This is a genomic window from Micromonospora sp. NBS 11-29 (genome assembly GCF_002140155.1).
Lineage (GTDB): Bacteria > Actinomycetota > Actinomycetes > Mycobacteriales > Micromonosporaceae > Micromonospora.
In genome coordinates, this window is sequence record NZ_NAPR01000003.1 from 257,111 (window position 1) to 309,864 (window position 52,754).

At 72.5% G+C, this 52,754-nt stretch carries 39 protein-coding genes and 5 pseudogenes; 29 read left to right on the forward strand and 15 right to left on the reverse strand.

Going from position 1 to position 52,754, the window contains the following annotated elements; all coding sequences use genetic code 11:
- Positions 1–1,582 (forward strand): helix-turn-helix transcriptional regulator (locus B1205_RS30755; RefSeq protein ID WP_254909652.1); only part of this gene is annotated, 1,582 nt, incomplete at its 5' end.
- Between the two features lie 15 nt (positions 1,583–1,597).
- Here B1205_RS30755 and B1205_RS02495 read toward each other — a convergent pair.
- The 3 genes from B1205_RS02495 to B1205_RS02505 are packed head-to-tail and all read right to left on the reverse strand — an operon-like array spanning position 1,598 to position 4,760.
- Positions 1,598–2,515: a carbohydrate ABC transporter permease gene (locus B1205_RS02495; RefSeq protein WP_217809741.1), complete on the reverse strand. Its 918-nt coding sequence runs from the start codon at positions 2,513–2,515 to the stop codon at positions 1,598–1,600.
- The gene (locus tag B1205_RS02500) at positions 2,512–3,330 is read right to left on the reverse strand and encodes a carbohydrate ABC transporter permease (RefSeq protein WP_254909653.1); all 819 of its coding nucleotides are present in this window, start codon (positions 3,328–3,330) and stop codon (positions 2,512–2,514) included. The genes B1205_RS02495 and B1205_RS02500 overlap by 4 nt, the downstream gene beginning before the upstream one ends.
- Positions 3,327–4,760: an extracellular solute-binding protein gene (locus tag B1205_RS02505; protein ID WP_089154113.1), complete on the reverse strand. Its 1,434-nt coding sequence runs from the start codon at positions 4,758–4,760 to the stop codon at positions 3,327–3,329. Before B1205_RS02505 ends, B1205_RS02500 begins: the two co-directional genes overlap by 4 nt.
- A gap of 160 nt (positions 4,761–4,920) precedes the next feature.
- On the opposite strand from B1205_RS02505, the gene B1205_RS02510 reads away from it, so the two are divergent.
- From B1205_RS02510 to B1205_RS02520, 3 genes are all read left to right on the forward strand, one after another.
- Positions 4,921–6,210 (forward strand): sensor histidine kinase, encoded by a 1,290-nt coding sequence (locus tag B1205_RS02510; RefSeq protein ID WP_089154114.1) that lies wholly within the window; start codon positions 4,921–4,923, stop codon positions 6,208–6,210.
- Positions 6,198–6,857: a response regulator transcription factor gene (locus B1205_RS02515; protein ID WP_089154115.1), complete on the forward strand. Its 660-nt coding sequence runs from the start codon at positions 6,198–6,200 to the stop codon at positions 6,855–6,857. The genes B1205_RS02510 and B1205_RS02515 overlap by 13 nt, the downstream gene beginning before the upstream one ends.
- Before the next feature lie 67 nt (positions 6,858–6,924).
- A complete protein-coding gene (locus B1205_RS02520; protein ID WP_254909654.1) occupies positions 6,925–7,668 on the forward strand; it encodes an N-acetyltransferase in 744 nt (247 codons plus the stop codon).
- Between the two features lie 29 nt (positions 7,669–7,697).
- Here B1205_RS02520 and B1205_RS02525 read toward each other — a convergent pair whose 3' ends face one another.
- Together B1205_RS02525 and B1205_RS02530 are read right to left on the reverse strand one after the other, a co-directional pair.
- Positions 7,698–8,003, reverse strand: a complete 306-nt coding sequence (locus tag B1205_RS02525; protein ID WP_089154116.1) for a DUF1330 domain-containing protein — start codon at positions 8,001–8,003, stop codon at positions 7,698–7,700.
- A gap of 49 nt (positions 8,004–8,052) precedes the next feature.
- Complete coding sequence (locus B1205_RS02530; protein ID WP_089154117.1) at positions 8,053–8,895, reverse strand: S1 family peptidase; 843 nt, start codon at positions 8,893–8,895, stop codon at positions 8,053–8,055.
- A gap of 386 nt (positions 8,896–9,281) precedes the next feature.
- Here B1205_RS02530 and B1205_RS02535 point away from each other — a divergent pair, with 386 nt between their 5' ends.
- Entirely contained in the window at positions 9,282–10,739 is a 1,458-nt protein-coding gene (locus B1205_RS02535) for an endo-1,4-beta-xylanase (RefSeq protein WP_089154118.1), read from the forward strand.
- Positions 10,740–10,783: 44 nt separating this feature from the next.
- On the opposite strand, the gene B1205_RS02540 is transcribed toward B1205_RS02535, so the two are convergent.
- The gene (locus B1205_RS02540; protein WP_254909655.1) at positions 10,784–12,358 is read right to left on the reverse strand and encodes a Na+/H+ antiporter; all 1,575 of its coding nucleotides are present in this window, start codon (positions 12,356–12,358) and stop codon (positions 10,784–10,786) included.
- Between the two features lie 75 nt (positions 12,359–12,433).
- Complete coding sequence (locus B1205_RS02545; protein ID WP_089154119.1) at positions 12,434–13,054, reverse strand: L-threonylcarbamoyladenylate synthase; 621 nt, start codon at positions 13,052–13,054, stop codon at positions 12,434–12,436.
- A 97-nt stretch (positions 13,055–13,151) separates the two neighbouring features.
- On the opposite strand from B1205_RS02545, the gene B1205_RS02550 reads away from it, so the two are divergent.
- Entirely contained in the window at positions 13,152–13,454 is a 303-nt protein-coding gene (locus B1205_RS02550) for a hypothetical protein (protein ID WP_254909656.1), read from the forward strand.
- 310 nt (positions 13,455–13,764) lie between these two features.
- On the opposite strand, the gene B1205_RS30760 is transcribed toward B1205_RS02550, so the two are convergent.
- The gene (locus B1205_RS30760; RefSeq protein WP_254909657.1) at positions 13,765–14,016 is read right to left on the reverse strand and encodes a hypothetical protein; all 252 of its coding nucleotides are present in this window, start codon (positions 14,014–14,016) and stop codon (positions 13,765–13,767) included.
- Positions 14,017–14,334: 318 nt separating this feature from the next.
- Between B1205_RS30760 and B1205_RS02555 the strand changes: the two genes are divergently transcribed.
- Positions 14,335–16,533: a glycosyl hydrolase gene (locus B1205_RS02555; RefSeq protein WP_254909658.1), complete on the forward strand. Its 2,199-nt coding sequence runs from the start codon at positions 14,335–14,337 to the stop codon at positions 16,531–16,533.
- A gap of 82 nt (positions 16,534–16,615) precedes the next feature.
- Here the strand turns inward: B1205_RS02555 and B1205_RS30765 are convergent, their stop codons facing one another.
- Positions 16,616–16,831, reverse strand: a complete 216-nt coding sequence (locus B1205_RS30765) for a VOC family protein (protein ID WP_254909659.1) — start codon at positions 16,829–16,831, stop codon at positions 16,616–16,618.
- Between the two features lie 699 nt (positions 16,832–17,530).
- On the opposite strand from B1205_RS30765, the gene B1205_RS02565 reads away from it, so the two are divergent.
- On the forward strand, positions 17,531–17,710 hold the full coding sequence (locus B1205_RS02565) for a hypothetical protein (RefSeq protein ID WP_089154120.1): 180 nt from the start codon (positions 17,531–17,533) through the stop codon (positions 17,708–17,710).
- Here the strand turns inward: B1205_RS02565 and B1205_RS02570 are convergent.
- Complete coding sequence (locus B1205_RS02570) at positions 17,697–18,467, reverse strand: nucleotidyltransferase (RefSeq protein ID WP_089154121.1); 771 nt, start codon at positions 18,465–18,467, stop codon at positions 17,697–17,699. The two genes, B1205_RS02565 and B1205_RS02570, sit on opposite strands and share 14 nt — an antisense overlap.
- Positions 18,468–18,887: 420 nt before the next feature.
- On the opposite strand from B1205_RS02570, the gene B1205_RS02575 reads away from it, so the two are divergent.
- Positions 18,888–20,951, forward strand: coding sequence for a M4 family metallopeptidase (locus tag B1205_RS02575; RefSeq protein WP_089154122.1), 2,064 nt, complete (start codon positions 18,888–18,890; stop codon positions 20,949–20,951).
- A 117-nt stretch (positions 20,952–21,068) separates the two neighbouring features.
- Here the strand turns inward: B1205_RS02575 and B1205_RS02580 are convergent, their stop codons facing one another.
- Positions 21,069–21,518, reverse strand: a complete 450-nt coding sequence (locus B1205_RS02580) for a YbaB/EbfC family nucleoid-associated protein (RefSeq protein ID WP_089154123.1) — start codon at positions 21,516–21,518, stop codon at positions 21,069–21,071.
- 267 nt (positions 21,519–21,785) lie between these two features.
- On the opposite strand from B1205_RS02580, the pseudogene B1205_RS30770 reads away from it, so the two are divergent.
- Both B1205_RS30770 and B1205_RS30775 read left to right on the forward strand, forming a co-directional pair.
- A pseudogene (locus B1205_RS30770) lies at positions 21,786–22,369 on the forward strand (LLM class flavin-dependent oxidoreductase); the annotation flags it as partial.
- A gap of 48 nt (positions 22,370–22,417) precedes the next feature.
- Positions 22,418–23,272, forward strand: coding sequence for a hemerythrin domain-containing protein (locus B1205_RS30775; RefSeq protein WP_254909699.1), 855 nt, complete (start codon positions 22,418–22,420; stop codon positions 23,270–23,272).
- 52 nt (positions 23,273–23,324) lie between these two features.
- On the opposite strand, the pseudogene htpG reads toward B1205_RS30775, so the two are convergent.
- A pseudogene (gene htpG / locus B1205_RS02590) lies at positions 23,325–25,093 on the reverse strand (molecular chaperone HtpG); the annotation flags it as partial.
- Positions 25,094–25,282: 189 nt separating this feature from the next.
- Between htpG and B1205_RS02595 the strand changes: the two are divergent.
- The 14 genes and pseudogenes from B1205_RS02595 (at position 25,283) to B1205_RS02655 (ending at position 42,374) form a co-directional block, all read left to right on the forward strand.
- The gene (locus B1205_RS02595) at positions 25,283–26,002 is read left to right on the forward strand and encodes a FadR/GntR family transcriptional regulator (RefSeq protein ID WP_089154124.1); all 720 of its coding nucleotides are present in this window, start codon (positions 25,283–25,285) and stop codon (positions 26,000–26,002) included.
- Positions 25,999–26,826, forward strand: a complete 828-nt coding sequence (locus B1205_RS02600; RefSeq protein WP_089154125.1) for a sterol desaturase family protein — start codon at positions 25,999–26,001, stop codon at positions 26,824–26,826. The genes B1205_RS02595 and B1205_RS02600 overlap by 4 nt, the downstream gene beginning before the upstream one ends.
- Positions 26,823–27,398 carry a lysoplasmalogenase gene (locus B1205_RS02605; protein ID WP_089154126.1) on the forward strand — a complete coding sequence of 192 codons (576 nt, stop codon included), beginning with the start codon at positions 26,823–26,825 and terminating at the stop codon, positions 27,396–27,398. Before B1205_RS02600 ends, B1205_RS02605 begins: the two co-directional genes overlap by 4 nt.
- Before the next feature lie 56 nt (positions 27,399–27,454).
- The gene (gene smpB / locus B1205_RS02610) at positions 27,455–27,946 is read left to right on the forward strand and encodes an SsrA-binding protein SmpB (protein ID WP_089154127.1); all 492 of its coding nucleotides are present in this window, start codon (positions 27,455–27,457) and stop codon (positions 27,944–27,946) included.
- 140 nt (positions 27,947–28,086) lie between these two features.
- Positions 28,087–28,395 carry a hypothetical protein gene (locus tag B1205_RS02615; protein WP_089154128.1) on the forward strand — a complete coding sequence of 103 codons (309 nt, stop codon included), beginning with the start codon at positions 28,087–28,089 and terminating at the stop codon, positions 28,393–28,395.
- Between the two features lie 24 nt (positions 28,396–28,419).
- On the forward strand, positions 28,420–32,394 hold the full coding sequence (locus B1205_RS02620) for a tetratricopeptide repeat protein (RefSeq protein ID WP_140157959.1): 3,975 nt from the start codon (positions 28,420–28,422) through the stop codon (positions 32,392–32,394).
- A gap of 129 nt (positions 32,395–32,523) precedes the next feature.
- Positions 32,524–32,947: pseudogene (locus B1205_RS02625) on the forward strand (VOC family protein).
- A 48-nt stretch (positions 32,948–32,995) separates the two neighbouring features.
- Positions 32,996–33,571 (forward strand): helix-turn-helix domain-containing protein, encoded by a 576-nt coding sequence (locus tag B1205_RS02630; protein ID WP_089154130.1) that lies wholly within the window; start codon positions 32,996–32,998, stop codon positions 33,569–33,571.
- Entirely contained in the window at positions 33,568–34,875 is a 1,308-nt protein-coding gene (locus tag B1205_RS02635; RefSeq protein WP_089154131.1) for an MFS transporter, read from the forward strand. The genes B1205_RS02630 and B1205_RS02635 overlap by 4 nt, the downstream gene beginning before the upstream one ends.
- Positions 34,876–35,196: 321 nt before the next feature.
- Complete coding sequence (locus B1205_RS02640; protein WP_441338438.1) at positions 35,197–37,056, forward strand: VMAP-C domain-containing protein; 1,860 nt, start codon at positions 35,197–35,199, stop codon at positions 37,054–37,056.
- Positions 37,053–38,006, forward strand: coding sequence for an AAA family ATPase (locus tag B1205_RS02645; protein WP_089154133.1), 954 nt, complete (start codon positions 37,053–37,055; stop codon positions 38,004–38,006). Before B1205_RS02640 ends, B1205_RS02645 begins: the two co-directional genes overlap by 4 nt.
- A 44-nt stretch (positions 38,007–38,050) precedes the next feature.
- Positions 38,051–40,114, forward strand: a pseudogene (locus B1205_RS32690) (SAV_2336 N-terminal domain-related protein); the annotation flags it as partial.
- A gap of 636 nt (positions 40,115–40,750) precedes the next feature.
- Positions 40,751–41,017: pseudogene (locus tag B1205_RS30785) on the forward strand (DivIVA domain-containing protein); the annotation flags it as partial.
- Between the two features lie 121 nt (positions 41,018–41,138).
- Positions 41,139–42,374, forward strand: a complete 1,236-nt coding sequence (locus B1205_RS02655; protein ID WP_089154135.1) for a glycoside hydrolase family 16 protein — start codon at positions 41,139–41,141, stop codon at positions 42,372–42,374.
- A gap of 28 nt (positions 42,375–42,402) precedes the next feature.
- Here the strand turns inward: B1205_RS02655 and B1205_RS02660 are convergent, their stop codons facing one another.
- Positions 42,403–42,654 (reverse strand): hypothetical protein, encoded by a 252-nt coding sequence (locus B1205_RS02660; protein WP_089154136.1) that lies wholly within the window; start codon positions 42,652–42,654, stop codon positions 42,403–42,405.
- Between the two features lie 311 nt (positions 42,655–42,965).
- Here B1205_RS02660 and B1205_RS02665 point away from each other — a divergent pair, with 311 nt between their 5' ends.
- Positions 42,966–43,733, forward strand: coding sequence for a Scr1 family TA system antitoxin-like transcriptional regulator (locus tag B1205_RS02665; protein WP_089154379.1), 768 nt, complete (start codon positions 42,966–42,968; stop codon positions 43,731–43,733).
- On the forward strand, positions 43,724–43,915 hold the full coding sequence (locus B1205_RS02670) for a DUF397 domain-containing protein (protein ID WP_089154137.1): 192 nt from the start codon (positions 43,724–43,726) through the stop codon (positions 43,913–43,915). The genes B1205_RS02665 and B1205_RS02670 overlap by 10 nt, the downstream gene beginning before the upstream one ends.
- Positions 43,916–44,078: 163 nt before the next feature.
- On the opposite strand, the gene B1205_RS02675 is transcribed toward B1205_RS02670, so the two are convergent.
- Entirely contained in the window at positions 44,079–49,850 is a 5,772-nt protein-coding gene (locus tag B1205_RS02675) for a TIR domain-containing protein (RefSeq protein ID WP_089154138.1), read from the reverse strand.
- A 9-nt stretch (positions 49,851–49,859) separates the two neighbouring features.
- Here B1205_RS02675 and B1205_RS02680 point away from each other — a divergent pair, with 9 nt between their 5' ends.
- Positions 49,860–51,134: an SLC13 family permease gene (locus tag B1205_RS02680; RefSeq protein ID WP_089154139.1), complete on the forward strand. Its 1,275-nt coding sequence runs from the start codon at positions 49,860–49,862 to the stop codon at positions 51,132–51,134.
- A 104-nt stretch (positions 51,135–51,238) separates the two neighbouring features.
- Here B1205_RS02680 and B1205_RS02685 read toward each other — a convergent pair whose 3' ends face one another.
- Positions 51,239–52,093, reverse strand: a complete 855-nt coding sequence (locus B1205_RS02685) for a sigma factor (RefSeq protein ID WP_089154140.1) — start codon at positions 52,091–52,093, stop codon at positions 51,239–51,241.
- 176 nt (positions 52,094–52,269) lie between these two features.
- Between B1205_RS02685 and B1205_RS02690 the strand changes: the two genes are divergently transcribed.
- A partial coding sequence (locus B1205_RS02690) for an SDR family oxidoreductase (RefSeq protein ID WP_254909660.1) occupies positions 52,270–52,754 on the forward strand: 485 nt, incomplete at its 3' end.

Genomic DNA, 52,754 nt, shown 5'->3' on the forward strand with positions numbered 1-52,754 from the left:
CGCGGAGTGGTACGACCGGGCTGCGGAGCTGACCCCGGCGGCCGAGGCGGCGCGGCGGGACCGACGCCGCCTCGACGCGGTGCGGTGTCGTCTCGACAGCGGGGACTACGCGGCGGCTGGCCGCGCCGCCGAGGCGGCGGCCGACGAGTTGAACGGCGCCGACCGGGCCGAGGCGCTGCTGCTGCGCGCCCAGGTGGCGTGGTGCGCCGACGACCTGGGCACGGCGGTCCGCGTCGCCGAACAGGCCCTGGTCGTGGCCGGGCCCGACGGTCACCTGGCCGGCCGGATCCACGCGCACCTGACGCTGTTCCACGACGCGCCGGACCCGGCCCGCCGGCACGCGCGGGCGGCCATCGCCCGGCTCCCCGACCGGGAACCGCACCGTCCGCTGCTCACCGCCGCGCTGCTGCTGCTCTTCTTCCACGAGGTACGCGCCGGCGGCAAGGCCCGCACCGACCTGCTCGACCGGGCGCTGTCCTCGGAGGACGGTGAGCCGTCCTTCCTCGCCGGCTCGATCCCGGCGATCTGGTGGAAGGCCGTCGACGACCACGACCGGGCGCGGGCGCGGCTGCACCGGATGCTGGACCGGGCGGCGGCGCGCGGGGACGACCCGCTGCGGCACGAGGCGCTCACCCACCTGGGCGAGACCGAACTGCTGGCGGGGCGCTTCCCGGCCGCCGCCGCGCACCTCGCCGCCGCCCGTGACCTCGGCGAACAGCTCGGCACCGGGCTGGTGGGCGAGAGCTGGCTGGCCGCCGTGCTCGACGCGCACCGGGGGCGGCTGGTCGAGGCGGGTCGCGTCGCCGCCGCCGGCCTGCGCCGGGCCGACGACCTCGACGACGCGTGGAGTCGCCGGTTGCACCGTCAGCTCACCGGTCTGGTGGCGCTCGGCACCGGTGACTGGGCCACGTCCGCGGCGGCGTACGGCGCGCTCGCCGCCGACCTGGACGGCTCGGGGATCGCCGAGCCGCTGGGGCAGCGGTTCGAGCCGGACTGGATCGAGGCGTGCGTCGGCGCCGGGGACCTGGACACCGCGCACGCCGCGCTGGCCCGGCTGGCCCGGCGGCACGCGCGGCTGCCCCGCCCGTGGACGACGCTGGGCCTGGCGCGCAGCCGGGTGCTGCTGGCCGGCGCCACCGGCGCCGATCCGAGCGACGCGCTGGTCGCGCTGGCCGAGGTGCGGGCCGTCGTGCCGGCGACGGTGCTGCCGCTGGACCGGGCCCGGTGCCTGCTGGTCGCCGGCCGCGCCTACCGTCGGGCCCGGCGTCGGCGGGAGGCCCGGGCCGCCCTGGACGCCGCCATCGGCGAGTTCGACGCGCTGGGGGCGTCCGGCTTCGCCGATCGGGCGCGGGCGGAGCTGGGGCGGATCGGCGCCCGCACCGCCGCGTCGACCACGATGACCGCGACCGAGGAGCGGGTCGCCCGGCTGGCCGCCCGGGGGCAGACCAACCGGGCCATCGCCGACGCCCTCTACATCAGTCCGAAGACGGTGGAGGCGAACCTGGCCCGGGTCTACCGCAAGCTCGGCATCGCCAGCCGGGCCGAGCTGGGCGCGGTGATGGGCCGGCCGGCAGCCGACTGACCGGCGGCCGGCCGTTCATCCCTTGCGGCCGGTGGTCGCGATGCCCTCGACGAAGTGCCGTTGGGCGAGGAAGAACAGGACGATCATCGGCACGGTGGCGATGACACTGCCGGCGAGGACGATCTCCCACTGCTGCTCGCCGCCGTAGCCGAACCGGTCGAGGATCACCTTGAGCCCGCGCGGCAGCGTGTAGAGCTGCTCGTCGCGCAGGTAGATCAGCGGCTTGACCAGGTCGGTCCAGCTCGCCTTGAACTCGAACACGAACGCCACCAGTAGGGCCGGGCGGACCAGCGGGAACGCCATCCGCCAGAACAGCTGCGGGTAGCTGGCCCCGTCCACCCGGGCCGCCTCGAAGTACTCCCGGGGCAGCGACAGGAAGAACTGGCGCAGCAGGAAGATGTAGAACGCCGAGCCGAACAGGTTGCCGGCCCAGAGCGGCACCTGGGTGTCCACCAGGCCGAGCCGGTTCCAGATCAGGTACGTCGGGATCATGGTGACCGCGAACGGCAGCATCATGGTGGCCAGCACCAGGCCGAAGAGCAGGTTGCGGCCGGGGAAGCGGAAGTACGCGAACCCGAAGGCGACCCAGGCGCTGGACAGTGTCGCCGTGACGGCCGCCGCCACGCCCACCACCACGCTGTTGAACAGCCAGGTGAACAGCGGCATGGCGTGCCACGCCTCGGCGTAGTTGTCCGGTGCGAACGGCATCGGGAGGAAGCCCGGCGCGAAGACGTACTCCCGGGGGCGAAGGGAGGCGCTGACCAGCCAGACGAACGGCAGCAGGAAGACCACCGCGGCGGCCACCAGGGCGAGCACGAACAGGATCCGCTGCCAGCGTGGCCGGCGGCCGTCGTCCGGGCGGCCCACCGGCCCGGACGCCGTCACCGGCGCGACCACCGTGCCGACGCCCACCGGTCGACTCGTCGTGGTCACCGGTCCTCCCCCTCGTAGTAGACGAACCGGTTGCCGAGCTTCACCTGCACCAGCGTGATCGCCAGGATGATCAGGAAGAGCAGCCAGGCCATCGCCGAGGCGAAGCCCATGTGCAGGAACTGGAACGCCTCCCGGAACAGGTGGATGACGTAGAACGACGCGGCGTCGCTGTTGAACGAACCGGCGGTCTGCCGGTTGCCGAAGTACATGGTGTAGACCTCGGTGAACATCTGCAGCGACGCGATGGTGTTGACGATCAGCGTGAAGAACAGCGAGCCGGAGATCATCGGCAGCGTGACGTGCCGGAACCGGGCCCACGCGCCGGCGCCGTCGAGGTCGGCGGCCTCGTACAGGTCGCGGGGCACGTTCTGCAACGCGGCCAGGTAGATGATCACAGTGGAGCCGAGGCTCCAGAGACTCATCAGCACGATGCCCGGCATCACCCAGCCCGGGTCGGTGGTCCAGCTCGGCCCGTCGATCCCGACCAGGGCCAGGCCGCGGTTGATCAGACCGTCCTGCGTGTTGAGCAACAGCAGGAACAGGATCCCGACCGCCACCGCCGGGGTCATCACCGGCAGGTAGAACACGGTACGGAAGAAGCCCTGGAGCCGACCGACCCGCTTGAGCAGCAGCGCCAGCCCGAGCGAGAGCGCCATCACCAGCGGCACGTGCAGCGCCGTGTAGTAGACGGTGTTGCCCAGGCTGCGCGCCACCTGCGGGTCGGACACGAGCTGCCGGTAGTTGTCCAGGCCGGTGAGACGCGGCGCGTTGATCACGTCGTACTCGGTGAAGCTGAGCCACAGGCTGGCGATCATCGGCCCGGCGGTGAACGCCAGAAACCCGACGATCCACGGCGCCAGGAACAGGTACGCCCAGCGGGCCTCCCGCCGGGCCAGCGGCGTGCGACGCCGTCGNCGGCGGTCGCCTCCCGCTGGGCGCGGGCGAGCGCCGGCGCGGGCTGTTCCTGACCGGAGAGCACCCGGTTGACCGCGTCCGTCCACGCCTTGTCGAACTCGGCCCCGGCGGGCGAGGCGGGCATGGCGAAGGCGGCGTCCTGGGCCTGGCGTACGGTCTGCACCGCGTCGTCGAAGCGCTTGTTGCCGGTCGGCTGGTACACCTCGTCGAAGATCTTCTTGTCGGCGGCGGTGTTGCCGGTGAACAGGCCGGTGAAGGGCAGGTTCTCGGCCTTGCGTGCGTCGGCCCGCGCCTTGGCGGCGGCGAGCCAGGTGTCGGTGGCGGTCATCTGCCTGACGAAGGCGCAGGCCGCCTCCGGGTTCTTCGCGCCCTTGGTGACCACCCAGGCCTGGCCGGAGGACATGCTCAGCGGCTTGCCCTGCCGGTCCACGAACGGCTTCACCACCAACTCGGCCTTCGGGCTGTTCTTCGCGGCCTGGTTGAGGAACCACTCCTCCATCGGCCAGGCGACGATCTGGTTCTTGGCCAGCGGGTTCTGCGCGCCGAAGAAGTCGAAGGTGTCACGGAACGACTTGAACTTCCCCCAGCCGCCCTGGTCCCGGATCAACGCGACGCCGGCACTGAGCGCCTCGACCACCTTCGGGTCGCTGAGGTTCGCCTTCGCGCCGTCGGCGGAGATCATCTCGGCGCCGTTCGCCTTGGCCCACATGGGCAGGAACTCGGGGATCTTCGGGTCGATGCCGATCCGGCTGAGCCGGCCGCCGGAGACGGTGGCGAGCTTGGCGTTCAACGCCGGCAGGCCGGCCCAGTCGGCCAGGTTCACGTCCTCGGCGGTCAGGCCGGCCCGCTTGAGCAGCGACTCGTTCAGATAGACCACGCGGACCTGGGAGAACTCGGGGATGCCGTAGACCGTGCCGTCGAGGGTCACCTGGTCCCGCGCGGACTGCCGGTACTGCGCCATGTCGATCCGCTGCTCGTCCACGCAGTCGGTGAGCGGCTGGATCGAGCCGCGCTCGGCGTACGTGCCGATGAGCTTGCGGTCCATGTACACCAGGTCCGGTGGGTTGCCCGAGGCAACCGCCGACAGGAACTGCTGCTCGTCGAAGGCGCCCTCGGTGACCGTCAGCCGGACGTCCGGATGGTCCCGCTTGAAGGCGTCCACCCGGGTCGTGGCGATCTCGTCGGAGAGGCTGAACCCCATGGTGCTCAGCGCGCCGCTGCCGACAGCACCGTCCCCGCCGGAGTCCCCTCCCCCGCCGACCCCGCCGCAGCCGCCGATCGCCAGGGTCAGCACCCCGGCCAACGCGGACGCCCGCAGTTTCCGTGACATCGCCACCTCCCGTGGTCGCACGGGCCGCTCTGCCCGCGCGAACTGGACTTCTCCGATGGGCGAAGGTCTCAAACCGGCTGTGACGCGTCCTTCGGCCACAGTGAGGTGCGCCAGTCGGTGATCCGCACGGTGACGAAGTGGTAGGGCCAGGNGTCACGGCATGACCGTTGATCAGCCGTCGCACCTGGCCGGCGCGTTGCGCCGCCGCCGCTATCCGCTCACCGCCTGGCCGTGGCGTGCCCTGGCGTACGCCGTGACCACCCTGCCGGTCGCCGGCGCCCTGGCGGTGGTGTCGTCCGTGCTGGCCGCGCCGCTGCTCCTGGTCGTCGGCGCGTGGCGGCAGGACCGGCCGGTCGACGTCGTCGCGTTCACCGTGCTCACCGCCGTGACGCTGACCGGCCTGGCCCTCGCCCCGCTGGTCGGCGCGCCGGTGGCGACGTTCGAGCGGTGGCGGCTCGGCCTGGTCGACGACCGGCCGGTGTGCGCGCCCGACCGGCGTGGTCCGGCCGCCCGCTGGACCGGCGGCGCCGCCTGGCGGGAGGTCGCGTACGCCGCCTGGCTGGGCGTGGTGGTGCCGGTGGCGTACGGGACGTTCGCGCTGCTGGTGCTGCTCGACCTCGCGCTGGTCGCCGGTCCCTGGCTGACCGGCGGCCGGGAGCGGATCGTGCTGCTGCGGGCGACGATCGACTCCCCGGCGGAGGCCGTCCCGTACGCGGTCGTCGGCGTGCTCGTGGCGCCGGCGCTGCTCTACCTGGCCGGTCTGCTGGTCGCCGGCCAGGCCGCGGTGGCCCGGTGGCTGCTCGACGACGCGCCCGACGGCGCCGCCCTGCGCGAGGTGACCCGGTCGCGGGCCCGCCTGGTCAGCGGCTACGAGGCGGAGCGTCGCCGGATCGAACGGGACGTGCACGACGGGGCGCAGCCCCGGCTGACGGGCCTCACCCTTCAGCTCGGGCTGGCCCGCCTGGACGTGCCGGACGACTCCCCGGCGGCGCGACCGCTGGCGGTGGCGCACGAGCAGGCCAAGGAGCTGATGCTGACGCTGCGCGGGATCGTCCAGGGCATCCGCCCGCCGCAGCTCGCCGAACTCGGGCTGGCCGGCGCGGTCGGTGACCTGGCCGCGCACTCGATGGTCCCGGTGACCGTCCACGCGGACCTGCCCCGCCCGGTGCCGGAGCCGGCGGAGACCACCGCCTGGTACGTCGTGTCCGAGGCGTTGGGCAACGTGGCCCGGCACGCCCGCGCGACCCGCGCCGAGGTGCGGTTGACCCGGACCGACCGTCGGCTGGTAGTGGAGGTCGAGGACGACGGCCGGGGCGGCGCCGACCCGGCGCGGGGCACCGGCCTGACCGGGCTGGCGGACCGGGTGGCCGCGGTGGACGGCAGGTTGCTGCTGGCCAGCCCGCCCGGCGGGCCGACCCTCGTCCGGGTGGAGCTGCCGTGCCGTCCGTGACCCGGGTCGTCCTCGCCGAGGACGAGGTCCTGCTCCGGGAGGGCCTGGTCGGCCTGCTGACCCGGTTCGGCTTCACCGTGGCCGCCGCCGTCGGGTCCGCCCCGGAGCTGCTCGACGCGGTCCGCACGCACCGGCCCGACCTGCTGGTCACCGACATCCGGATGCCACCGCAGCACCGCGACGACGGCGTGCGCGCGGCCGTCACGCTGCGCGCGGAGCGCCCCGACCTCGCCGTCGTGGTGCTGAGCCAGCACGTGCAGAGCGGGTACGCGGCCGCGCTGCTGGACAGCGGCGACGGCCGGCGGATCGGCTACCTGCTCAAGGACCGGGTCGCCGACGTCGCCGAGTTCGCCGACACGCTGCGCCGGGTGGCGGCCGGCGGCACCGCCGTCGACCCGGACGTGGTGCGGCTCCTGCTGCGTCGCCCACGCGACCCGCTCGCCGCGCTCTCCCCCCGCGAACGGGAGGTGCTGGGGCTGGTCGCGGAGGGGCACTCCAACGCCGCGATCGCCGCCCGGCTGCACGTCACCGAGGCGGCGGTCGGCAAGCACGTCGGCAACATCCTAACCAAGCTCGACCTGCCACCGGACGAGGACACCAACCGCCGGGTGCTGGCGGTGCTCGCCTACCTGCGGGCCGGCGGTTGAGCCGGCCCGGGTGAGCCGCGGGAAATCGGCGTGCGGCGCCGGGCCCCGAGCACCTACCGTGCCCGGCGTGACCCTGGAGATCGTGACCCTGGCCGAGCGGCCCGACCTCGCGCCGCTGCTCGACACCGACTTCGACGGCGCCTGGCCGCCGTTCATGCTCTGGGACCCGATGGGCGCGGTCTACTACGGCGTCGCCCACGACCTCTACCCGGAGTTCGTCCTCGCCGCCGTCGACCCGGCCGAGCCGGGTCGGGCCGTCGCCCGGGGATACGCGGTGCCGCTGCGCTGGACCGAGGAGGAGCTGCCCGACGGCGGCTGGGACCGGATGATCCAGCGGGCCACGCTGAACCGGCTCACCGGCGCCACCCCCAACCTGGTGTCCGCGCTGGAGATCTGCGTGCGGCCGGACCGGCGCGGCGGCGGGGTGTCCGGCCTGATGCTCGCGGCGATGCGCGCGGCCGCCGCCCGGCAGGGCTTCGACACGCTGGTGGCACCAGTCCGACCCAACGGCAAGGCCGCCGTCCCGGACCTGCCGATGGCCGAGTACGCGACGCGCCGGCGCCCCGACGGCCTGCCGGTCGACCCGTGGCTGCGGGTGCACGTACGGGCCGGCGGCGTCGTGGAGCGGGTCGCGCCCCGGTCGATGGTGGTCACCGGCACGCTGGCCGACTGGCGGCGCTGGACCGGCCTGCCGTTCGACGCCAGCGGGCCGGTGCACGTGCCGGGCGCGTTGGCGCCGGTGCTGGTCGACGTGGCGCACGACCACGCCGCCTACGTGGAGCCGAACGTGTGGGTACGCCACCGCCTCTGAGCCCGCCGACCGGCTCGCAGGCGGCGGGCTCAGGCGGGCCAGGCGTGGCCGATGCCGTCGAGCAGGAGGACCACCCCCTCGGTGGCCGCCTCCCGGTCGCGGGAGATCGCGCGGTACTCCGGCGAGGTGGACCAGCGTTCGAAGTCCTCCCGGCGGTCGAACGACATCAGGACCACCTTGTCGTGCGGCCAGTCGCCCTCCACCACGCGGGGGGCGGTGTCGGCGGCGAGCAGCCGGCCGCCGTGGCGGGCCAGCACCGGCAGGAACGCGGCGACGTAACGGTCGTAGCGCGCTCGATCGTGGACGGTGAGCTGCGCGAGGGCATAGACGGTCACCGGGTCAGGCTAGCCCGGACCGATGGTCCGGGCACTCCCGGCGGGGTGGTCAGGGCAGGGTGAGGCCGTAGGCGGCGAGGATCTCCTGGATCGGCTGGTAGTAGCTCGTGCCCCCGCTGGTGCAGTTGCCGCTGCCACCGGAGAGGATGCCGAGGATCGTGCCGGTCGCGGCCACGTAGAGCGGGCCGCCGCTGTCCCCGGGTTCGGCGCAGATGTTGGTGCGGATCAGCCCGGTGACGCTGCCCTCGGCGTAGTTGACGGTCTGGTTCAGCCCGGTGACGAGCCCGCACCGCACGCCGGTGGTGGCGCCGCTGCGGCAGACCGCCTGCCCGACGTACGGGGTGCCGGTGCCGGTGATCGTCACCTGGCCCGGATAGGTGTACACCGCGCTGGGGTGGGCGACCGTGCCGGTGTAGCGGACCACCCCGTAGTCGTTGCCGGGGAAGCTGCTGCCGGTGCGGCTGCCCAGCACGGTGGTGCGGGCGCTGTCGGCGTACCAGGTGGCGGCGAGGCTCGTGCAGTGCCCGGCGGTGACGAAGTACCAGGTGCTGCCGCTGTGCACGTTCGCGCCGAGCGAGCACCGCCCACCGCCGCTGTAGACGGCCTGGCCGCCGGCGATGAGCGGGCGCAGCCGGCCCGGCTCGTGTCGCAGCACCGCGCCGGCGCGGGCAGCGGAGCGGCGCAGCGCGGCCAGCGCCGCTCCGCGTACCGTGTCGTCGACGGTGACGGTCAGGCGGCCGGTGCCCGGGTCGTGACCCCAGGCGGTGCCGGCGGTGCGCAGCTCGGCGAGCGTCGCCGGTGCGGGTGGTGGGGCGGTGCCGGCCCGGGCCGCGGCCGGGGTGGCGGCCAGCAGGGCGGCGAGGGCGAGGGCGACGAGCGACGGTCGGCGCATCCGGGGAACCTCTTCCATCGTGGGGCGTCGATGTGCTGTCCAGCATCGACCCCGGGGGCGGCCGCGCTCAAGCGTCGCCCACCCGGCGCCGAAACTTCCGGAGCCGTCGCGCCGGGTTACCGGCCGCCCACCGACCGGCTCCGGGCGGCGCGTTCACGGCCCCGGGCCGGTGCCGCCGACCGGGGAATCGAGCCATTGAGAACGTTAAGTTTTCGGAACGGTTCCGGTAGGCTCGACGCAGCGATTCACTTCGATCAACTCACGGTGCCGGGGAGTCACTCCCCACCCGCGCGGCCTCCGGGCGGCCCGCGCACGAGCCGACACCGTGGCGGGCGGTGGTCGAGGTGGACGTTCCCTTTTCACCAGGCTAGGAAAGGTTCTCGAAGATGGACAAGGTGCTTGCCCGCGGCAGCGGGAGCACGACGGCCCGGTCGCGTCCGCGTACCGCGGTGGTGTCGATACTGGCCGGGGGCGCGGCGGTCGCCGCGACGATCGCGGTGGCGACCAGCGCCAGCGCCGGGACGACCCTCGGGACGTCGGCAGCGGAGCAGGGCCGGTACTTCGGCACCGCGGTGGCCGTGAACAAGCTGTCGGACGCCACGTACGTCGGCATCCTGAACCGCGAGTTCAACATGGTCACGGCCGAGAACGAGATGAAGTGGGACGCCACCGAGCCGTCCCAGAACCAGTTCAACTACTCCAGCTCCGACCGGCTCGTCGCGCACGCGCAGGCCAACGGCATGCGGGTACGCGGGCACGCGCTGGCCTGGCACCAGCAGCAGCCGGGCTGGACGCAGGGCCTGTCGGGCACCGCCCTGCGCAACGCCATGGTCAACCACATCACCCAGGTCGCCACCCACTTCAAGGGCAAGATCCACTCTTGGGACGTGGTCAACGAGGCGTTCGACGACGGCAACGGCGGCCGCCGCGACTCGAACCTCCAGCGCACCGGCAACGACTGGATCGAGGTCGCCTTCCGCACCGCCCGCGCCGCCGACCCGGGCGCGAAGCTCTGTTACAACGACTACAACACCGACAACTGGACCTGGGCCAAGACGCAGGGCGTCTACAACATGGTCAAGGACTTCAAGGCCCGCGGCGTGCCGATCGACTGCGTGGGCTTCCAGTCGCACTTCAACAGCGGCTCGCCGTACCCGGGCAACTACCGCACCACGTTGCAGAACTTCGCCGACCTCGGCGTCGACGTGCAGATCACCGAGCTGGACATCGAGGGTTCCGGCAGCACCCAGGCCACCACCTACGGCAACGTGGTGAAGGACTGCCTGGCCGTGGCGCGCTGCAACGGCATCACCGTCTGGGGCATCCGCGACAGCGACTCGTGGCGGGCCAGCGGGACGCCGCTGCTCTTCGACGGCAACGGCAACAAGAAGGCGGCGTACACCTCGACGCTCAACGCGCTGAACGCCGGCGGCACCACGCCGCCGACGACGACGCCGCCCACCACGACCCCGCCGACCACCACGCCGCCCACGACCGCGCCGCCGACCACCGCCCCGCCGACCACCGCCCCGCCGACGACTCCGCCGCCGGCCGGCGCCTGCACGGCGACGCTCAGCACCAACCAGTGGCAGGGCGGCTTCGTCACCAACGTGCGGGTCACCGCCGGCGGCAGCCCGCTCAACGGGTGGTCCGTGTCGCTCACCCTGCCCTCCGGCTCGGCGGTCACCAACGCGTGGAGCGCGCAGAGCAGCGGCACCAACGGCCTGGTGACCTTCCGCAACGTCGACTACAACCGGCAGGTCCCCGCCGGTGGCACCACCGAGTTCGGCTTCCAGGGGACGGGCACCGCCCCCTCCGGCACCGTGAGCTGCACGGCCGGCTGATCACCGCCGTGGCCCGGCGTGGCGTCCCGCCGCACCGGGCCACNTCAGTCCTCCAGTTCGGGGCCGAGCAGCCGAATCTCCTCGATGTCCGTGGCGGCCTGGAGTTCCCGCAGCACCGCATCGTCGATCTGGTTGGTGTTGCGCAGCCGGGTGACCTCCTGACGCTTGCGGTCCAGCATGTCGAGCTGGAGCCGGCGGGCCAGTTCCCGGTCCCGGTCCGCCTCCTCGCCGCGCGGGTTGCGGACGTCCTCCAGGTGGTCCCGGTAGCCGGCGCGGAGCCGGTCCACCGTGTCCGGCGCGACGCCCAGCTCGGCGGCGGCCCCCGGCAACGCCTCCAGCACCGCCTCGGTGGCCCGGATCCGCGCCCGCCGCACCTCGTCGTCGCGTTCCGCGTCGCCGCTGAGCCCGGCCCAACCGACCACCGCCGGCAGGGTGGTGCCCTGCACCAGCATGATCAGCACGATCACCACCACGGTGACGAAGATGATCAGGTCGCGCTCGCGCACCGGGGCGCCGGTGTGCGTGGTGACCGGCACGGCCAGCGCCGCGGCGAGGGAGACCGCGCCCCGGAAACCGGCCCAGCCCGCGGCCGTGCGCACCCGGGCGTCGAACTGTCGGGCCCGCCGGAACGGACGGCGGTCGATCCGTTGCAGCGCGGACACCGACAGGTGCACCCACGCCATCCGGGTCGCCACCACGACCAGGGCGACCAGCACCGCGATACCGAGGGACGCCATCGGCGAGTGACTGGTGATGCTCCGTAGCGAGCGGGGCACCTGCATGCCGAGCAGCACGAACAGGCCACCGTTGATCATGAAGGTGGACAGGTCCCAGAACGCGTACGCGGTGAGCCGGGAGCGGGCCCGGATCACCCGGGGACCGGCGTAGGACAGCAGCAGCCCGGAGACGACGACCGCGAGCACCCCGCTGGAGTGCGCCGCGTCGGCGAGCAGGAACGCCACGAACGGGGTGAGCAGGCTCAGCCCGCCCTCACGCATCGGATCGTCGACGTGCTGACGGACCAGCACCACCAGCCCACCGACGAGCAGGCCGGCGGCCACCCCACCGAGCGACTTGCCGAGGAACTCGCCGGTGAGTGTGAACGCGCCCGGCACCCGCCCGCCCGCGATCACGCCGACCGCCACCGCGAAGAGCACCAGCGCCGTACCGTCGTTGACCAGGCTCTCCGCGCGCAGCGTGGTGAGGATGCCGCGTGGCATCCGCTTGGCCAGACCGGCGACCGCGGCGGCGTCGGTGGGCGCCAGGACCGCGCCGAGCACCCAGGCGGCGGCGGGCGCCACGCCGAGCGCCTGGGCGACGTACGCGACCGCGACCATGGTGAGGACCACAAGCGCGACGGCCAGCAACACGATCACCGGGAGGTTGGCCCGGATCTCGCGGAGGCTGACCACCAGGCTCTCCCGGTAGAGGATCGCCGGGAGGAACAGCACCAGCACCACCTCGGGTTCGAGGACCACGTCCTCGAACGGTGGCAGCAGGCCGAGCAGCGCGCCCATGGCGATCAGCAGCACCGGCGGCGCGACGCTGTACCGGCCGCCGATGGTGGTGCCGACGAGCACCGTGGCGCCGAGCACCGTGATCAGCACGAGTGCGTCCACGCCGTACCCCCGTCGCCGTCCGCCGGATCCACCGTGCCGCACGGTGTCAGCCGGTGGGGCGGAACCGGGCGATCGCTACTCGAACCGGGAGGGGTCGCCGGCGCCGCGACGCAGGATTTCCGGCTCCGGCCCGGACAGGTCGACCACGGTGGTCGGTTCGAGCCCGCAGTCACCGGCGTCGACCACGGCGTCGACCAGATGGTCGAGCCGTTCCTTGATCTCCCAGCCCTGGGTCATCGGCTCGTCCTCCCCGGGCAGCAGCAGCGTGCTGGAGAGCAGCGGCTCGCCCAGCTCGGCGAGCAGCGCCTGGGTAACCGTGTGCTTCGGCACGCGCGCGCCGACCACTCGACGCCGCGGGTCCTGGAGCCGGCGGGGCACCTCGGCGGTGGCCGGCAGGAGGAACGTGTAGCTGCCCGGGATGACGGCCTTGACCTGCCGGAAGACCGCGTTGCTGAGCTTGACGAACTGACCGAGCTGGGCGAAGTCGGCGCAGACCAGCGTGAACGGGTGCCGGTCGTCGAGCCGGCGGATCTCCCGGATCCGCTCCACGCCGGCCCGGTTGCCGAGCCGGCAGCCGAGGGCGTAGCAGGAGTCGGTGGGGTAGACGATCACCCCGTCTTCGTGGAGGAGGTTCACCACCTGCCGGATCACCCGGGGTTGGGGGTTGTCCGGGTGCAGGTCGTAGTACCTCGCCACGCCGGCCAGCCTATGCCCGCTGCCGATCTTCCGCAGGTTTGCCGGGGGCCGGTTCCGGAAACAGGTGGGGGTTGTCATCGACAGGGGGGACCGAAGCATGTCCGAATCCAGCACAGCGCGCGTCACCGAGCGGCCGGTCGAGGTGGTCGATCCGCTGCTGTGGGATCTGTCCGCGGCGGTGGCCGACGCGCACCAGCCCGACGAGGCGGGGGCGTGCGTCAGCGCGAGCTGCGCCGGCGCGGCCTGGCCCTGCGCCGCCTGGGACACCGCGCAGGTGGGGTTGAGCGCCGCCCGGACGCCTCGCGCCGCTGCGTCCGTCGGCGGTCCGCGGCGCGTCGGCGACCGACCGGCCGGCACGGCGACGACCGGCGCGGGCCGGCTCGTCGCCACTGCGGCCTGACCGTTTCATGCGGAGAAATTGGCATTCGAACAACCCAGAGAGCGCTCTCTTCGGTAACAAGACATTGACGCGCGCGTAACCGGAACCTAATCTCGCTTCACAAGAGAGCGCTCTCTCGGCTGCGGACCCCCGTCCGCGACCCGCCTTCTCCTCGTGAAGGGGACCTCCATGACACTCCCCCTGCGGGACGTCTCCCCCGGCGCCGTACCCCCGCCGGCCCCCGTCCCGTCCCCCACCCGCCGGCGCGGCCGGCGGGCCGNNTGGTCGGCGGTGGCGGCACCGCCACCGCCGGCACCGTCGGCGCGGGCAGCTACACCGAGACCCTGCCACCCGGCGCCGTCCTGCCCAAGGGCTGCGGCGCGATCAGCACCAACCCGAGGATCTTCGCCACGCCGGACGCCCCGGCCGGCGCGATCCCCACCAACGACTGGTGGTCCTCCCTGATCTGGAAGCGCAACAACTGTGCGACCAGCGAGAACCTCCAGGCCCACCCGCTGGCGTTCAAGGCCGAGAACAACGGCCTCGGCCTCTCGTACACCACCACGCCGGCGATCAGCGGCACCGCCACCGGGGTCGGCGAGTACCACTACCCGTACACCGAAGACGTCCGGGTCGGGGTGGCCGGCCTGACCGCCGGGGTGGTCAAGGCCGCCGACTGGACCGACTGGACGGTCACCGCCGACTGGAGCGACGGCAGCCGCACCATGCGCGCCACCATCGGCCACGGCCTGCCGTTCAGCTACTACACGGTCAGCGGCGGCGGNCCATCGGCTTCACCGTCCGCGGCCACGACTACGTCGCGTACGCGCCGACCGGCGCGACCTGGACCGTCAACGGCTCGGGCATCAGCTCGACGCTGGCCGGCAAGGGCTACTTCTCGGTGGCGGTGCTGCCCGGCGGCGGCGACCGGGCGGCCCTGGCCGACACCTACGGCCGGTACGCCCACGCGCACGTCACCGGCACCCGGATGAGCTACGCCTACAACCCGGCGGCGGGCACGGTGCGCACCACGTACGCGTTCACCACCACGGCCCGCGAGGGCACCGAGAAGAACACGGTGGTGGCGCTCTACCCGCACCAGTGGCGCAGCCTCACCGGCGCCACCCCGATCACCCCGACGTACGTCTCGGCGCGCGGCGCCATGCGGGTGCTCACCGGCGTGCCGTCGTTCACCACCTCGACGCGCTTCACCGGCGTCCTGCCCGAGGTGCCGGCCGTCGGCGACGCCACCGGCGCGGACCTGAGCACGATCACCGGCTACCTGAACGCCGAACTGGCCAACCCGGAGGGCGTCAGCGGCACGGACACCTACTGGGCCGGCAAGGGACTCGGCCGGGCCGCCCGGATCGCCGAGATCGCCGACCAGCTCGGGCTCACCAGCGTCCGCGACAAGGCCGTGACGGCGATGAAGACCCGGCTCACCAACTGGCTGACCGCCGGCTCCGGCGAGACCGGCCAGCTCTTCTACTACGACCGCAACTGGGGCACGCTGATCGGCTACCCCGCCTCCTACGGCTCCGACGAGGACCTGAACGACCACCACTTCCATTACGGCTACTTCGTCGCCGCGGCGGCCACGGTGGCCAAGTTCGACCCGGGTTGGGCCGCCGACACCCGCTACGGCGGCATGGTCGACCTGCTCATTCGCGACGCCAACAACTACGACCGCGCCGACGGCCGCTTCCCCTACCTTCGGGACTTCGACATCTACGCCGGCCACGACTGGGCATCCGGCCTGGCGCCGTTCTTCGCCGGGAACAACCAGGAGTCCTCGTCCGAGGGGATGAACTTCGCCAACGCGCTGATCCAGTGGGGTCAGGCCACCGGGAACACCGCCGTCCGGGACGCCGGCGTCTACCTGTGGACCACGCAGTCCGCGGCCATCTCCGAGTACTGGTTCGACGTGTACGACGAGAACTTCCCGGCCGCCTTCGGCCATAAGACCGTCGGCATGGTGTGGGGCGACGGCGGCTCGTACTCCACCTGGTTCTCCGCGGCCCCGGAGATGATCCAGGGGATCAACATGCTTCCGATCACCGGCGGTCACCTCTACCTCGGTGACTACCCGGACTACGTCAAGGCCAACTACGCCGAACTGGTCGCCAACAAGGGCGGGCCACCGACCGTGTGGCAGGACATCGTCTGGGAGTTCCTGGCCCTCGGCGACGGCGACCAGGCGCTCAGCAACTTCCGGGCCAACAGCGGCTTCACCAGCGAGGAGGGCGAGAGCAAGGCGCACACGTTCCACTGGATCCGCAACCTGGCCGCGCTCGGCACGGTGGACACGTCGATCACCGCGAACCACCCGCTGGCGAAGGTGTTCCGCAAGGGCACGGCGCGCACCTACGTGGCGTCGAACATCACCGCCCGGTCACTGACCGTCACGTTCTCCAACGGCACCACGCTCGTCGTGCCGGCCGGGAAGACCGCCACCTCCGGGGCGTACACCTGGAGCGGCGGCAGCGCCACCGGTGGGGTGTCGGGGCCGACCACTCCCCCGTCGACCGGGACGCCCACGCCGACGCCGACCACGCCCGGCCCGACGCCGACCACGGCCAGCCCGACGCCGAGCAGCCCGAGCCCGACGCCGACCACCCCGGCGCCGTCGCTGGAGCCGGTCCGCTACCTGCGGTCCGGCGGCGGACTGGACGGCACCGCCGGCCCGGCCGGCACGGTCACCGTCGCCGCGGCGAACGGCAACCACGACGGTACGCCGACCAACCCGCAGGTGTTCACCGCCACCGGGCTGACCGGCACCTACACCGGCGGGGCCACCGCCTTCGACCTGGCCGTCGACGCGGGCATCGCGGTCGGCAACGGCGTCCAGGTGCGGGTCTCGTACGACCTGACCGGCGACGGCAGCTTCGACCGGGTGGAGACCTACCGGTACTTCGCCACCGACCCGATCGTCGGGGCGGAACGCTACCGCCAGACCCAGGGCCTGGCCTCGGCCACCGGCACGCTGGGCAACCTGGCCCGCGGCACGGTGAAGGTCGAGGTGTGGAACGCCATCGGCGGCGCCCCCACCACCGTCGGCACCGGCAACGCCTCGACCGTCACGTTGCCCTACACCCGCTGAACGGACACGGGCGCCCCGGCCGACACCGGCCGGGGCGCCCGGCTGTCCACCGGACGGCCGCCGCCCGAAGCGGACGTCCGGCTCACGGCCAACGGGTGGCCGTCGCCGCGAACAGCTCCGGGTCGCTGGCCACCGGGATCACGCAGACCAGGTGACCGCCGGGCGCGCGCAGCACGTGGCAGTCCTGCCAGCGGGAGACCGGGGTGGCGCCCAGCCCTCGCAGCCGTTCCACCTCGGCGGGCACGTCGTCGGTCTCGATGTCGAGGTGGTGCCGGGGCGCGTCGTCCACCGCCTGCACGGCGGTGACCAGCCCCGNTCAGGCCGGTGAACTCGGGCTCGGCCGGGTCGGTGCGCACCTCGGCGCCGAGCGCGGCGGACCAGAACGCGGTGACCTCCCCGGCCGACTCCCGAGGCGCGTCGATGATCAGGGCGTAGAGCCGGGACCGATGCATGTCCCGACCCTAGCCACGCTCACCGAACCCGGCAGCCCCGAAACGGCACCCGCCCCGAGCTGCCCCCCAAGATCCACACCAGGTCGCCGAAGCGGTGCCATCGACACCACCGGCACACCACCATTTCGCCGAGCTGGTGTGGATCTTGCGGGCCCGCCCGTCATCCCGGCCGAAGACGCCCACCGCAGGCTGTAAGGGCACCCATCCTGGAGGCAGGGACCACCGGCCGCATGTGCTGCGGCCGTCAGGGTGGCGGAGCGGCATCCCATTCCGCGGCCGGTGTGCGGCCACACCCGGAGCACACCACGCAGACCAGAGGCTGGCGAGGGCTCCTGACGGGTGCATCCACACCCAACGTTCCACTCCCGCCTCAGCCCACCCGTCAGTGGAACACCACGGGTGCATCCCAGCGCCGAAGACACCCACGGTGTTCCACTCCCGCCTCAATCCACCCGTCGGTGGAACACCACGGGTGCATCCCGGCGCCGAAGACACCTATGGTGTTCCACTTTCGCCTCACCGCACTCATGAGTGGAACACCGTGAGTGTCCGGCACCCGCGCCGGGCCGATCTCGCAGGTGCGGTGCGCCGAGGCGTACCCGTCGAAGGAGCGCGCGGCGACGGCGGCCTCGGCCCGGGTGGACAGCACCGTCGCGATGGCGTCGGTGCCGCTCGTCGCCGCCGACCTCATGGCCGCCGGGGGGGGGCGACTCAGCCGGTGGTGAGCTGGGTCAGGACACGGCGTTGGAAGGCACGGGCGGCCGGGCCGGAGGGTGGGGGACCACCCCGGCGTGCGTCGACCGAGGCGCGGATCAGGGCGGCGTCCGGGTCGTCGGCGGCCACCCGCAGACCGGCGTCGGACTTGCTCAGCCAGATGCCGTCGCGGGCGCGCACCAGCGCGCGGCAGGCGCCGAGCACCGCGTCCTCGGCGCCCGGGGCCGGCGCGTCGCCGGGCGGCGTGGGCCGGGCCAGCCACCAGCGCAGCGCGTCGACCAGCAGCCCGCGCAGCGCCGCCGGCGCCGGGTCGGCGAAGACCTCGGCGGCGGGTGGCCCGAGCAGCGTCCGGCCGGACTGGCGCAGGATGCTGCGGTCCAGCGCGTACCAGAACCGCCCGTCGGCGGCGGGCCGGTCGGCCGGGTCGTAGGTGGCCCGGAACGGCATCGTGGCACCGGTGTTCAGCTCGACCTCGAAGCCCGGCTCGGCGGTGCCCGAGGCGGCCACGTCCCGCCGGTAGACGACCAGTTCCAGTCCGCGCGCCGGGCAGGGCAGCGCCTCGTGCCGCAGCCGGTCGACGAGCACCCGTTTCGCGGCGACGGCCGGCGGGCGGGCCACCAGCAGCGCCACGTCCACGTCGCTGCGCCCCGGCTGGTACGCGCCCAGCCCGACCGAGCCGGCCGCGTACGCGCCGACCAGCTCGTCGCCGAGCACGTTCCGGGCGCGCCGCAGCAGGTCGGTGAGGTAGTCACGGACGTCGTCACGCATGCCCGCATCCTGCCGGGCGGGCACCCGGTGCGGGCGGCCGGGTCGGCGTGGCGGGGGCACGCTGAATCTATGTGCGCCAACCGCGTACAGCGGCAACATCCGCATAACGGGCGGGCCACCGTTCGGGGCCGACAATGTTCACCCTGATCAGCGCCTATTGAAGATCATGGTTTCCTGTGTTCGTGTCGGCGACGCGATCTTCGACGGGAGTCGGTTGCCCCGGTCACCCATTGCTCCCGCCTCCGGCTTCGTGTGATCGTGCAGCAGCGAGTCGCTGACCCCCGGCGGCTCGGACGGTCGATCCGTCGACCCGGAGCCACGCCGGCAGCTCCGGTGACCGATCGTCACCCGCCTCGTACCATCGCGCCGCCCGACCCCACCGGGCCCGAGCGGCGTGCCAAGGAACAGGAGCGAACCCCCTTGAAGCTCTCCCCTCGCCTCGCCGCGCTCACCGGCGCGGCCGCAGCCGGCGTGATCGCCGCCGGCTCCGCCGCGGCCGTGCAGGCCGCGCCACCCGGGCCGGCCACCCCCGACCTGGCCCACGCTCGCGCGGCGGCCGCCGACTCGGCCCGCGCGCTGGTCGCGGACCGCCCCGCCTACCTGCACGCCGGCGCCGACGACGCGTTCGTGCAGAAGCCGGTCATCTCCTCCGAGGGCACCCAGTACGTGCCCTACGAACGCACCTACCGGGGCCTGCCCGTGGTCGGCGGTGACTTCGTGCTCGCCACCGACTCCGCCGGCAACCTGAAGTACGCCTCCGTCGCCCAGCAACGGCCCATCGGCGCGCTCGCCACCACCCCGACGCTGACCTCGGCCGCCGCCGAGAAGACGGCACGGGCCCGGCTGACGACCGTCAGCGCGGTCGAGGGCACCACGCTGGTCGTCTACACCCTCGGCGCCAGCCCCACGCTGGCCTGGGAGACCACCGTACGCGGCACCAGCGCGGATGGCCCCAGCCGGCTCACCGTCGACGTCGACGCCCGCACCGGCGCGGTCCTGGACACCCAGGAGCACGTCGTACGCGGCACCGGCACCGGCGCCTGGAACGGGCCGAGCCCGCTCACGCTGAACACCACCAAGTCCGGCACCACCTACTCCCTGAAGGACCCGAGCGTCACCAACCTGAGCTGCCAGGACGCCGCGAACAACACGACGTTCAGCGGCTCCGACGACGCCTGGGGCAACGGCACCGCCACCAACAAGGAGACCGGCTGCGTCGACGCGCTGTTCAGCGCGCAGACCGAGCACAAGATGCTCAGCCAGTGGCTCGGCCGCAACGGCGCCGACGGCAACGGCGGCTACTGGCCGATCCGGGTGGGTCTGAACGACCAGAACGCCTACTACGACGGCAGCCAGGTGCAGATCGGCAAGAACACCGCCGGCCAGTGGATCGGCTCGCTCGACGTGGTGGCCCACGAGATCGGCCACGGCATCGACGACCACACCCCGGGTGGCATCTCCCGCGGCGGCACTCAGGAGTTCGTGGCGGACACGTTCGGCGCGGCCACCGAGTGGTTCGCCAACGAGCCGTCCAGCTACGACGCGCCGGACTTCCTGGTCGGCGAGAAGATCAATCTGGTCGGCTCCGGCCCGATCCGCAACATGTACAACCCGTCGGCGCTCGGTGACCCGAACTGCTACTCCAGCAGCGTGCCGTCCGGCGAGGTGCACGCCTCCGCCGGTCCGGGCAACCACTGGTTCTACCTGCTGGCCAACGGCAGCAGCCCGACCAACGGGCAGCCGTCCAGCTCGACCTGCAACGGCAGCAGCGTCACCGGCCTCGGCATCCAGAAGGCCATCAAGGTCATGTACAACGCGATGCTGCTGAAGACCACGTCCTCGTCGTACCTGAAGTACCGCACCTGGACGTTGCAGGCGGCCAAGAACCTCTACCCGAGCGGCTGCACCGAGTTCAACGCGGTCAAGGCGGCCTGGGACGCGGTCAGCGTGCCGGCGCAGTCGGCCGACCCGACCTGTACCGGTGGCGGGACCCCGACGCCCACGCCGACCACCTCCACCCCGCCGTCGGGCGGCTGCTCCGGTAACAAGCTGGCCAACCCCGGCTTCGAGTCCGGCAACGTGAACTGGACCGCGTCGTCCGGCGTCATCACCACGGACAGCGGCCAGGCCGCGCACGGCGGCTCGTACAAGGCGTGGCTCAACGGGTACGGCTCGTCGCGCACCGACACGCTCAGCCAGTCGGTGACGATCCCGGCCGGCTGCCGCGCGACGCTGAGCTTCTGGCTGCACGTCGACAGCGCGGAGTCGACCACGACCACCGCGTACGACAAGCTCACCGTCAAGGCCGGCAGCACCACGCTGGCCACCTACTCCAACCTGAACAAGGCCACCGGGTACGTGCAGCGGTCCTTCGACGTCTCGTCGCTGGCCGGTACCACGGCGACCATCTCGTTCACCGGGGTGGAGGACGCCTCCCTCCAGACGTCCTTCGTCGTCGACGACACCGCGGTCACGCTGAGCTGACCGCAGCGCGAGCGGCCGGCCGTCGTCCACCCGACGGCCGGCCGTCTCGCTGTGGCCGCCCGGCCGGCTTCCCGGTGCGGGGCGGCAGGCGCCGGCACCGCGACCGGCCAGCGCGGATCAGGCCGGGCGGACGGCGCGGGAGACGTCGTCCCGGTCGCGGCGCATCCGCGCCGCCACCTCGTGCATCGCCCGGCTGAACATCTCCGCCTGGTCGGGCAGGCCGCCGAGGCGGGCGGCCAGGGCATCGGTGTCGGCCCGGGCCGACGCGCTGACCCGCGCGTCCAACTCGGCCAGCGCGGCGTTGGCGGCGGCGACGACGTGCCGGCAGAGGACGTCCAGCGGTTCGCCGGCCAGTTCCGGGTCGACGGCGACGGAGTGCAACCGGCCGCCCTGGACGGCGACCGCACGGACCCGGCCGTCGGCCGCCACGCCCTCGGCCCGGATCAGCTCGATCGGCTCGCCGTCGGCGTGCACGGCAACCCGGGACCGCATCGAGGCCAGCGCCTGCTGCGTGCGGGTCAGCAGCTCGTCGAGGCTCGCGGCGGCCGAGAACGCATCGTTGGTCATATCCGCGCTTTCTTCACGTCTTAGCCGAGCACCGTGACCATAGCAACCGGCGGCGACGGAAGCCGGTCGCACGCCTCACGGGTTGACCCACAGGGACGCGGAGCAGCGCAGACACGGTTGCCGACGGCGTGTCGCGGATTTCCCCGGCCGTCACCCGACCCACCGCTCCCGGTCGCGCACCGTGCGGCCGTTGGAAAGAGACCTGACCACCCGGGGGTGGGGCTACCGTGGGCGGGGACCGGGCAAGATCACGCAAGGAGCCGACCGATGACCGACCACGGACACGAGCTGGCCTTCGGTGGCTTCCTCACCCCCGCCGCCGGGCGGGCGGATCAGGTGGTGGCGCTGGCCACGCTCTGCGAGCAGGTCGGGCTGGACCTGGTCACCTTCCAGGACCACCCCTACCAGCCGGGCTTCCTGGACACCTGGACGCTCATGTCGTACGTCGCCGCCGCCACCGACCGGATCGGCCTGGCCGGCAACGTGCTCAACCTGCCGCTGCGCCAACCCGTGGTGCTGGCCCGCAGCGTGGCCAGCCTGGACCTGCTCACCGGCGGNGTGGCCGGCGGCTCTCCCCCGGCGCGGCGGTCGACGCGCTCGACGAGGCGATCCGGGTGATCCGCGAGGTCTGGGACACCGACCGACGCGGCATGATCCGGGTGGCCGGGGAGCACTACCGGGTGGTCGGGGCGAAACGCGGGCCGGCGCCGGCGCACCCGGTGGGCATCTGGGTGGGCGCGTACAAGCCACGCATGCTGCGGCTGGTCGGGCGTGCCGCGGACGGTTGGCTGCCGTCGCTGGCCTACCTGCCGAAGGGTCCGGACGACCTGCCGGCGCTCAACGCGCTGGTCGACGACGGCGCGCGGGCGGCCGGGCGGGACCCGGGCGCGATCCGCCGGATGCTCAACGTGACCGGCGACTTCTCCCGCGCGTCCACCGGCTTCCTCGCCGGGCCGCCCGGGCAGTGGGTGGAGGAGCTGGCCGGGCTCACCCTGGAGCACGGCATCACCACGTTCGTCCTCGGCAGCGACGAGCCGCGGGCCATCCAGATCTTCGCGCAGGAGGTGGCGCCGGCCGTCCGGGAGTTGGTCGCCGCCGAACGCACCGCGCCGGGCGGCGCCGCCGTCGCGCAACAGGCCCCCGCCGCGCTCGCGGTCACTCCCACCCCCGACCCGGGGGTACGGCTGAGCACGCGCCGGCTGTGGGACGAGACGACCCGTCCGAGCGCCCCGCCGCCACCGGCCGGGCACGTCTACCCGCCGCGCGGGCAGGCCGCCGGGCAGCACCTGGTGGACGTGCACGACCACCTCCGACAGGAGCTGGCCCAGGTGCGTGACCTGCTGGACCAGGTCACCCGTGGGGCGGTCTCACCGGGCGGGGCGCGGGCCGCGCTCAACGAGATGACCATGCGGCAGAACAACTGGACGCTGGGCGCCTACTGCGCCGCGTACTGCACCGTGGTGACGCAGCACCACGGGCTGGAGGACGCCTCGATCTTCCCGCACCTGCGCCGCGCGGACGCCGGGCTGGCACCGGTGCTGGACCGCCTGACGGAGGAGCACGTGGTGATCCACGGTGTGGTGGAGAGCGTCGACCGGGCGCTGGTGGAGCTGATCGGCCGGCCGGGCGACTTCACGGCGTTGCGGGAGGCGGTGGACCTGCTCACCGACACGCTGCTGTCGCACCTGTCGTACGAGGAGCACCAGATCGTCGAGCCGCTCGCCCGGCACGGTTTCTTCCCCGGCCAGCTCTGAGTGAGGCGGGGGCCCTTCCTATCGCGTAGGCGACAGGAAGGGCCCCCNGGTTGCGGGCGAGGCGGTCGGCGAGGATGCGGGTGAAGCGGGCCGGGTCGGTCAGGTCGCCGCCCTCGGCCAGCAGCGCCATCCCGTACAGCAGCTCGGCGGTGTCGGTCAGCGCGTCGGTGTCGCCGCCCTCGCCGTGCGCCTTGCGCAGCCCGGTGACCAGCGGGTGGGTCGGGTTCAGCTCCAGGATCCGCTTGACCCGGGGCACCTCCTGGCCCATCGCCCGGTACATCTTCTCCAGCGTCGGCGTCATGTCCTGCGCGTCGCCCACCACGCACGCCGGCGACGTGGTCAGCCGGGAGGACAGCCGCACCTCCTTGACGCTGTCGGCCAGCGCGCCGCCGAGGAAGGTGAGCAGGTCGGCGTACTCCTGCCGCTCGGCCTCGGCCTTCTCCTTCTCCTCCTCGGTCTCCAGGTCGACCTGGCCCTTCGCGACCGAGCGCAGCGTCTTGGAGTCGTACGCGCCGACCCGCTCGACCCACACCTCGTCCACCGGGTCGGTGAGGATCAGCACCTCGTAGCCCTTGGCCCGGAACGCCTCCAGGTGCGGGGAGTTCTCGATGGTGGCCCGGTTCTCGCCGGTGGCGTAGTAGATCTCGGTCTGGCCGTCCTTCATCCGCTCGACGTAGCCGCGCAGCGACGTCGGCTCGGCCGGGTCGTGGGTGCTGGCGGCGCGGATCAGGTCGAGCAGCGCCTCGGTGTTGTCCGGGTCCTCCAGCAGACCCTCCTTGACCACCGGCCCGAACTCGGTCCAGAAGGTGCGGTACGACTCGGCCGACATGTCCTTGAGCGTGCCGAGCACCTTCTTGACCAGCCGGCGGCGCACCGCGCGGATCTGCCGGTCCTGCTGGAGGATCTCCCGGGAGATGTTCAGCGACAGGTCGTGCGCGTCCACCACGCCCTTGACGAAGCGCAGGTAGTTGGGGATCAGCGCCTCGCAGTCGTCCATGATGAACACGCGCTTGACGTAGAGCTGCACGCCACGGCGGCCCTGCGGGGAGAACAGGTCGAGCGGGGCGTGCGAGGGCAGGAAGAGCAGCGCCTCGTACTCGAAGGTGCCCTCGCCGCGCATGTGGATCGTCTCCAGCGGGTCGGCCCAGTCGTGCGCGACGTGCCGGTAGAACTCCTTGTACTCCGCCTCGTCGACCTCGTCCCGCGAGCGCGCCCAGAGCGCCTTCATCGAGTTGAGCGTCTGCTCCTCACGGGTGGTGGCGCCGTCCTCGCCGGGCTTCTCCACGGTCATCCGGATCGGCCAGGCGATGAAGTCGGAGTAGCGCTTGACGATCTCCCGGATCGTCCACTCCGCGGTGTAGTCGTGCAGGTTGTCCTCGGCGTCGACCGGCTTGAGGTGCAGCGTGACGGAGGTGCCCTGCGGCNGCCGCCGGCCTGGCCGGCGCGGCGGGTCAGCAACGTCACCCGGTCGGCGACCATGAAGGTGGCGTAGAAGCCGACGCCGAACTGGCCGATCAGCTCCTGGGACGCGGCGGCGTCCTTCGACTCGCGCAGCGTGCGCAGCAGCTCGGCGGTGCCGGACTTGGCGATGGTGCCGATCAGCCCCACCACCTCGTCCCGGGACATGCCGACGCCGTTGTCCCGCACGGTCAGCGTACGGGCGTCCTTGTCGACCTCGATCTCGATGTGCAGGTCGGACGTGTCGGCCGACAGCTCCTTGTCGACCAGCGACTCCAGCCGCAGCTTGTCCAACGCGTCGGACGCGTTCGAGATCAGTTCGCGCAGGAAGACGTCCTTGTTCGAGTAGATCGAGTGCACCATCAGCTGCAACAGCTGACGCGCCTCGGCCTGGAACTCCAACGTCTCGACCCGGTCGCTCACACCGTCTCCCTTCCCTGTGGGCCTACGGCGGAAAGGATACGAGGCGTGACCGCCACGGCACCCACCGGCCGCCGCGCATGCTGGTCCAACCAGTTGACGGGTTGATGTGTTCGGGACCACACTGCTGCCATGGCCTTCACCCCGGCGCCCCGCGCCTCGGTCTCCGACCACGTCTTCGGCCAGCTCCGCGACGCGATCGTGTCCGGCCACCACCAGCCGGACGAGACGCTGCCGGGCGAGCGCGAGCTGGCCGCCGCGTTCGCGGTGAACCGCCACGCGGTACGGGAGGCGTTGCGCCGGTTGCAGCAGCTCGGCCTGGTCCGGGTCAGTCAGGGCGGCGCGACGCGGGTGCTCGACTGGCGGGTGCACGCCGGGCTCGACCTGGCGCTGTCCCTGGCCCGCTCCGGTGACGTACTCCCGGTCTCCACGCTGGTCCGCGACATGCTGGAGATGCGGGCCTGCGTCGGGATCGACGCGGCCCGGCTCTGCGCCGAGCGCGCCGACGCGGCGGTCGTCGCGGCGTTGGTCCGGACCGCCGAGGAGTACGGCGGGCTGGCGCCGGACCTGGACCGGATGGCCGAGGCGAACATCCGCATCTGGCGGCTGGTCGTCACCGGCAGCGGCAACACCGCCTACCAGTTGGCCTTCAACAGCCTGGTGGCCGGCACGTTCGCGGTCGGCGACGTCCCCCCGGACGCCCGCGCCGCCGAGTTGCTCGACGTGGCCGGCCACCGTCGGTTGGCCGAGGCGATCGCGGCCGGACAGGGCGCGGCGGCCACCCGGGAGGCCCGGGCGTTGCTGACCGCGCCGGTCGCCACCCCCACCACCGGAAGGGAAGCGCGCGCATGATCCCCGCCGTGCTGTACGCCGTACCGGCGTTCCTGCTCCTGATCGTCGTCGAGGCGGTCTCCTACCGTTTCCTGCCCGACGACGACGAACGCGGCTACGAGCTGCGTGACACCACCACCAGCCTGTCGATGGGGTTGGGCAGCCAGCTCATCGGCGTACCGTGGAAGCTGCTCACCGTCGGGCTCTACGCGGCGCTGTGGACGGTCGCGCCGGTGCACCTCTCCCCCGGCGACTGGTGGACCTGGGCGATCGTCTTCTTCGCCGACGACCTGGCCTACTACTGGTTCCACCGGTCACACCACGAGGTGCGCGTGCTCTGGGCGAGTCACGTGGTGCACCACTCCAGCGTCCACTACAACCTCTCCACCGCGCTGCGGCAGAGCTGGACGCCGATGACCTCGCTGCCGTTCTGGCTGCCGCTGGCGCTGCTCGGCATCCCACCCTGGATGATCTTCCTACAGCAGTCGGTCAGCCTGCTCTACCAGTTCTTCCTGCACACCGAGCGGTTGGGCCGGCTGCCCCGGCCGATCGAGCGGGTCTTCAACACCCCGTCGCACCACCGGGTGCACCACGGCTCGAACACCGAATACCTGGACCGCAACTACGGCGGCGTCCTCATCGTCTGGGACCGGCTGTTCGGCAGCTTCGAGCCGGAGCGGGCCGCGGTGCGCTACGGGCTGACCACGAACATCCGGACCTTCAACCCGCTGCGGGTGGCCACCCACGAATTCGCCGCGATCTGGTCCGACGTACGCCGGGCCACCTGCTGGCGGCACCGGCTGGGTTACCTGCTCGGTCGCCCCGGCTGGCAGCCGGCCCGATGAGGCGCGCCTGGCTCGGCCTGTTCGGGCTCGTCGCCGCCGTCGAGCTGGTCGCGGTCGCGCTCGACTCGACGGTGCTCCAGTGGCTGGCCAAGCCGCTCCTGGCGCCGGTGCTGCTGGCGTACCTGCTGCGGGAGCGACGCCGCGTGGACGCGGTGGCGGCCGGTCTGGTCGCGGCCACCGCCGGGGACGTGGCCCTGCTCGTGCCGGGACGGGCAGCGTTCCTGGCCGGGATGGGATGTTTCCTGGTCGCGCAGCTCGCGTTCCTCGCCGGCTTCCGGCGTCACGGTCGACCGCCGACGGTGGCGTGGGCCGGCTACCTGATCGCCTGGGCGGTCGGGAACGCGCTGCTGTGGGGGGCGCTGGGGCCGCTGCGGCTGCCCGTGCTCGGCTACAGCCTGGCGCTGTGCCTGATGGCCGCCGCCACGACCGGGGTGTCGGCTCGGACCGGGGCCGGCGGCGCGTTCTTCCTCGCCTCCGACCTGCTCATCGGCGTCGGCGCGGCCGGCACCGAGCTGCCCCAGGCCGACCTGCTGGTGATGATCACCTACTGCGCAGCCCTGCTNTTGGGCTGATGCACGGAAGCGTGGTCACTCCCGGTGGGGCGGTGAGGGGTGGGTAGGGTGCGGGGGTGGGTCGGGAGAACGGGCGCAAGCTGATCGCCTCGAACAAGAAGGCGCGGCACGACTACGACGTCCTCAAGACGTACGAGGCGGGCATCGTGCTGGCCGGCACCGAGGTGAAGTCGCTGCGCGAGGGGCGGGTGTCGCTGGTCGACGCGTTCGCCCAGGAGCGGGACGGCGAGATCCTGCTGTACGGCCTGCACATCGCCGAGTACGGCTTCGGCACCTGGACCAACCACGCGCCCCGGCGCACCCGCAAGCTGCTGCTGCACCGGGTGGAGATCGCCCGGATCCTGGAGAAGCTGCGCGACGGTGGGATCACGCTGGTGCCGCTGTCGATGTATTTCGCCGACGGCTGGGCCAAGGTCGAGCTGGGCCTGGCCCGGGGCCGCCGGTCGTACGACAAGCGCCAGGCGCTCGCGGAGCGGGACGCCAAGCGGGAGATCGCCCGGGAGATGGGCCGCCGGCTCAAGGGCCGGGCGGCGGCGCGCCGGGTTTGATCTTTTGCGAGCGTTGCGGACATCTGCTGACTGCTTGACGTGGCAGATGTGGTCATGACCATGCCGATGCGCAAGAACCGCCCCTGGCAGGCCGACTCGGCCTCAGCGCTCCCGTCCGCGCGGTTTGCAATAATCCACGGATGGGGCGTGGTACGAAGGCGATCATCATTGTTACCTGTTTGGCCCTGAGCGCCGGCCTGGGGGCCTGGGTATGGTTCTTGACCCGGCATGGCCTAGACGAAGCCGACAAACTTTCGAGCGTGGCCAGCTTCGTCGCGGCGGTGATCTTCGGCATCATCGGTCTGGCATTCGGGATTGCGACGCTGCGTCAAGGAAGATCCACTGAGTCGGCTCCCGGTGCCACGTTCCATGTGATCGCCGGAAGGGACGCCTACACGGCCGAGAGCATGTCCTTCGATCAGCGACGCAACGCATCAAATGAGACGTAGCCGGTGAGGAGGGACAGACCTCACGTGCGAGCCGGCCGGGACGCCTACGTCGCCGAGCGTCAGTACTTCGGCGTGGATCCGCAGCATCCGTACTTCCTGGAGACAGCGCTGCCGTCCCCGGTGCCGGACCTACGCAGCCGTCCGCCCAGCCAACTGCTGACCGCCCAGAACCGCGTGGTCCCGTTCTCAAATCGGGACGTGGAACTCGCTGACTTCACGGCTTGGCGAGACTCGGACGTCCGCCACATGATGCGGTTGCTGCACGGCGGGGGTGGTCAGGGCAAGACCCGTCTCGCTGATCGTGTCTTCGAGGACGCGGATCAGGCCGGATGGCGAGTGCTCGCCGCGCGGCACGTCACCGATGTGCGGTATCGCTCCCGCGTCGCCGAGTCCGACATGGTGAGCGAGGGGCGGGACCGGACGCTCATCGTTGTGGACTACGCGGACCGGTGGCCGTTGGATGATCTTGCGTTGCTGGTGGCCGAGACCGAACACCACTTCGCGGGCAAGATTCGGATCCTCTTGCTGGCCCGGTCGGCGGCCTGGTGGGGACCGCTGCGCTATCGATGGCAGGGCCAGGGGTGGGTGCTCGACCACATGCTCCTCAACCCGATAGCGGAAAGCGTTGGTGTGATCTACCAGCGGGCGCTGGGCCGATTCGCCGAGATTCTCGCGGGCATCGATGACATCGACCCGTTGATCGAGGTCGACTTCGATGTCGCGCCGCGGTCCATCTTATCGATCCATATGAGCGCGCTGGCTGCGGTTCTCGCTCACCTCGACCAGAAATCGACGCCGCCCGACAAGGCCGCGCTCGTATCCTCCTTTCTGTTCGATCGGGAGCAAGCCTACTGGGAGGGGGCACGCTCAGCAGGGCGCGTCACGGTTCGGGCCAACACGATGTCTCGTGCCGTGTTCGGGGCCGTCCTCGCCGGTCCCATGCGTCACGACCAGGCCGTCCTGCTACTGGACCTACTGGGCGTCTCCTCCGGCACCGAGTCATCCGACCTGGTTCTAGACGATCATGGTCTCCTCTATCCGGCCGTGGAGTCGCCGCACGTGCTCGAACCGCTCTATCCGGACCGGCTCGCGGAAGACTTCGTCGCCCTCCGTATCCCAGGTGGCCCAGCAGACGGCGAGAGTGCCGACCCCTGGGTCCTCACTGCTCTGCGGCGGATCGTGAACGCGCAGGTGCCAGATGAGGTCCGTCGGCGTGTGCTGACCCTCCTGGTCGAGACGTCGCAGCGATGGCCGCACGTGGCGACTGCAGCTCTGCTGCCGTTGCTGGCCGACGACCCGGCGCTCGCACAGACGCTGGGTGGAGCTGGGATCCTGCGGCTGATGGGTGTGCACGGCATCGGGAACGAACTCCTTGAGGCCATCGACGGCGCACTGCCTAGGGCGCGGATGTTCGAGTTCGACGCGGCACGCGCCGACCTGGGCCTCAGACTCTATGAATCACGGACCGCCGCCGCACCGAATCGGCAGGCCCGTGCAGAGGTCGCTTCCGACCTGAGTGCTCGGTTAGGCGACGCCGGTGACCGGGAGGCTGCGCTGCGGTGGATCCGCGAGGCGGTGGCGGTCCTCCGACCGGCGGACTCAACGGGCGAACTGCGGGACCTTCCCATTGTCGCACCTCAACTGGGCGCCCTGAGCGGAAGGCTTGCCGAGCTGGACCGGTTTGAGGAGTCAGCACAGGTGGCAAAGACCGCGCTCGAACTCTACCGGATCGTGAACGACATCCTGCCGGGTTCCGCGGATGTCGGAATCGGTCATGTGCTGAACAACCTCTCGATGTCGCTGCGTTACTCAGGCGATGCCGAGGGCGCTTTCGCCGCCGTCAGCGAATGTGTCGCCATCAGACGGCGACTCGTCACCCAGGATGCGCGACACCTCTCGGACCTGGCCGGATCGCTGGATCACCTTGCGATGATCCTCAGCGACCGGAACGACTTTCAAGCGGCACTTGAGTCCTCCGCCGAAGCCGTGGCAATCTTTACGCGACTCCGGCGGGACCAACCCGATCACCATGAGTGGTCGGTGGGGGCGGCGCTCGACAACCGGGGCGGCATCCTCTGGCGTTGCGGCAAGCGGGATGAGGCCATCACGGCTGTCGAGGAGTCGGTTGCGAGCTTCAAGAGACTGTTCAACCGCAACCGGAACGCTTTCGACGTCGATCTCTACAAGGCGTTGAACAATCTCGCGCACAAGCAGTGGGAACACAACTCACCCGACGCCGCTGTCCTGACGATGCGGGAGGCCATCAGCCTTCTCCGCGAAGTGGCGTCAAGATTCCCCGTGCAATACCGGCCGGACCTGGCCGAAAGTCTCATGGACTTCGCCGGATGGCTCAAGGAGACGGGCAACCACGAAGAGTTGATCGAAGTAGCTGACGAGGCGGTCTCGGTCATATCGACCAAGGAACACCTCCCGGCAGACGCGCTCGACCGCGCCGTTGGGCAAGCCTGCATGTGGAAAAGCGATGCGCTAGCCGCCACTGGACGTATCGATGAGTCGTTCGAGGCGGCAGCCGCCGCTGTCGTCTCCTGGCGCCGGGCGGCCAGGCTCGACGGCGAGGATCTGATGGGCCTGGCGAATGCACTGCGCGGCCTGGGTGCGCGCCAGATCCACGCTGGACACTACGAGAACGCCCGCCGCTCTCTGGACGAGGCGTTGGAGATTCTACGAGGACTCGCCGGTCCGGCGGCGGAATCCGTGGAGTTGCTCGGCGTCACACTCAGTACCTTTGCCCATCTCCAGGCGGAGTCGCTGTCCGATCCGGCCGCCGGGCTCCGCGCTGCGGACGAGTCACTATCCCTGTTGGTCCCGCCGAGAGGGGACTCGATCGGACACACGGCTCCGTTCATCGTCGGCAGCCTGGAGAGCAGGGCGGCACTGCTCGACGCCTTGGGTTTGGCCGAACAGGCGACGGCGGCAAGAGCAATGCTCTCGCGGTTTGCCGAGGCAGACGTCACCGGCCCGGACGGTATCGAACCAGGGGCGGTCGTGAGGGGAGGGGCCGATCAGCATACGGATGACTCGTCAACCCGCCCACCCGCTGACGGTCGTATCGTAGCGGTGCCCGACGATCTGCTGTTCGACGATCGAGCTGCCGCCTTCGCGCACCGCGGAGTTCTGCTCATTCGGCAGGGTGAGTCGTTCGGGCGTTCGAGCCGGTGGGGAGAAGCCCTGGCTGCCACACTCGAGGCGGCCGAGATCTTCGTCAAGCTCTCCAACAAGTTCGACAACGTCGGTGACCGACGCAACCTCGCTATAACATTCAGTCATGCCGGCAAGTTCCTCCGGAATTTACGTCTGCACGACGAAGCGATCCGGTGCGGTTCCAGATCCGTGGTTCTGTGGCGATCACTTGCCGAGAAGAGTCCTGCGGAGGCCGAGGACCTTGCCATCGCGCTCGTGAACCTGGCGGACGCGCTCTGTTCGGCGGGTCGACCTGCCGAGGCGATTGTCCACAGCGTCGAAGCCGTCGAGATTCTCCGCGCCGGAGGTGAGCGGGAAGGGGAAGACGTCTCCCCTCATCTTTGTGAAGCGTTATCCGGCCTCGCCCACCATCAAATGGAGATCGGCGATCTCGGCGCAGCATGGTCCGCGCTGAACGAGACAGCGAACCTCAAGGATGTGAAACTCGGCGAAGCGGCCGAGGTGGAAGGCGCCGACTTGCTCGCGACTTCCGGTTACCTCAACGGCTTGGCAGCCGAACTGCATCTGCGCACTGGTGACCTAGACGAGGCCCGGGACTGTGCGATTTTATCCATGAGCGCCTACGGGCAGTACGTCAGCGATGATCAGACGGGATTCTTCCACCTTCGAGGCGCTCTGGAACGGCTCCTCAGAGTTCTTGCCGCTGCCGGTGACGACGAAGAGGCGGCAGCCATTCGACACGACCTGGCTCACGTTCTCATCGAGCCTGCAACTGCTAGCTACGAGAGCCACATCAAGCAGTTCGAAGAATTCCGGTACGTGATTGAGGAGCGGTGATCCAACGACGACATCAGCGCGAGGAACGCTGACCAGCGCCGGGGCTGACTACGGTTGCGGACAGCCGCTGACCGCTTGATGGGTCAGGGTGCGGCAGAAGCTTGCCGACTTGACAGAAGGAGAGCCCAGATGGCCCGTGACGTGCAATTCACCTTCGACTGTGCCGACCCGGCCACGCTGGCGGCGTTCTGGGCCGAGGCGCTCGGCTACCGGGTCCAGAGGCCGCCCGAGGGCTTCGACTCGTGGGAGGCGGCGCTGACCGCCATGGGCGTGCCGCCGGAGCGGCACCACGACGCCTCGGCCGTGGTCGACCCGGACGGCTCCGGGCCCCGGCTGTTCTTCCAGCGGGTGCCGGAGCCCAAGCGGGTCAAGAACCGGGTGCACCTCGACGTCCGGGCCGCGCCCGGGCTCACCGGCGAGGCCCGGATGGCGGCGCTGGAGACGGCGGCCGACCGGCTCGTCTCCCACGGCGCCACCCGGGTCGCCCNCCCCGTTGGGCGCCGGCCACCTCGTGCTGGCGGACCCGGAGGGCAACGAGTTCTGCCTCGACTGAAACACAAGACTTCTTGTACGCCGAGTCTTGTCGGTCTAACCTGTCGCCATGGCGGACGAGTCGAACCATGCCCACCTGAGCGATCCACGGGCCATGCGGGCGCTGGCCCACCCCACCCGGCTGCGGCTGCTCGGCGAGCTGCGCCTGCGCGGCCCGCAGACCGTGGGGATGCTCAGCGAGCGCGTCGGCGAGGCGGTCGGCTCGGTGAGCTGGCACATCGGCAAGTTGGCCGAGCACGGCTTCGTGACCGAGGCCCCCGACCTGGCCCGCAACCGTCGTGAGCGGTGGTGGCGGGCCGCGCACGCCACCACCGACTGGGATCCGGTCGAGCTGCTCGACGACCCGGAGCGGCGACTCGCCGGCAGCCTGCTACGGCGGGCCGCGATGGAGCGCTACGTGGCCCGCTACCAGGCCTACCTGGAGACGGAGGTGAGCCTCGACCTCGCCTGGGTACGCGGCACCACCAGCAGCGACACCGTGGTGCACCTGACCCCCGACGAGCTGGGCGAGCTGCGCGACGAGCTGTCCGAGCTGGGCCGGCGCTGGCAGGCCCGGGGCACGCCGGGGCGACCCGGCGCGGAGATGGTCACGCTGATCTGGCAGGCCTACCGGGGGCCGCAGTGAGCCGGGACCGCCGACCGCTGGCCGGGCTGCTGATCGGGCACACCGTCTCGCTGACCGGCAACGTGCTGACGTTGATCGCGTTGCCGCTCTACGTGCTGGCCGAGACCCGTTCGCCGGCGGCCACCGGGCTGGCCGGCGCGTTCGCCACCGCGCCGGTGGTGCTCGGCGGCGCGTTCGGCGGCGTGCTGGTCGACCGGATCGGCTACCGGCGGGCCAGCGTGCTGGCCGACGTGGTCTCCGGCGTGACGGTCGCCGCCGTACCGGTGTTGCACGCCACCGTCGGCCTGCCGTTCCCGGCGCTGCTGGCGCTGGTCTTCGTCAGCGGGCTGCTGGACACGCCGGGGCAGACCGCCCGCACCGCGCTGCTGCCGGAGGCGGCGGCCGCCGCCGGGGTGCCGATCGAACGGGCGATCGGCTGGTTGGAGGCCACCTCGCGCGGCGCCCGCATGATCGGCGCACCGGTGGCCGGGCTGCTGGTCGGCGTGCTGGGTCCGCTGCCGGTGCTGGCCGTGGACGCGGCGACGTTCGCGGTCTCCGCGCTGGTCGTGACGGTCCTGGTGCCGCGCGGCCTGCGCCCGTCGACCGAGGAGGCCGGGGCGGAGGCCGGCGGCTACTGGCGGCAGTTCGCCGCCGGGTTGCGTTTCCTGGTCCGCGAGCCGCTGCTGCGCGCACTGGTCCTGCTGGTGCTGGTGACCAACCTCTTCGACGCGGCGAAGAGCAACGTGCTGCTGCCGGTCGTCGCCGACCGTGACCTGGGCGGGCCGGCCGCGTTCGGCCTGCTGGTGGGCACCATGGGCGGCGGCGCGCTGGTCGGCTCGCTGGTGTTCAGCGCCGTGGGGCACCGGCTGCCCCGGCGAGCCACGTTCGTCATCGCCTTCGCGGTGTGCGGGCCGCCGCCGCTGTGGGCGCTCGCCGCCGCGCCGCCGCTGCCGGTGATGGTGGCGGTCGTGGCGGTGGCGGGGCTGGCCGCCGGTGCGATCAACCCGCTGATCGGCGCGGTGGAGCTGGAGCGGGTGCCGGCGGCCATGCGGGCCCGGGTGTACGGGGTGATCGGCGCCGGCGCCTGGGCCGCCATGCCGGTCGGCGCACTCGGCGCCGGGCTGGCCACCGACCGGTTCGGCACCACGCCGACGCTGCTGACCATCGGCGCCTGTTACCTGCTGGTGGTGCTCACGCCGCTGCTGGGCGGGCCGTGGCGCGCGATGCGCCGCCCGCCGGTGGCACCACCACGGCCGACCCTGCCCGCGGACATCGGGGCGGACCACCCTGGCCGACGGGAACAGTCAGAAGTCAGACAAACGTGAAAGCCTCGCATCGTCGCCGGCCGCAATATCCTTCACCCTTCTATCCGTCAGTTGGAGGGGCGACGCGTGCGGGAAATTGTCCAGGTCGAGCTACCCGACGGTCAGATCGCGTGGGCGACGATCGAGAGCAACGGGGTCAGCGACGTCGGCTTCGGTAACCGGCTCCTGCCGTTGACCGGGCTGTCGGAAACCCTCACCGCGGTGGCCACCAACGTCCGCAACGGGGTGCGGGCCGCACGGCCCGACACCATGTCGGTGGAACTCGGCCTCGATCTGGAGATCGGCGCCCAGGGCCTGGTGGNGCCCCCGCGACGGTTCCGGATGCCGCTGCCGAGTGACCCCGCGCAGGTGTCGGACGCGGTGGCGGCCTGGGCCGAGGGCCATCTCACCGAATGCCTCGTACGGGTCGACGGGCGGCTGCCGGGCAGCGGCTTCTTCGTCGCTCCCGGCACGGTCCTCACCTGCGCCCACGTCGCGGGCCCGACCGCGGGTCGGGTCACCGTGTGGTGGCAGGGCCTCCCTCACCCCGGCACGGTGCGGGAGGCCTCGGCGGCGCCGGCCAACGACGCGACGCTGTGGCCGTGGCCGGACCTCGCCGTCATCCGGCTCGACGGCCTGACGGAGCACCCGTGCGTCTGGCTCACCAACCGGATGCCCGGTCTGGGCCGTCCCTGCTTCGGGGCGGGCTACTCAAGCACCTTCGCGCCGTCGCTGAAACCCGCCGTCGGGCTGCTGCGGGTCACCGGCAGATACGATTTCCCGCCCGGTGAGCTGCTGAAGATCTCGCACGAGGACGTCACCCAGGGCATGTCGGGCGGGCCCGTCCTCGACCCGGAGAGCGGGGGCGTCTGGGGAGTCGTCAAGGCCAAGCGGGAGCACGGCGGTGGCTTCGTCGTCCCCCTGGCAGGCCTGCGGGACCTGGCCCCGGCCACGCACCGCGACCTGTGGCGGGCACACGACCTGCACCACCACCGACAGCCCGACCACGACCGCCGACCGACGTTCGACGCCGACCGCTCGGCCAGGTACGTCACGCCGGTCGAGGAGCGGGAGCTACGCGGCATCCTGGCCACGCTGCCCGAGATCCGGGCCGAGGAGCACCGGGCCGACTACGAACGGTCGGCCGGGCCGCTGGTCAAGCTCTCGTCCGTGTCGCGCCACGACTACGGCGACGTGGCGGCGGACCTGATGAACCTCGTGGCACCGCCCGCCGGCGAACCACCGCAGGTGTTGACCTACGCCGCCGACCTGGCCGGACGGCACACCGACCGGCCCGAGTTGCGCGACTGGGTGTTGTACCGGACGGGACGCCTCGGGGTCGTCGCGCCGATCGTGGACCGGCTGACCGGGACGTCGGCCGCGGACCCGGTCTCGGTCATGGTGCGGCTGCGCCCGGCGGGCAACAACCACCGGCGCTACCACGTGACCATGTGGCGCTACGTGGACGCCGACCACGTCGTACCGGTCGTCGACGATCTCGAGGCGGTGCCGTGGCCGGACGCCGAGAAACGGGTGCAGGACACGCTCGTCGAGCAGATCCGGCACCTGACGGCGCACGAGCGGGACATCATGATCGAGTTCATCCTGCCGCAGGAACTCCTCAACGAGCCGGTCCACTCCTGGGCCCTGTGGCGCTCGCGCAGGTGGGAGACGCTGGGCAGCAAGTACGCCGTCGTGGTCCGCGACCTCGAACGACTGGAGGACGCCGAGAGCCTGGCCTTCCTCAAGCGGCGGTGGAACACCACGGCCCGGCAGTTCCTCCGCTCCGGCCTGGCCTCCATCTCCTGCGGTGACCGGCGCAGCCACGCGGCGATGTGGGCCTGGTTCGGCGCCCAGCCGCAACTGTCCACCGTCGCGCTTCCCGGCCCACCGGACGCCGCGCCGTCGCGGGTCGCGTTGGAGGTGGCGCTGCCGGAGGGCGTACCGGCGTTGACCTGGTGCGGCACCCGCTGCCAGGAGTGTGCCGGCGACGCCTGCCCGGTGCGGCTGTTCCAGGACGGGCTCCAGGACTGGCTGGCGGACACCCGTCACGACGCGCTTCCGCAGCGGTTCCTCGAACTGCGGCGGGCCGCGGCGGCGGACGGACACTGGGGACGGGATCTGGTGCTGCTCTGGGACGATCCGAGGCGGCGTCCGCCCCGGCAACAGATGCTGCCGCCCGGCGAAGCGGAGGTCGCGTGAACTCGTGGTGGGTCTTCCAGGGAAGCGGCGAGCCGCACGACGGCATCGACCGGCTGCCGGAACCACCCCCGTGGCGGACGTTCGACGGCACGCAGAACCGGACCCAGCGCGCCGAGCAGGCCCGGACGTACCAGGCCGACGAGGAGACCCTCAACCTCGTCAACACCGCGATCTACCTGCGGCGTCCGCTGCTGGTGACCGGGCAGCCGGGGGTGGGCAAGTCGACCCTCGCGTACGCGATCGCACACGAACTGGGGCTGGGTCCGGTCCTGCGCTGGCCGATCACCAGTCGCACGACGGTCCGCGACGGCCTCTACCACTACGACGCGATCGGCCGCATCGAGGAGCACAACCTGCGCGGCACCGCGCAGGAGCCGCCGGACGTCGGGCGGTTCTTGCGCCTCGGCCCGCTCGGCACCGCCCTGACGCCGAGCGAGCGGGAACGGGTGCTGCTCGTCGACGAGATCGACAAGAGCGACATCGACCTGCCCAACGACCTGCTGAACGCGTTCGAGGAGGGCGAGTACGAGATACCGGAGCTGTCCCGGCTCGCCGAGGCCGTCCCGCAGGTGACGATCGGCACCTCGGACGGCCGTCGGGTCACGGTGCGCAACGGCTTCGTCCGCTGCACGACGTTCCCCATCGTGGTCCTGACGAGCAACGGCGAGCGGGACTTCCCACCGGCGTTCCTGCGGCGCTGCGTCCGGATGGAGCTACGACCGCCGGACGAGGACCGGTTGGACGACATCGTCCGGGCTCATCTCGGCGCCGACCTGGACGACCGTGCCCGGCGCCTGGTCCGTGCCTTCCTCGACCGCCGGGAACAGGGTGAACTCGCCACGGACCAGCTCCTCAACGCGGTGTACCTCACCCGGCACGTCCCCGGCGACCAACTGGATCCGGAGCGGCTGGCGAACCTCGTCCTGCAGTACCTGGCCGAACTCTCCTAGTCGTGTCCGTCGCACAGGTGTCGCGGGTCTTCGCCCGGGCCGGCGTGGACCTGGACGCCCGGGGGCTCGCGGAGGCCCTGTGGCTGGCGCAGCACCTGCCGTCCCGGCCGGCGGCCGGGCCACCCGCCGACCGAGGGGAGCGGGCCGCGCCCGTCGACGAGGGCACCGACCCGCCGGAGCGGACCGGGTCGGGCGAGCCGGCGACGGCGGACCGACGGCTCGACCCGGGCGCACCGGAGCCGGCCGAGGAGACGCCCGAGCCACCGGCGGAGGAGCTGCTGCCGCTGCACCTGCGTCCTCCGCGGTCGCACCGCGCCGAGGCGAACCCGGCGGCGCCGCTGCTGGCGCACGCCGCACCGGCCATCCCGGACACCCTGCGCCTGATGCGGGCGCTGCGCCCGCTGAAGCGTACGGTCGACTCCCGGCATCGGCTGGTCCTCGACGAGGAGGCGACCGTACGCCGGATCGCCGAGCGCGGGATCTGGCTGCCGGTGTTGCGGCCGGCCCGGGAACCCTGGCTGGACCTGGTGCTCGTCGCGGACCTGGGTGCCGGCGGGCAGCTCTGGGGGCGGCTCGCCCTGGAGTTGTCCGGCGTGTTCCGGCGACTCGGCGCGTTCCGGGACGTGCGGTTGCGTCACCTGCATGTGGACGCGGAGGGCCGGCCGTGGGTGACCACGTCCGGGCGGGGCGCAGGCAGCACCCCGCGTAGTCCGTCCGAGCTGATCGACCCGACCGGTCGCCGGTTGATCCTGCTGCTGACCGACGGCATCGGCGAGGCGTGGCGCGCCGGGCATCTCGGCGAGGTGGTCCACCGATGGGGCCGCGCCGGCCCGGTGGCCATCCTGCAACCGCTGCCCGCCCACCTCTGGGAACGGACCGCGCTACGCCCCGTACCCGGACGGTTGGACACCCCGTCGCCGGGCGCGCCCAACGACCGGCTGTCCTTCGTCAGTTACCGACGTCGCCAGCACGCCGCCGAGCTGCCCGTACCCGTGCTGGAGGTCGACGCCGGATGGCTGGGCCCCTGGGCGCGGCTGACCAGCGGCAACGCGCAGGGCGGGGTCGACGTGTCGGTCGTCTTCCCGATGGACACCGCGCCCGGCGCGCCGGCCTCGCGGCGGGAGCCCCGGGACGCCTTCGAGCGGGTCAGGTCGTTCCGGGCCGAGGCCACGCCGGAGGCGTACGAGCTGGTCACCTACCTGTCCGCGGCACCGCTGAGCCTCCCGCTGATGCGGACCGTGCAGGCGACGATGATGCCGCGCTCCTCACCGGCGCACCTGGCGGAGATCCTGTTCAGCGGTCTGGTCGCCACCGTCACCGACGAGCCGGCGACCGACGACCGGTACGAGTTCGTCGACGGCGTCCGCGATCTCCTGCTCGGCACGTTGCAGCGGCACGAGGCGGACCGGGTCGACCGGGAGGTGTCCGCGTTCATCGAGCGTCGGCTGCGGCTGCCCGGCGCCGGCCTCGCCGCCGCGGTGCCCACCGCGTCCGGTGCGCTGGATTTGCCGGCGGACAGCCGTCCGTTCGCGAAGCTCCGGGCCGAGATCCTCGCCCGGGTGGCGGGCATCGCCACACCGGCGGAGCCGAGCACCGCGGATGCCGTCCATTCCCCACCCGCTCCCGCCGAACCCGTGGTCGGCGAGGTGCTGGACGCCTACGGTCAGGTCGTCGGCCACGGGTTCATGGTGGGTCTGCGTTACCTGGCCACCTGCGCCCACGTGGTCAACAGCGCGCTGGGCAACAACGCGGTGGCCTCCGCGTGGCCGTACGGTCAGGTCTCGGTGCGCATCGGTCGCGAGAGGTCCGTTCACACCGCGGCCATCGCCGCGTGGCCTCCACATGAGTCCACCTTCGACGAACTCGACGTGGCGATCCTCCGCATCGAGGGGGACCCGCCCGGGCACGACCTGGTTCAGGTCGGATTCGGCGTGCCGAGGGCCGGCGAATCGGCACACATCCTGACCTCCTCGTCCACACGATCGGCCCGGATCACCTCGGTGGCGTCCGGCGGGCTGGCGCACCTGGAGTTGACCGAGGACACGGAGTCGCTGGCCCTGCGGCCGCCGATGACCGGTGCTCCCGTGTGGCGGCCCTCCACCGGCTATGTCGTCGGCATGGTGAACGGCCGGACCGGCCTGCGGGGGCCCCGGGGCGAGATCGCCGTCCTACCGGCCGAGGTGGTGCGGCAGGTCGTGGACGACTACCTCAGCCCGCCCACCCCGGCACCCGCCGCCGAGGCGCAACCATCGGACACCCCGAGATGGGGACGGTCCGCGCGCCACACCGCGGAGCCGGCCACCGCGCCCTCGCCGGGCGAGGTGGAGACGCAGTTCATCCCGCTGAACGACGTGGAACGGCAACTGGCGGCCACGGTCCGGTCCTCCATCGAGGAGGCGGTGCGGATCCTGCTGACGGCGGAGGTCTGGCTGCCGGACAACGAGTTTCTGCCCGTCGGGTCGGGACCAGTCACCGCCGTGCGACGCTTCCAGAAGTGGGGGGCCGGTTCCATCACGGTGGTCACCGCACCGCAGCGCCTTTCCGAGGAGCCGGCCGGTCCCTGGCCCTTCCGCGAGGTGGCATCGGTGTGGCCGTCCGGCATCACCATGGTGGTGAATCCGGGCACCCCCATCCGCATCGAGTTGACCGCCGACGAGGTCCGCGCCCTGGTCCCACCCCTGACCGACCGGCGGGAGCCCGACCCGGGCGAGGACGTCATCCCGATCGCGACAGGACAGAGGTCGATGCCACGGGGGCAACGCTTCGCGCGCCGACGCCTGCGCCGGGGTTACGACAGCAGAGAGGTCGACATGTTCGCCGATCGCGTCGAGCGGACGCTCGACCACTACCGGCACGGCGTGTTGACGTTCCCGCTCGTGACCGCCCAGGAGGTGCACGACGTGGTCTTCCGGGTGCGCTTCAACGGGTACGACGAGTGGCAGGTCGACCTCTGGCTGGACCGGGTGGAGCGGGAGATCGCCGAGGCCGAGCGGGAGCGCGGGCCCGGGGCCGGTTGACAGCGGGCGACTTCGTTCATACCTTCATCGAAGGTTTTTTATGAACTTTGTTTACCGTTCGGCGGACGCATCCCCCGGGGACGCCGGACGACCCCCACCACCGCAGGAGGCACCCGTGCGCAGTTTCCGTACCGTCGCCGCCCTGGCGACGGCGGCGATCGGCCTCACGGCCGCCCTCACCACCGTCCCGAGCACCCCAGCGGTGGCCGCCCCCGGCGCGGTCACCTGGTCCGACGACTTCAACGGCCCGGCCGGCGCCGCCCCCGACGCGAGCAAGTGGCGTTACGACATCGGCGGCAGCGGCTGGGGCAACAACGAACTCCAGTACTACACCAACAGCACTCGCAACGCCGCGCTCGACGGCAACGGCAACCTGGTCATCACCGCCCGCAAGGAGAACCCGGGCGGCTACGGCTGCTGGTACGGAAGCTGCCAGTACACCTCGGCCCGGCTGCTCACCAACGGCACGTTCGCCCAGGCGTACGGGCGGTTCGAGGCCCGCATCAAGATCCCGCGCGGCCAGGGGCTGTGGCCGGCGTTCTGGATGCTCGGCAACGACATCGGCAGCAACCCGTGGCCCAACAGCGGCGAGATCGACATCATGGAGAACGTCGGCTCCTCGCCGTCCACGGTGTGGGGCACGCTGCACGGTCCGGGCTACTCCGGCGGCAACGGCATCGGCGCGTCCACCTCGCTGCCCAACGGGCAGGCGCTCGCCGACGCGTTCCACACGTTCGCCGTGGACTGGGCGCCCGACTCGATCACCTGGTACCTCGACGGCGTCGCGTACTCCCGCAAGACGCCGGCCGACGCGGGCGGCAACCGGTGGGTCTTCGACCACCCGTTCTTCATGATCATGAACGTCGCGGTCGGCGGCAACTGGCCCGGCTCGCCGAACAGCGCCACCACGTTCCCGCAGACCATGACCATCGACTACGTCCGGGTTCAGGCCTGGGACAACGGCGGCGGGGGCACCGGCGGGCAGATCGTCGGGTACGGCAACAAGTGCATCGACGTGGCCAGCGCGAGCACCGCCAACGGCACCGCCGTGCAACTCTGGACCTGCAACGGCACCGCCGCCCAGCGCTGGACCTGGAACGCCGACGGATCGGTGCGTGCCCTCGGCAAGTGCCTCGACGTGGCGTCCGGGTCGACCGCCAACGGCGCCAAGGTGCAGCTCTACGACTGCAACGGCTCCGGGGCGCAGAAGTGGGTGTTCAGCTCGGCCGGCGACATCGTGAACCCGCAGGCCAACAAGTGCCTGGACGCCACCGGCAACAGCTCGGCCGACGGCACCCGGTTGCAGATCTGGGAGTGCGGCGGCACCGCCAACCAGAAGTGGCGGCGCTGACCGGTTCGTGAGCCGGGGTGGGCGGCCCTCACCGCCCACCCCGGCACCTCGCCCAGCCCACGAAACGCTGGTAGCGGTCCGCGTTCCCACCGTCAGGCGCGGGCAGGTCCGCCTCGGCCTCCGCCCACAGCAGCGCCAGGTGGAACAGCAGCCCGGACCGGGCCTCCCGGTAGGCGGCCAGCAGTCGCAGCTTCGCCGCCGAGCAGGGCCAGGCGATCCCGCAGGCCCGACACCGCCATGTCGGCCGCGACGGGACGTGCTCCCGGCGGCCCCGGCTCACCGCGATCTCCGTGCGGGCGCGAGCGCCTCCTCGTCCGTGAGAGACAGGAACCGCCGAACGATCTCCGGCAGCTCCGCCCGCCGCGGGCGGCCGTCGAGTGCACGGCGGTCTTCCCCGGCCCCGTCCGCGATTCGTCCGGCTCCCCCTCGGGTACGTCCGGCCGCACACCGCGTCTGGTCCTCCGCCATCGCGTGCCCTCCTCCGTCGCCGCAACACGCCGCTCACCAGAACCCTGCCGAGTGTTGCGGTGCAATCACACTGCGTTGCAGGATGACGGCGGGACGACCGGGATGTTCGAGGAGGACGCGGGGATGAATCGAGCCGTGGTGGCCGCGATGGCCGAGTCCGGACACACCGCCGAGAGTCTGGCCGAGCGGGTCGGCGTCGACCCGAAGACGGCGGCCCGATGGGCGAGCCAGGGGCGGATCCCGCAGACCCGGCACCGCGCCCAGGTCGCCGAACTGCTCGGCAAGGACGCCGAGGAGCTGTGGCCGGACGCGCTCAAGCGCCGGGAGCCGGCCTGGTTCCGTCCCTGGGCCGACCTCGAACGCGAGGCGCTGTCGCTCCGAACCTTCCAACTGGCCTGGGTCCCCGGCCTGTTGCAGACCGAAGCCTACGCCCGGGCGACGCTGGCGGGAGAGGCGTTGTCGGAGGCCGAGATCACCGGCCTGACCTCCGCCCGTATCGCCCGGCACGCCATCCTGCGTCGAGACCGCCCGCCGCTCCTGATCGCCGTCATCGACGAGTCCGTCCTCCGGCGTACCGCCGGCGATGATCGGAGGATGATGGCCGAACAACTCGGCTACCTGGCTGAGTGCGCTGAGCTGTCCGCAGTCCAGGTCTACATCGTCCCGCAGGCGGCCGGCATGTACCCCGGACTCGGCGGACCCTTCACCTTGGCGGAGCTGCCTGACGGCGGACGGGTCGCGCATGTGGACAGTCAGGCCGAGGCGCAGATCATCGAGGAAGCCGAGGCGGTTGCTACCCTGGAACGGCGCTGGGAGCGGTTGCGTGGCGAGGCGCTGTCCAGGGCACACTCCCTCGACGTCATTAGGGAAGCGGCACGTTCATGGGCCTGAGCGGTGCGCGGTGGCGCAAGAGCACGAAGAGCGGCAACAACGGTGGTGACTGCGTCGAGGTGGCCGACAACCTGAGCAACCTCGTCGGCGTACGCGACTCCAAGGATCCGGGCGGTCCCGTCCTCGTCTTCGCGGCACCCGCCTGGCGGGCGTTCGTCGCCCACCTTCCGCCCCGACGTTGAGCGGAGGCCATGGCCTGCGGCCCGGCCCCGCCCCACCCGCTTGATCGACACCACTCCGGCGAAGTGGCGGGGTCCGAGCGCGTCCGATACCGCCACCTCGCCGAGGTGGTGTTGATCAAGCCGTGCCGGCCGAGGTGGTGTTGATCAAGCTTTGACCCCCGGGTCAGAAGGGGGCGTCGACGGCCAGGCGGCGGACCTGGGTGAGGTACGGGTCCAGCTCGCCGACCTCGAAGCGGCAGGTGCCGATGACGTGCCAGAACTGGCCGCCCGGATCACCGTCCAGCTTGTACCGGCCGTCGGGGCTGACCGCCGCCCAACCCTCCGGCAGGCCGATCAGCGTGGTCCGCAACTGGGCGTGCTCCGGGTCGGCCACGTCCCACAGCCGGACCGTGCCGTCGTCGCCGGCGCTGGCCAGGAGGCTGCTGTCCGGGCTGAAATGCACCGACCAGACCCGCCGGGTGTGCGCCGCTAGGGTGCCGTGCAGCCGCCCGGTGCCCGGGTCCCAGAGCCGGATCACCAGGTCGTCGCCGGCGGTGGCGAGCAGGTTGCCGTCCGGGCTGAACGCGCACGACCAGAGCCGCCCGACGTGCTCGGTGAGCACCGTACGCGCCTGTCCGGTGGCCACGTCCCAGACCACCGCGGTGCCGTCGTTGCCGGCGCTGGCCAGCAGCGTCCCCTCGCTGTTGAAGCCGACCGAGTAGACCCGGTCGGTGTGGTGCTCCAGGGTCATCCGGCAGGTGGCGGTGGCCGCGTCCCAGAGGCGTACCGTCCGGTCGTCGCAGCCGGTGGCGATGGTCTCGCCGTCCGGGCTGAACGCCACCGTGCGCACCCGGCCCTGGTGCGGGGTGAGCGTGGCGAAGTGCCGGCCGGTGCGGCGGTACCACAGGCGGACGGTGTCGTCGTCGTTGGCGGTCGCGAGGGCGTCGCCGTCCGGACTGAACGCCACCGCCCAGACGTGGTCGGTGTCCACGTTCAGTTCCCGCTCGTCCGCGCCGGTGTCGGTGTTCCACAGGTGCACGCCACCGTCACCGCTGGGCGTGGCGACCAGCGGATCGTCCGGGCAGAAGACGACCGAGAGCAGCCGGTCGGCGGGGCTGGCGAGCTGCCGCAGCAGCCGGCCGGTGCGCGGCTCCCAGAGCCGGACCACGCCGTCGTTGCCGCAGGCCGCCAGCACCTCGCCGTCGCCGCGGAAGGAGAGCGCGGTGACCCGCCGGCCGTGCCCGCGCAGCGTGTGCTGGAGCTGCCCGGTGCGCACGTCCCACAGCCGGGTGGTGCCGTCGTTGCTGCTGGTCGCCACCTGGTGCTGGTCCGGCCGCCAGGCCACCGGCCAGACCGAGCCGCGGTGCCGGGTCAGCTCGTGGCGTACCTGGCCGTCGTCGGTGTCCCAGAGCTGGATCGCGCCGTCGCTGGCCGAGGTGGCGAGCAGGCTGCCGTCGCCGTTGAACCGGACGCTGTAGATGGCGCCGCGCTGCCGGCCGAGCACCCGCACCGGCCGGCCGGTCTCCGTCTCCCACAGCCGCAGCGCGCCGTGCGTGTCGCCGGTGGCCATCAGCGTGCCGTCCGGGCTGATGTCCAGCGCGTACACGTCGGCCTCGTGGCCGCGCGGCTGGCGCAGCAGCTCACCGTCGGTGGCCCGGCGGACCCAGACCCGGCCGTGCTGGCCGACGGCGGCCAGCAGCCGGCCGTCCGGCGAGTGGACCACGCGGTAGACCACCTCCGGCTCGCGCACCTCGAACGCCAGTTTCCCGGTGTGGACGTCCCAGCCGCGGACCGTGCCGGCGCTGTCCGCCACCACCACCCGACGACCGTCCGGGCTGAACGAGGTGCCCCAGATCGGCGCGGCGTGCCCGGGCCACTCGTGGCGCAGCCGGGCCGTACGGGTGTCGAACAGCCGCACCACACCGGCCGCGTCGCCGACCACCAGCCGGCCCCGACGGCCGTCGGTGAGCAGCGGCCACACCCAGCCGGCGAAGACGTCCTCGATGACGTGCCGCACGTCGCCGTGGTCGGCGTCCCACAGCCGTACGGTGAGGTCGGCCGCGCCGGTGACGAGTTGGTGCGAGGCGCCGTCGTAGCGGACCGCGTAGACCCGGGACCGGTGCCCCTGGAGCGTGCGCACCGGCAGCCCGGTGGCCGTGTCGCAGAGCAGCACGCCACCGTCGTCGCTGCCCACGGCGAGCACCGCGCCGTCCGGGCTGTACGCCACCGGCACCGGCAGCCGGCCCACCTCGAAGCCGTACCCGACGCCCACCGCGGGCGGGGCCAGGCCCGGCGCCACCGGTCGGCCCGGTGCGACGACGGCGCCGCGCAGCTCCGGGGCGCGCAGCAGCGCCGGGTCGGCGCTGACGTCGATCAGCGCGGTGCGGTGCCAACTGCTGCCGGCGACGCGCGCCCCACGCAGGTCGGCCCGGAACAGCCGGGCGCCGGCCAGTTCCGCGCCGCGCAGGTCCGCCCCGGCCAGCCGGGCCTGGTCGAGGCGGGCGCCACGCAGCCGGGCGTGCTCCAGTCGCGCCTCGGTCAGGTTCGTGGCGACCAGCCGGGTGTCGGTCAGGTCGGCGCCGGTCAGGTCCGCCCCGGCGAGTTCCCGGTGGGACAGGTCCTCCCCGCGCAGCACCGCGCCGCGCAGGTCGGCCCGGTCCGGCAGGCGCAGCCGGGCGGAGAGCCGCAGCGCGTTGGCGCGCAGCGTCTCGCCGGCGGTCTCGTCGCCCAACACCCGGGCCGTCCACGCGGTGCAGCGGGCCGGGTCGGCCAGGTCACCGAGGAACTCCACGGCCAGCGCGGACAACGACCGCACCGCCAGCGCGGCCGGTTCCTCACCCCGGTTGAGCTGCTCGGCCACCCCCTCGGCGACCAGCCACTCCATCACCGAGGTGTGGATGAACCCGAACAGGCCGTCGTCGGTGCGGACCAGCAGGCTGCCGGCGCCGACCGCGTGCGCGGCCTGCGGCCCGGACAGCCGCGACTCGGCCCGGCCGGCGAGCTGGCCGGTGGCCTCGGTCAGTTCGGCCAGGCGAAGGTACGCCTCACCGCTCTCCCAGAGCTGGAACGCCAGCCGGCTGACCGCCTGCCACAACTCGGGCCGGCGCAGATTGACCGGCGCCCCCGGGATGCCCTGCGTGCGCCGTTCCTCGAAGTCCAGCCAGGACTCCAGGATCTCCCGGTAGAGCGCGGCGGCGCTGAACGTGCCGCCGGCCCCCGCCACGGCGGCCAGCCGCCCCTCGTCGAGGTTGGCGATGAACCCGAGCATCCGCGGGTTGCGGGAGAGGCCGAGCAGGTCCTTCACGCCGGCGAGCAGGCTCATCCGCTCGCGGGCGGCCCGCTCGTCGCCGCCGTAGCGGTGGCGCAGGAACGCCTCGACCTGCCCGGGGGTGAAGTCCTCCACCGCCAGCACCCGGCGGTGCGGCAGCAGGCCGACCCGCTCACCCAGGGCGGTCAGCACCTGCGAGTTGGTCTTGAAGTGCTGGGTGCGGCTGCTCACCACGATCTTCGCGGCGCCCTCGGCGGCCTGGAGCAGCGTCTCCAGGTGGTCGGCCGCCCGGTCGTAGGTGACCCGGGCCACCAGCTCGTCGAACCCGTCGAAGAGCAGCACGATCCGGCCCTGGCGCAGCATGTAGCGGAACGCCTTCAGGTCGATCACCTGCTCGCCGTGGTTGGCCAGGTGCGCGGCGACCAGCCCGTCCACGGAGTGCGCCTTGTCCAACGCCCGCAGCTCGACCAGGATCGGGATCAGGTCGGGCGCGGCGGTGGGCAGCCGGCGGGCCACCTCGCGCAACGCGAACGTCTTGCCCCGCCCGAAGTCGCCCAGCACCAGCACGAACCGGCCGTCCGGTGCGGAGACCGTCTCCAGCAGCTCGTCCACCACGTCCTCGCGGATCCGCTGGTCGGCGCCGACCAGGTGGCGGTAGCGCTGCGGCACGTACTGGCCGGGCGGATAGAGCCGGTCGGCCTGGAGCCGGGCGGTCTGCGCGGCCACGTAGTCGCGTAGGTCCAGCAGGCCCTGGAACTCGGTCAGGTGCAGCACCCGCACCCCGCGTCGCTGCGCCTCCTCGGCCAACCCACGCGGCACCCGGTCGCCGTCGTAGACCAGCTCGGACGGAATGTCCGGGTCGGTGGCGTGCACCCGGCGGGCGAACCGGTCGACGTCGGCCGGCGCGGGCGTGCCCACGTGCGCGCCGACCCGCTGCTGCCGGACCACGCCGTCGGAGCGGTAGCTCACGTACAGGTGCGGCGGGTCGGCGTCGACGCGGCGCACCACCACCCGGTCGTAGCGGGCCTCGCACACCTCGGCGAGCCGGTCGAGCAGCCGCTGCACCGGCGTCGCCGGCGTCGCCACCACGGCGGCGGGCTCGCCCTGGGTCGGGCCCTCCCCGGCGACCGGACGCCGCGGGTCGGGCACCTGCGCCGGCCCGGCGGCGGCGAACGTGGCCTCGGCGCGGGACCAGCGCACCGCCGTCGACTCGCCGACGTCGAGGCGGTCGTCGCGGCCGAGCACCCAGCGGGTCGTCCCGTCCGCGTCGAGCCGCAGCACCTGGGCGCGACCGTCGCGCGGGGCGGTGACCAGCGGCACCACCGGGTCGACCCGGGCGGCCGGGACGGCGTCGGAGAGCAGCAGGTTGAGCATCGGGCCGACCAGCCGGTTGACCGAGCCCCGGTCGCGCAGCGACACACGGTCGGGCGGGGCCTCGTCGGCGTACGGGCTGCGGGGCCCCGGAGCGTGCGCCATCGCGCCCAGCCGCAGCCACCCGGACTGCTGGTAGTGGCGCAGCCGTTGGGCGAACCAGCTCGACTGGGCCTCGCCGAGGAAGCCGTACCGGTCCTCCTCGCGGTGGGTGATGGCGATGGTCGAGTTCAACCCGGCCACCACCACCCGCAGGTCGGGGACTCCGAACAGCGTCCAGGGCTGTTCGCTGTCGAAGATCCGGTCGTCGAGGCCCTGGTAGAGGTCGTCGAAGAGTCGGGCGTAGTGCCGCCACTTCGGCCAGTACGGCGGCTGCGGGTCGACGTCGTCGGCCTCGCAGGTGGCGAAGTACGCCCGGCAGGCGGCCATGGTCACGTCGCGGGGGCCGGGCACCACGACGAGGCGGTGCGGCTCCAGGCCGAGCAGCACCCGCAGCCCGGTGAGGAAGCTCAACGCGTCGGAGAACTCGCGCGGACTGCCCGACTCGGTGAGGTTGCCGGCCACCACCAGCAGGTCCGGCCGGGGCACCCCGTCGTTCATCAGCAGCGTGAGGTCGCCCATCAGGTGTTCCTGAAGCTCACCCGGGGTGACCGGGGCGCCCGGGGAGATCACGCCACGGCCGAAACGCGGCCCGGCGACCTGGAGCACCGTCACGGTGTCGCGGGCGGTCGGTGGCGCCACCGCGGCCGGCGGGAACGGCGGCGGGTTGATCGGGGTACGCCGGGGGCGGCGCGGGGCGGGCGCCCCGACGGCCGGCGCGGGCAGCATCTCGGCGGGGTGATGTGGGAACGCCGGTTGCCGCATCGGCTTGGCCCGGCCGGTCAGCGCCTCCCGGATCCGGTCCAGCACCCGGGCGCGTGCCTGCGCCGGATCGACCACGCCCACCAGGTCGACGTAGGTGATGGTGGCGAGCAGACCGTCGATCGGGCAGTCCTCCACCCGCACCGTCACCAGCTTGTTGCCGGTGCCGTCCGGGTCGGCGCGCAGCGCGGCCTGCCACTCCAGCTTGCCGTACGTGGAGTGCAGGTAGCGTTCGGAGAGCACCGCCACCACGACCTCGGCCTCGCGGACCCCGCGATCCATGAAGTCGATGAAGTTGGTGCCGGCCACGAAGTCCCACGCCTGGAGCAGCGTGCGGTAGCCGGCGGCCTCGAACTCCCACGCCAGCCACGTCGCCCACCGTTCGTCCGCGGGCGAGTAGCTGATGAAGAAGTCGATGGGACGGTCGGACCGGGTGGGGTGCGCGCCTACAACCACGAGGCCATTATGGCCACCCACGGTCAACAGATCGACACCGTCGGCAGCTCGGCACCGGGNGCCGGCGATCCGCCGTCCGCCGCGCCCGACCGATCCCGTTGGCGTCGGCTGCACGTACTGGACTGGATCGCGGTCGCGCTGGCCGTGGTCGGCGTCCTCTGCGTGCTCACCGGCCTGCTCCCGCGCGCCGACGCCGAGGCGACCGTGCGTCGGATCGTACCCATCCTGATCTTTCTCGGCACGGTGGTGGTGCTGGCCGAGCTGACCGCGGTGGCCGGGGTCTTCGACGCGCTCGCCGCCCGGGTCGCGATCACCGCGCGGGGCAGCTTCCGGGCGCTGTTCTGGCTCTGCGTGGTTTTCGCCTCGGTGACCACGATCGCGCTCAACCTGGACACCACGGCGGTGCTGCTCACCCCGGTGATGATCGCCCTGGCCCGGACGCTGGGCGTGCCGCCGACGCCGCTGGCGATGACCACGGTCTGGCTGGCGAACACGGCGAGCCTGCTGCTGCCGGTGTCCAACCTGACCAACATCCTGGCCAGCGACCGGATCGGCCTCGACCCGGTGCCGTGGGCGGCCCGGATGTGGTGGCCGCAACTGGTCGCCATCGCGATCACGATGGTGCTCCTGTGGTGGTGGTACTGGCGACCGGCCCGCGCCGGCGCCGACCCGTTCGTCCCGCCGCCCCGGTACGCGCCGCCGGACCGGGTGGTCTTCCGCACCGCGCTGGTCGCCTGCCTGATCTTCGTCGGCGGGGTGCTGGCCGGCGTCGAGATCGGCATCGCCTCCGGGGTGGCCGCCGCGATCCTGGTGGCCGGCTTCGCCGTGCGCGCCCGCGGCAGCCTGCGGCCCGCCCTCGTGCCGTGGCGGCTGCTGGTCTTCGTGACCGGGCTGTTCCTGGTGGTGCAGACCATCGGCCACCACGGCCTGGACACCGTGATGGGGACGCTGATCGGTGCCGACCCGGGCGCGGAGGGCGCGCTGCGGGCCGGCGCCGTCGGCGCGTTGTTCAGCAACGCGGTCAACAATCTGCCGGCGTACGTGGCCGGCGAGGCGGTGATCGCCGCCGACCGGCACACGCAGTTGCTGGCGCTGCTGGTCGGCACGAACGTCGGGCCGCTGGCCACGCCGTGGGCGTCGCTGGCGACCCTGATCTGGTACGAGCGTTGCCGGGCCGCCGGTGTGGCCGTGCCGTTGGGCCGGTTCGTGGCGACCAGCGCCGCGCTGGCCGCGCTCGCCACGACGGCGACGGTGGCCGCCCTGCTGGTCGGCCCCGGCGCCTGACCGGCGCTCCCCCGCCCCCTTGTCATTGTCGGGGAAACGGCGACATCCGGCACGCTCGGACACCACCACTTCGGCGATCCCGTGTCGAGGGGACGCGGCGGCGCTCAGTCGGCAAGGCCGAGCGCGGCCAGCCGGCGCGGGTCGGCGATCACGTCGACGGCGGCGACCCGCCCTGAGGTGACCGTGAACGCCATCACCGACAGCGGTCGGCCGCCGGCGCTCACCAGCACCCCGGCGGCACCGTTGACCAGCACCGGCCGGGCGTACGGGAAGAGCTTTCCGAACGTGGTGGCCTGCGCCGCGACCTCGGTCGCGCCGGTGAGCACGGTGGTGTGCCGGGCGCGGGCGGCGCCGCCGTCGGAGCGGAGCACCACGTCCGGGTGCAGCACCGCGACCAGCGCGTCGAAGTCGCCGTCGCGGGCGGCGGCCAGGAAGGCGTCCACCACCGCCCGCTGGCGGGCGAGGTCCGGGTCCGGCGCGGGCGCCTGCCCGCGTACCCGGCGGCGGGCCCGGCTGGCGAGCTGCCGGGCCGCCNCGATCTCGTCGAACGGCACCCCGAACATGTCGTGCAGCACGAACGCGAGCCGCTCGGTCGGGGTGAGCGTGTCCAGCACCACCAGCAGCGCCAGGCCCACCGCGTCGGCGAGCACCACGGCGTGCGCCGGGTCCGCGTCCGGCTGCGGCGTCCGGACCACCGGGTCGGGCAGGCGTACGTCCAGCGGGTCCTCCCGGCGGGCGGCGCGGGACCGCAGGATGTTCAGGCTGACCCGGGCCACCACGGTGGTCAGCCACGCGTCCAGGTTGTCCACCGCGGCGACGTCGGTGCGGGCCAGCCGCAGCCAGGTCTCCTGCACCGCGTCCTCGGCCTCGGTGAGCGAGCCGAGCAGCCGGTAGGCCACCCCGCGCAGCCGCGGCCGCTCCCGCTCGAAGCGCTCCACCAGCCCGGCGTGCCCGTCCATCGTCGTCTCCCCTTCCGCCTGCCGTTCCGACCCGCCGTAGCCCGGCGACGTGACGGCAAGTGACGCGCGTCACACCGGTCACACCGGCCCGCTGCCGCGGGTCGACCGGGTGAGGCAACCGATCCCGACGGAGGACGCAACATGAACGCACCCATCCTGGTCACCGGCGGNTGCGCGTGCTCAGCCGGCGCGGCGGCGCCCCGGCCGACGGGGTCACCCACATGACCGCCGACCTGCTCACCGGGGCTGACCTCGAATCCGCGCTGCGCGGCGTGACGACCGTGCTGCACCTGGCCGGCGGCCCCAAGGGCGACGACCGGGCCGCCGCGAACCTGGTCCGCGCCGCGCGGCGGGCCGACGTGGCGCACCTGGTGCACGTCTCGGTCGTCGGCGCCGACCGGGTGCCGCTGGCCTGGCTGCGCGCCAAGCGCGACGCCGAACGGGCCGTGGCCGACTCCGGCCTGCCATGGACCGTGCTGCGCGCCGCCCAGTTCCACGATCTGGTGCTGACCCTGCTGACGGCGATGGCGAAGCTGCCCGTGGTGCCGGTCCCGGGCGGCCTGCGGCTGCAACCGGTCGACGCCGGGGAGGTGGCCACGCGGCTGGTCGAGTTGACGCTCGGGACACCCGCCGGTCTGGTGCCCGACGTGGCGGGGCCGGC

Excerpts from the sequence above, each read along its gene's own strand:
- B1205_RS02500 (WP_254909653.1), bottom strand. The coding sequence starts at position 3,330 with ATGATCGCCAGCCTGTGGCTCAGCTTCACCGAGTACGACGTGATCAAC.
- B1205_RS02510 (WP_089154114.1), top strand. The coding sequence starts at position 4,921 with ATGACCGTTGATCAGCCGTCGCACCTGGCCGGCGCGTTGCGCCGCCGC.
- B1205_RS02530 (WP_089154117.1), bottom strand. The coding sequence starts at position 8,895 with ATGCGCCGACCGTCGCTCGTCGCCCTCGCCCTCGCCGCCCTGCTGGCC.
- B1205_RS02535 (WP_089154118.1), top strand. The coding sequence starts at position 9,282 with ATGGACAAGGTGCTTGCCCGCGGCAGCGGGAGCACGACGGCCCGGTCG.
- B1205_RS02550 (WP_254909656.1), top strand. The coding sequence starts at position 13,152 with ATGTCCGAATCCAGCACAGCGCGCGTCACCGAGCGGCCGGTCGAGGTG.
- B1205_RS02570 (WP_089154121.1), bottom strand. The coding sequence starts at position 18,467 with ATGCGTGACGACGTCCGTGACTACCTCACCGACCTGCTGCGGCGCGCC.
- B1205_RS02580 (WP_089154123.1), bottom strand. The coding sequence starts at position 21,518 with ATGACCAACGATGCGTTCTCGGCCGCCGCGAGCCTCGACGAGCTGCTG.
- B1205_RS30775 (WP_254909699.1), top strand. The coding sequence starts at position 22,418 with ATGCTCAACGTGACCGGCGACTTCTCCCGCGCGTCCACCGGCTTCCTC.
- B1205_RS02595 (WP_089154124.1), top strand. The coding sequence starts at position 25,283 with ATGGCCTTCACCCCGGCGCCCCGCGCCTCGGTCTCCGACCACGTCTTC.
- B1205_RS02600 (WP_089154125.1), top strand. The coding sequence starts at position 25,999 with ATGATCCCCGCCGTGCTGTACGCCGTACCGGCGTTCCTGCTCCTGATC.
- B1205_RS02615 (WP_089154128.1), top strand. The coding sequence starts at position 28,087 with ATGGGGCGTGGTACGAAGGCGATCATCATTGTTACCTGTTTGGCCCTG.
- B1205_RS02630 (WP_089154130.1), top strand. The coding sequence starts at position 32,996 with ATGGCGGACGAGTCGAACCATGCCCACCTGAGCGATCCACGGGCCATG.
- B1205_RS02640 (WP_441338438.1), top strand. The coding sequence starts at position 35,197 with ATGCCGCTGCCGAGTGACCCCGCGCAGGTGTCGGACGCGGTGGCGGCC.
- B1205_RS02665 (WP_089154379.1), top strand. The coding sequence starts at position 42,966 with ATGAATCGAGCCGTGGTGGCCGCGATGGCCGAGTCCGGACACACCGCC.
- B1205_RS02670 (WP_089154137.1), top strand. The coding sequence starts at position 43,724 with ATGGGCCTGAGCGGTGCGCGGTGGCGCAAGAGCACGAAGAGCGGCAAC.